The sequence below is a fragment of the Variovorax sp. GW458-11-26-14-LB1 genome (assembly GCF_059423965.1).
Genome location: NZ_JBWKYW010000021.1, coordinates 55,986 through 108,213 on the forward strand (window position 1 = coordinate 55,986; position 52,228 = coordinate 108,213).

The 52,228-nt window shown below is 70.0% G+C and carries 44 protein-coding genes and 1 pseudogene (1 of these 45 running past the window's edge); 24 read left to right on the top strand and 21 right to left on the bottom strand.

The window, feature by feature from the left end; translation table 11 throughout:
- The 5 genes from AC07YS_RS15880 to AC07YS_RS15900 form a co-directional block, all read left to right on the top strand.
- Positions 1-911 carry the 3' portion of a long-chain-fatty-acid--CoA ligase gene (locus tag AC07YS_RS15880; RefSeq protein ID WP_495268492.1) on the top strand. It extends 802 nt beyond the left edge of the window, so only the last 911 of its 1,713 coding nucleotides appear in the window; its start codon lies beyond the left edge, outside the window; it ends in the stop codon at positions 909-911.
- Between the two features lie 52 nt (positions 912-963).
- The gene (locus tag AC07YS_RS15885) at positions 964-2,580 is read left to right on the top strand and encodes a wax ester/triacylglycerol synthase family O-acyltransferase (RefSeq protein ID WP_495268491.1); all 1,617 of its coding nucleotides are present in this window, start codon (positions 964-966) and stop codon (positions 2,578-2,580) included.
- Between the two features lie 48 nt (positions 2,581-2,628).
- Positions 2,629-3,969, top strand: a complete 1,341-nt coding sequence (locus tag AC07YS_RS15890; protein WP_495268490.1) for an MFS transporter — start codon at positions 2,629-2,631, stop codon at positions 3,967-3,969.
- Between the two features lie 44 nt (positions 3,970-4,013).
- The gene (gene phaP, locus AC07YS_RS15895; RefSeq protein ID WP_062482377.1) at positions 4,014-4,463 is read left to right on the top strand and encodes a TIGR01841 family phasin; all 450 of its coding nucleotides are present in this window, start codon (positions 4,014-4,016) and stop codon (positions 4,461-4,463) included.
- A gap of 175 nt (positions 4,464-4,638) precedes the next feature.
- Complete coding sequence (locus tag AC07YS_RS15900; protein WP_495268489.1) at positions 4,639-5,319, top strand: peptidoglycan DD-metalloendopeptidase family protein; 681 nt, start codon at positions 4,639-4,641, stop codon at positions 5,317-5,319.
- Positions 5,320-5,323: 4 nt separating this feature from the next.
- Here AC07YS_RS15900 and AC07YS_RS15905 read toward each other — a convergent pair whose 3' ends face one another.
- The 12 genes from AC07YS_RS15905 to AC07YS_RS15960 all read right to left on the bottom strand — a co-directional run bounded on the left by AC07YS_RS15905 (position 5,324) and on the right by AC07YS_RS15960 (position 19,022).
- On the bottom strand, positions 5,324-6,523 hold the full coding sequence (locus AC07YS_RS15905) for a PrsW family intramembrane metalloprotease (protein WP_495268488.1): 1,200 nt from the start codon (positions 6,521-6,523) through the stop codon (positions 5,324-5,326).
- Positions 6,520-7,080: a hypothetical protein gene (locus AC07YS_RS15910; RefSeq protein WP_062482400.1), complete on the bottom strand. Its 561-nt coding sequence runs from the start codon at positions 7,078-7,080 to the stop codon at positions 6,520-6,522. Before AC07YS_RS15910 ends, AC07YS_RS15905 begins: the two co-directional genes overlap by 4 nt.
- A 59-nt stretch (positions 7,081-7,139) precedes the next feature.
- Positions 7,140-8,381, bottom strand: a complete 1,242-nt coding sequence (locus AC07YS_RS15915; protein ID WP_495268487.1) for a porin — start codon at positions 8,379-8,381, stop codon at positions 7,140-7,142.
- A 58-nt stretch (positions 8,382-8,439) separates the two neighbouring features.
- Positions 8,440-9,450, bottom strand: coding sequence for a YeiH family protein (locus AC07YS_RS15920; RefSeq protein ID WP_495268486.1), 1,011 nt, complete (start codon positions 9,448-9,450; stop codon positions 8,440-8,442).
- A gap of 7 nt (positions 9,451-9,457) precedes the next feature.
- Positions 9,458-10,429, bottom strand: a complete 972-nt coding sequence (locus AC07YS_RS15925) for a quinone oxidoreductase family protein (protein ID WP_495268485.1) — start codon at positions 10,427-10,429, stop codon at positions 9,458-9,460.
- Positions 10,430-10,472: 43 nt separating this feature from the next.
- Positions 10,473-11,030, bottom strand: coding sequence for an RBBP9/YdeN family alpha/beta hydrolase (locus tag AC07YS_RS15930; protein ID WP_495268484.1), 558 nt, complete (start codon positions 11,028-11,030; stop codon positions 10,473-10,475).
- A 14-nt stretch (positions 11,031-11,044) separates the two neighbouring features.
- A complete protein-coding gene (locus tag AC07YS_RS15935; protein WP_056573291.1) occupies positions 11,045-12,028 on the bottom strand; it encodes a tripartite tricarboxylate transporter substrate binding protein in 984 nt (327 codons plus the stop codon).
- Between the two features lie 42 nt (positions 12,029-12,070).
- Complete coding sequence (locus AC07YS_RS15940; protein WP_062482971.1) at positions 12,071-13,129, bottom strand: beta-keto acid cleavage family enzyme; 1,059 nt, start codon at positions 13,127-13,129, stop codon at positions 12,071-12,073.
- A gap of 55 nt (positions 13,130-13,184) precedes the next feature.
- Positions 13,185-14,033: a TauD/TfdA dioxygenase family protein gene (locus AC07YS_RS15945; RefSeq protein WP_495268513.1), complete on the bottom strand. Its 849-nt coding sequence runs from the start codon at positions 14,031-14,033 to the stop codon at positions 13,185-13,187.
- Between the two features lie 219 nt (positions 14,034-14,252).
- The gene (locus AC07YS_RS15950) at positions 14,253-16,949 is read right to left on the bottom strand and encodes a winged helix-turn-helix domain-containing protein (RefSeq protein ID WP_495268483.1); all 2,697 of its coding nucleotides are present in this window, start codon (positions 16,947-16,949) and stop codon (positions 14,253-14,255) included.
- Positions 16,950-16,995: 46 nt separating this feature from the next.
- On the bottom strand, positions 16,996-18,027 hold the full coding sequence (locus AC07YS_RS15955) for an AraC family transcriptional regulator (protein ID WP_495268482.1): 1,032 nt from the start codon (positions 18,025-18,027) through the stop codon (positions 16,996-16,998).
- 23 nt (positions 18,028-18,050) lie between these two features.
- Positions 18,051-19,022 (bottom strand): quinone oxidoreductase family protein, encoded by a 972-nt coding sequence (locus AC07YS_RS15960; protein ID WP_495268481.1) that lies wholly within the window; start codon positions 19,020-19,022, stop codon positions 18,051-18,053.
- Positions 19,023-19,219: 197 nt separating this feature from the next.
- Between AC07YS_RS15960 and AC07YS_RS15965 the strand changes: the two genes are divergently transcribed.
- From AC07YS_RS15965 to AC07YS_RS15975, 3 genes are read left to right on the top strand one after another with little or no spacing between them, the layout of a single operon-like run.
- A complete protein-coding gene (locus tag AC07YS_RS15965; protein ID WP_495268480.1) occupies positions 19,220-20,191 on the top strand; it encodes a Bug family tripartite tricarboxylate transporter substrate binding protein in 972 nt (323 codons plus the stop codon).
- A gap of 31 nt (positions 20,192-20,222) precedes the next feature.
- Positions 20,223-21,065 carry a TauD/TfdA dioxygenase family protein gene (locus tag AC07YS_RS15970; RefSeq protein ID WP_159273050.1) on the top strand — a complete coding sequence of 281 codons (843 nt, stop codon included), beginning with the start codon at positions 20,223-20,225 and terminating at the stop codon, positions 21,063-21,065.
- A gap of 50 nt (positions 21,066-21,115) precedes the next feature.
- Complete coding sequence (locus tag AC07YS_RS15975) at positions 21,116-22,174, top strand: beta-keto acid cleavage family enzyme (RefSeq protein ID WP_070062068.1); 1,059 nt, start codon at positions 21,116-21,118, stop codon at positions 22,172-22,174.
- Positions 22,175-22,254: 80 nt separating this feature from the next.
- On the opposite strand, the gene AC07YS_RS15980 is transcribed toward AC07YS_RS15975, so the two are convergent.
- Together AC07YS_RS15980 and AC07YS_RS15985 are read right to left on the bottom strand one after the other, a co-directional pair.
- Complete coding sequence (locus AC07YS_RS15980) at positions 22,255-23,295, bottom strand: AraC family transcriptional regulator (protein WP_062477242.1); 1,041 nt, start codon at positions 23,293-23,295, stop codon at positions 22,255-22,257.
- Positions 23,296-23,323: 28 nt separating this feature from the next.
- Positions 23,324-24,304, bottom strand: coding sequence for a Bug family tripartite tricarboxylate transporter substrate binding protein (locus AC07YS_RS15985; protein ID WP_495268479.1), 981 nt, complete (start codon positions 24,302-24,304; stop codon positions 23,324-23,326).
- A gap of 237 nt (positions 24,305-24,541) precedes the next feature.
- On the opposite strand from AC07YS_RS15985, the gene AC07YS_RS15990 reads away from it, so the two are divergent.
- The 4 genes from AC07YS_RS15990 (at position 24,542) to AC07YS_RS16005 (ending at position 28,633) form a co-directional block, all read left to right on the top strand.
- Positions 24,542-25,600 (top strand): beta-keto acid cleavage family enzyme, encoded by a 1,059-nt coding sequence (locus tag AC07YS_RS15990; RefSeq protein ID WP_495268478.1) that lies wholly within the window; start codon positions 24,542-24,544, stop codon positions 25,598-25,600.
- A 113-nt stretch (positions 25,601-25,713) separates the two neighbouring features.
- Positions 25,714-26,868: an aromatic ring-hydroxylating oxygenase subunit alpha gene (locus tag AC07YS_RS15995; RefSeq protein WP_495268477.1), complete on the top strand. Its 1,155-nt coding sequence runs from the start codon at positions 25,714-25,716 to the stop codon at positions 26,866-26,868.
- 130 nt (positions 26,869-26,998) lie between these two features.
- Positions 26,999-27,604 carry a TetR/AcrR family transcriptional regulator gene (locus AC07YS_RS16000; protein WP_495268476.1) on the top strand — a complete coding sequence of 202 codons (606 nt, stop codon included), beginning with the start codon at positions 26,999-27,001 and terminating at the stop codon, positions 27,602-27,604.
- A 51-nt stretch (positions 27,605-27,655) separates the two neighbouring features.
- Positions 27,656-28,633, top strand: a complete 978-nt coding sequence (locus tag AC07YS_RS16005; RefSeq protein ID WP_095948776.1) for an NAD(P)H-dependent flavin oxidoreductase — start codon at positions 27,656-27,658, stop codon at positions 28,631-28,633.
- Between the two features lie 4 nt (positions 28,634-28,637).
- Here AC07YS_RS16005 and AC07YS_RS16010 read toward each other — a convergent pair whose 3' ends face one another.
- From AC07YS_RS16010 to AC07YS_RS16025, 4 genes are read right to left on the bottom strand one after another with little or no spacing between them, the layout of a single operon-like run.
- The gene (locus AC07YS_RS16010) at positions 28,638-29,165 is read right to left on the bottom strand and encodes a Csu type fimbrial protein (RefSeq protein ID WP_495268475.1); all 528 of its coding nucleotides are present in this window, start codon (positions 29,163-29,165) and stop codon (positions 28,638-28,640) included.
- Complete coding sequence (locus tag AC07YS_RS16015) at positions 29,135-31,456, bottom strand: fimbria/pilus outer membrane usher protein (RefSeq protein ID WP_495268474.1); 2,322 nt, start codon at positions 31,454-31,456, stop codon at positions 29,135-29,137. The genes AC07YS_RS16010 and AC07YS_RS16015 overlap by 31 nt, the downstream gene beginning before the upstream one ends.
- Before the next feature lies 1 nt (position 31,457).
- Positions 31,458-32,267: a fimbrial biogenesis chaperone gene (locus AC07YS_RS16020; protein WP_492684748.1), complete on the bottom strand. Its 810-nt coding sequence runs from the start codon at positions 32,265-32,267 to the stop codon at positions 31,458-31,460.
- 8 nt (positions 32,268-32,275) lie between these two features.
- On the bottom strand, positions 32,276-32,806 hold the full coding sequence (locus AC07YS_RS16025) for a Csu type fimbrial protein (RefSeq protein ID WP_070062075.1): 531 nt from the start codon (positions 32,804-32,806) through the stop codon (positions 32,276-32,278).
- A 398-nt stretch (positions 32,807-33,204) separates the two neighbouring features.
- Between AC07YS_RS16025 and AC07YS_RS16030 the strand changes: the two genes are divergently transcribed.
- On the top strand, positions 33,205-33,894 hold the full coding sequence (locus AC07YS_RS16030; protein ID WP_495268473.1) for an EAL domain-containing protein: 690 nt from the start codon (positions 33,205-33,207) through the stop codon (positions 33,892-33,894).
- Positions 33,895-33,921: 27 nt separating this feature from the next.
- Here AC07YS_RS16030 and AC07YS_RS16035 read toward each other — a convergent pair whose 3' ends face one another.
- From AC07YS_RS16035 to AC07YS_RS16045, 3 genes are all read right to left on the bottom strand, one after another.
- A complete protein-coding gene (locus AC07YS_RS16035; RefSeq protein WP_495261157.1) occupies positions 33,922-35,820 on the bottom strand; it encodes a GspE/PulE family protein in 1,899 nt (632 codons plus the stop codon).
- 46 nt (positions 35,821-35,866) lie between these two features.
- The gene (locus AC07YS_RS16040) at positions 35,867-38,590 is read right to left on the bottom strand and encodes a sensor domain-containing diguanylate cyclase (protein WP_095746604.1); all 2,724 of its coding nucleotides are present in this window, start codon (positions 38,588-38,590) and stop codon (positions 35,867-35,869) included.
- 194 nt (positions 38,591-38,784) lie between these two features.
- The gene (locus AC07YS_RS16045; protein ID WP_062477274.1) at positions 38,785-39,132 is read right to left on the bottom strand and encodes an STN domain-containing protein; all 348 of its coding nucleotides are present in this window, start codon (positions 39,130-39,132) and stop codon (positions 38,785-38,787) included.
- Positions 39,133-39,445: 313 nt separating this feature from the next.
- On the opposite strand from AC07YS_RS16045, the gene AC07YS_RS16050 reads away from it, so the two are divergent.
- The 11 genes and pseudogenes from AC07YS_RS16050 to AC07YS_RS16100 form a co-directional block, all read left to right on the top strand.
- Positions 39,446-40,018 carry an RNA polymerase sigma factor gene (locus AC07YS_RS16050; protein WP_223301388.1) on the top strand — a complete coding sequence of 191 codons (573 nt, stop codon included), beginning with the start codon at positions 39,446-39,448 and terminating at the stop codon, positions 40,016-40,018.
- A complete protein-coding gene (locus AC07YS_RS16055; protein ID WP_095746602.1) occupies positions 40,015-41,019 on the top strand; it encodes a FecR family protein in 1,005 nt (334 codons plus the stop codon). The genes AC07YS_RS16050 and AC07YS_RS16055 overlap by 4 nt, the downstream gene beginning before the upstream one ends.
- Positions 41,020-41,090: 71 nt before the next feature.
- Positions 41,091-43,586 (top strand): TonB-dependent receptor, encoded by a 2,496-nt coding sequence (locus AC07YS_RS16060; protein ID WP_495270041.1) that lies wholly within the window; start codon positions 41,091-41,093, stop codon positions 43,584-43,586.
- A gap of 1 nt (position 43,587) precedes the next feature.
- Positions 43,588-44,979, top strand: coding sequence for an MFS transporter (locus AC07YS_RS16065; RefSeq protein ID WP_307694953.1), 1,392 nt, complete (start codon positions 43,588-43,590; stop codon positions 44,977-44,979).
- 51 nt (positions 44,980-45,030) lie between these two features.
- A complete protein-coding gene (locus tag AC07YS_RS16070; protein WP_495270040.1) occupies positions 45,031-46,704 on the top strand; it encodes a serine hydrolase domain-containing protein in 1,674 nt (557 codons plus the stop codon).
- A complete protein-coding gene (locus AC07YS_RS16075) occupies positions 46,701-49,067 on the top strand; it encodes an alpha/beta fold hydrolase (protein WP_495270039.1) in 2,367 nt (788 codons plus the stop codon). The genes AC07YS_RS16070 and AC07YS_RS16075 overlap by 4 nt, the downstream gene beginning before the upstream one ends.
- On the top strand, positions 49,064-50,227 hold the full coding sequence (locus tag AC07YS_RS16080) for an alanine racemase (RefSeq protein ID WP_495270038.1): 1,164 nt from the start codon (positions 49,064-49,066) through the stop codon (positions 50,225-50,227). The genes AC07YS_RS16075 and AC07YS_RS16080 overlap by 4 nt, the downstream gene beginning before the upstream one ends.
- A 30-nt stretch (positions 50,228-50,257) precedes the next feature.
- Positions 50,258-51,124: a MotA/TolQ/ExbB proton channel family protein gene (locus AC07YS_RS16085; protein WP_495266856.1), complete on the top strand. Its 867-nt coding sequence runs from the start codon at positions 50,258-50,260 to the stop codon at positions 51,122-51,124.
- Between the two features lie 31 nt (positions 51,125-51,155).
- A complete protein-coding gene (locus AC07YS_RS16090) occupies positions 51,156-51,584 on the top strand; it encodes an ExbD/TolR family protein (protein WP_139702541.1) in 429 nt (142 codons plus the stop codon).
- 17 nt (positions 51,585-51,601) lie between these two features.
- Positions 51,602-52,039: an ExbD/TolR family protein gene (locus AC07YS_RS16095; protein WP_139702542.1), complete on the top strand. Its 438-nt coding sequence runs from the start codon at positions 51,602-51,604 to the stop codon at positions 52,037-52,039.
- Positions 52,036-52,228, top strand: a pseudogene (locus tag AC07YS_RS16100) (energy transducer TonB); the annotation flags it as partial. The gene AC07YS_RS16095 and the pseudogene AC07YS_RS16100, both read left to right, overlap by 4 nt.

Genomic DNA, 52,228 nt, shown 5'->3' on the forward strand with positions numbered 1-52,228 from the left:
CGGTCAACCTGCTGCTGGGCGTGCGCCTGGCGGCCGAGATCGTGCAGCACCTGCGCTTCGACCCCAAGGCCGCGCTGCGCGACATCGCCGAAAAGAAGCTCACCACCTTCTGCGGCGTGCCCACCATGTTCACCGCGGTGATCGGCGACCCCGACACGCCGCAGTACGACCTGCACTCGCTCAAGCTGTGCAACTCGGGCGGCGCGCCGCTGCCGATGGAGGTGGGCGAGCGCTTCCGCGCCATCACCGGCACCTGGCTGGCCGAAGGCTGGGGCATGACGGAAACATCGCCCACCGGCACCTTCTCGCCCGCGCACGGCCAGCGCAAGGCGGGCTCGTGCGGCATTCCGCACCCAGGCGTGGTCATCAAGATGCTCGACCTCGAAGACCCCACGCGCTACGTGCCGCTGGGCGAGAAGGGCGAGATGTGCATCCAGGGCCCCAACGTGATGAAGGGCTACTGGAACAAGCCCGAGGCCACGGCCGACAGCACCACCTTCGACGGCCTCTTTCGCACCGGCGACGTGGGCTACATGGACGAGGACGGCTTCGTCTTCATCGTCGACCGCTGCAAGGACATGCTGCTGTGCAGCGGCTACAACGTCTATCCGCGCGTGCTCGAAGAGGCCATCTACCAGCACCCGGCCGTGCATGAGGTGGCGGTGATCGGCGTGCCCGACGAATACCGCGGCCAGTCGCCCAAGGCCTTCGTCACGCTCAAACCCGGCGCCGAGGCCTTCGACATCAAGGCCCTGCAAAGCTTTCTCAAGGAGCGCGTGGGCAAGCACGAGATGGTGCAGGCCCTGGAGATCCGCGCCGCGCTGCCCAAGACGGCGGTGGGCAAGCTCTCCAAGAAAGACCTCGTGGACGAAGAGCTGCGCAGGCAGGCCGTCGCCGCGGCCATCGCCTGAGCGCGCGCATTCCCCAATTCCCACCGATCCCACCGACGAAAGAGGCCACGCCATGGACCACCTGAGCAGCATGGACGCGTCGTTCCTGCACCTTGAAACCCCCGAGACGCCGATGCACGTCGGCAGCCTCATGCTCCTGGACCTGCCCGAGGGCTACCGGGGCGACTACTACGAAGACGTGAAGGGCATGCTGGGCAAGCGGCTGCACCTGGCGTCGGTGCTCACGCGCAAGCTCGCGCAGATGCCCTTCGAGCTGGCCGAGCCGGTGTGGATCGACGACGACGACATCGACCTGGACTACCACGTGCGCAGCCTCACGCTGCGCCGCCCCGGCACCATGGAGCAGCTGCACCACCTCGTGGCGCGCCTGCATTCCAGCCTGCTCGACCGCAGCCGCCCGCTGTGGGAGATGTACGTCATCGAAGGCCTGGAGAACGGCCAGGTGGCCTTCTACACCAAGGCCCACCACAGCGGCGTCGACGGCAAGGCCGGCACCGAGCTGGCCAAGGTGCTCTACGACACCACGGCGCAGATGCGCGAGGTGCCGCCCGCGCGCCGCAAGCGCGGCAGCGGCAGCCACTACCAGCTCGGCGTGGCCGAACTGCTGCAGGCGGCGGTGTCCAACTCGGCGCGCCAGTACCGCAAGCTCGCCGAGCTGCTGCCGGCGGCCGCGCGCGCGCTCACGGCGGCCGGCAGCGTGCTCGCGAGCCAGCAGACCGGCAAGGGCGAGCGGCGCCTCAGCTTGGGCATGGCGCCCAAGAGCATGTTCAACGACGCCATCACCAACCAGCGCTCGTACAGCACCATGTCGCTGCCCTTCGACGAACTCAAGGCGCTGGGCAAGCGGGTGGGAGGCACCGTCAACACCATCGTGATGGCGATGTGCAGCGAGGCGCTGGCCCGCTTCCTGAAGGAGCGCAACCTGCTGCCGAAGGAAGCGCTGATCGCCGGCGTGCCCGTGAGCCTGCGCGCGGAGGGCGACGACTCGATGAACAACCAGGTGTCGATGGTGCGCGTGGACCTGGCGACCGACATCGGCGACGCGGCCGAGCGCTTCAAGGCGATCCATGCCTCGTCGGAGGCGGCCAAGGCCGTGGTGCGCGAGCTCAAGCCCGTGCTCGGCGTCGACATGCCGATCACCGGCTCGCCCTGGCTCATGACCAGCCTGGCCTCGCTGTACGGCCGCTCCAACCTGGCACGCCGCGTGCCGCCCGCGGCCAACGTGCTGATCTCGAACGTGCCGGGCCCGGGCGCCACGCTCTATGTGGCGGGCGCGCGGATGATGCACTTCTACCCGGTGTCGATCCCGTACCACGGCAGCGCGCTCAACATCACGGTGCAGAGCTACGCGGGTTCGCTCGACTTCGGCCTCACGGCCTGCCGCCGCATCCTGTCGCAGGAAGAGTCGTACGAGCTGATCGGCCACCTGCGCGCGGCGCTGCGGCAGATCGAGCGGCTGCCCAGCGTCGAGAGCGCGGCCAAGCCGGCGGTCGCGAAAGAGGCGCCAGCCGAAGCCGTGCCCGCCAAGGCCCCGCGCCGCGCGAAGGCGCCGGCCGCCGCCAAGCCGCGTGCGGCTGCCACTGCTGCCGCACCCGCCAGCAAGAAGCCCCGCGCGCCGCGCAAGCCGGCCGCGCCTGCCAAGGGCAAGCGCGCCGCCGCCGCTGCCTAGCCTTCCCGCCGATCACTTCACCGACCGACCCCAAAGGAAAGCAAGACCATGACCCCCACTTCTGCGCAGGTCCCCGCCCGCGCGCCGTACAACGCGGCGGACGAGGCTTTGTTTTCGAAGGTCAGCTGGCACCTGCTGCCGCTGTTGATCCTCTGCTACATCGTCGCCTTCATCGACCGCATCAACATCGGCTTCGCGCAGCTGCAGATGAAGCAGACGCTGGACTTCAGCAACGAGGCCTATGCGCTGGGCGCGGGCATCTTCTTCATCGGCTACTTCCTCTTCGAGGTGCCCAGCAACCTCATGCTCGAGAAGATCGGCGCGCGCAAGACGTTGCTGCGCATCATGTTCTGCTGGGGGCTCGTGGCCTCGGCCATGATGTTCGTGGAGACCACCACGCAGTTCTACGTGCTGCGCTTCCTGCTGGGCGCGTTCGAGGCGGGCTTCTTCCCGGGGATCATCCTGTACCTCACCTACTGGTACCCCTCGGCGCGGCGCTGCAAGGTGATCTCGATCTTCATGACGGCCACGGCCATCGGCTACCTGCTGGCCGGCCCGCTGTCGGGCTGGATCATGAAGTACATGAACGGCCTGGGCGGCCACCACGGCTGGCAGTGGCTGTTCGTGGTGCAGGGGCTGCCGGCCTCGGTGCTGGGCATCGTCGCGTTCTTCTACCTGAAGGACAAGCCCGAGCAGGCCGGCTGGCTCACGCCGTCCGAGAAGCTCGCACTGCGCCATCACCTGGACAACGAGCCGCATGCCGTGGAGACCGCGTCGCACGGTTCGTTCTGGGCACTGCTGCGCGACCCCAAGGTGTTCACGATGGCCTTCGTGTACTTCCTGTTCCTGGGCGCCAACTACACGCTGGTGTTCCTGGTGCCCACGCTCATCAAGAACTGGGGCGTGGGCGACGTGTTCATGGTCGGCCTGCTGTCGGCCATTCCGGCGGTCTTCGGCGCCGTGGGCATGGTGTTCGTGGGCCGCAGCTCCGACAAGCACCTGGAGCGGCGCAAGCACTTCTTCTTCTGCGTGGCGCTGGCCTCGGCGGGCCTGCTGGTGGCCGTGTTCAGCGGTGGCAACCTGGTGCTGGCGCTGGCGGGCCTCGCGGTCATGAGCATCGGCCAGTCGGCCAACACGCCGATCTTCTTCGCGGCCATCAGCGAGTACCTGCCGCGCAAGTCGGCGGCCGGCGGCATCGCGCTGATCAGCAGCCTGGGCAACCTCGGGCCCGCCGTGATGCCGGTGATCACCGCATGGATCACTACCGCCTCGGGCAGCTCGGACAACAGCATGTTCCTTGCGATCGGGCTGTGGCTGTCGTCCGGCGTGGTCCTGCTGCTCGTCATGCGGCCCGCCGCCGCGCGCCGCTCGCAGCTCGCGACGGCCTGATTTTTTCGTTACCTGCTATTTCACTCACCAAGGAGATTCAATTCATGGCAACCAGCAAGACCGCAGCCAACGCCAACCCGCTCTTTCCGACGGCGCTGCCGTCGATGGAAGATTTCAGCAAGCTGATCGAGCAGCTCAAGCTGCCCGGCGTGGACGTCGGCGCGCTCGTGGAGTGGCAGCGCAAGGACATGGAGGCGCTGGCCGAGGCCAACCGGCAGGCCTACGAGGGCATCCAGTCGCTGGCGCAGCGGCGCGGCGAGATCCTGCGCGACACGCTGGCCCAGTGGCAGGACGCACTGAAGGACGCCACCGGCAAGGACGCCATCTCCAAACAGGCCGAGGTCGCGCAGCGCGGCGTGCAGCAGGCCGTCGACAACTTCCGCGAACTGGCGCAGCTGGAAGCGCAGGCGCGCAACAACAGCTGGAAGGTGGTGCAGGACCGCCTGAACGAGAACATGGCCAACCTGCAGCAGCTGCTGCAGCCGAAGAAATAGGGGCGCTCCCGCGGACGCAATGTCCGCGCAACGACTGCTGGTAGCCTTGCCGGATTGCTCAGGCGCGCCTCGCCCCGCGAGGTCGCGCGATCCGGATGAATCAGAAAGGACTCAGCGCGTGGTTGTGACAGGGAGAAGATGGGGCGCGTGCGCCGCGTTGACGGCGGCATTGCTGGTGGGCGCATGCTCCACCACGCCCAGCACGCCGGTGGCGGGCCCCGGCGAGTACGTCGTGCAGACGGGCGACACGCTCTACCGCATCGCGCAGCGGCACGGCCGGACGACGGCCGAGATCGCCCGCTGGAACCAGATCAAGGACCCCGACCAGCTCGAAGCCGGGCAGGTGCTGCGCGTGGTGCCGCCCGGCGGCGCCGCGACGGGGGCTGCCACGCCTCCGCCGCGCAGCAGCGGCGGCAGCAGCAGCAGTACAGAAAAAGCCAAGCCCGCGCCCGCACCCCGCGAGCGCGACCCCGTGGTGCCGCCCGCCTCGCGCCGCAGCGACTGGGGCTGGCCGACGCAGGGCGCGGTCATCGCCGGCTTCAACGGCAACAGCAACAAGGGCCTGGACATCGGCGGCAGCAGCGGCGAGCCCGTGCACGCGATCGGCGCCGGCTCGGTGGCTGCGACCGAAACGATGCGCGGCTACGGCAGTGTCATCATGGTCGACCACGGCGGCTCCTACATGTCGATCTACACCAACGTGGGCACCGTGGGCGTGAAGCAGGGCCAGCGCGTGCAGCGCGGCCAGAAGATCGCCGAGATCGGCCCGGCGGAGGGCGGCCGCGCCAAGCTGCACTTCGAGATCCGCTACCGCGGCAAGGCGGTCGATCCGCGGCTGTATCTGCCGGCGAAGTAAGCCGTCAGCCCTGCGGCCGCGTGAGCAGGTCGAGCTCGGCCCGCAGGCGGCGCACCGCGACTTCATGGCGCCGCGTCTGCGGCCCGCGTCCGTGCGTGCCGGCCTTGAGGATGAGCCGCAGCTGCTCGCGCTGCAGCTGTGCCTTCAGGCGCCGGGCGCGTTTTCCGAATTCCTTGCCCATGTCGCGGCGCACGCGGTAGCGCAGCAGCGGCGCGCCCAGGCGCACCCATTCGTCGTCGCGGATCAGCTCGCGCTCGGGCACGAAGTAGGCGGCCAGCGCATGCAGGTAGGTGCCGTTCTCGCGCGCGGCGGCGCGCCAGACGAAGGCGGCGGCGATCACCACCGGGATGCCCTTGACGATCAGCAGCAGCGCGATGCCGACAAAGCCGTCGTCGAAGCGGTCTTCCAGCAGCGGCGAATTCCAGATGAAGTGCATCGCCCACGCCAGCGCGAAGTAGAAGAGGGCGCAGCCGATGCGCGCCGCCATCGGGCGCTGCGGGTTCAGCAGGAACCACGCCACGCCGAACGAGGCGATGGTCGTGTAGGCCGCGTGGCTCCACAGCCCGCTCAGCAGCCCGCGCATCAGCAGGTGGTAGAGCACCGGGTACACCTGGTTCTCGAGCGGGAAGTTCACGGCGCTGTTCACCGTGTAGCTCAGGTTCTCGATCACCTGGAAGCCCAGCCCGGCCATGGCGCCGACGATCAGCACCGACAGATACGTTTCGAACTGGTTGCGCGCGATCAGCACCAGCAGGATCACGCCCGCGAGCTTCAGGAATTCTTCGGTGATCGGCCCCGCGATGGCCGGCCCCCACGCCGCCACGAACTCCGGCGACACCAGCTTGGCGCACAGGCTCTGGATGGCGATGTTGGCCGGCGCCGCGAAGTACACCGCGCCCAGCCCGCCCCATGCAAAGGCCAGCACGTAGGCCTCGGGCGGGTGCTGCTCCAGCAGGTCGAGCGTGCGGAAAAACAGCACGAACGCCGCCGTGTAGCCGCCCCACACCAGCAGGCCCAGCAGCGCGGTGACGGGCACCACGCGAAAGCCCAGCGAGAACATCGAGACCGTGTAGAACAGGCCGTTGAGGATCAGCGCCGCCAGCAGCCAGAACGCGGCGCGCTGCGGCTGGAAGAACGAGTCGGTGCCGATGGGCCAGTCGGCGTCTTCCTGCGTCGCGACGGGCGCTTCGGTGGCGGTGCTCACAGCGGTGCCTCCAGGTCCATCGAGTCCAGCATCCTGCGGGCATCGGCCAGCGCTTCGTTGAAGCCGTCGGTGGGGCCGTACACGTCGATCTGCACCAGCGAGCGACGCGGCGTGTCGACCACCTGCCAGAAGCGGCCGGCGAGCTTGGCGCCGTAGTAGGCAAAAGTCTTGCCCTGCAGGCCCCAGCCGGTGACGAAGTCGGACACGTCGCCTTCGACGGTCAGGCCCTGGCCGCGCTCCATGAGCCGCTGCTGGCGCACCATGGGGCCGTCGGGCCCGCCCATCCACAGGCGCGTGGTCACGAGGAACTTGTGGCCGCCCTTGAAGAGCATGAGCGACTGGCCGGCCTTGGAGCGCGACACGTCCATCTGCCAGCCCGGCGCGGGCTCGAAGCGCGCGTGGGCGACCGACACGGTCTCGCCCGCGGGCAGCGGCCGGCTGCCGGGCGTGTGGTTGTTCCAGAAGGTCAGGCCGCCGACGTACGCGGCAATGGCCAGGAGGATCGCGAGCGCGCCCGGCCAGGTGCGGTACGGGATGCGGCGGGACGGTTGAAGCATCCGTGGATCGTGCCACACCGAGGCGACGGCGCGGGGGCGCCGCCGCTGTTGTCAGGCGCTCAGAACGCCATGCGAATACCAACGTCGTAGCCCAGCGCGCGGTGCGGCTGCATGCCGTTGGTGGTCGCGTAGGCCGGCTGCGGGAAGATCGCCGGCAGGCTCAGCACCAGCGGCGTCACGCCCATCACCGTCGGGTTGTTGCGGCCGTTGGCGATGTGGATGCGCGCCACCGAGGCATACAGCGCCGTGCGCTTGGAGAGGTTGTGCACGTAGCCCAGCGCCAGCTTGTTCACCGACGAATTGCCGTCGGGCAGGCCCAGCCCGTTGACGAAGCGCACGCGCGCATACGAGGCGCGCACCACGCCCGCGCCCAGCGGCACGTTCACGCCGGCCATGAGGCCGTCGTAGCGGTCGCTCAGATTCAGCGCGCCGTTGGCGAAGGGCGTGGCGCTGTGGCGCACGTCACGCACGCGCGACCATTCGCCGAACACCTTCACCACGCCGAAGTCGTAGGAGGCGCCCAGGTTCAGGCTCTTGATCTTCTCGCTCTGCGCGGCGGCGCTGGCCAGCGTGCTCTCGCCGTAGCCCAGCGCCACGTCGGCCGGTCCGCTGGCCCAGCCGATGCGCCCGCCCACGTAGCGCCCGCGCTGCGAGGGACTGTCGGGCACGTTGCTGACCTTCGTGTTCTCGTGCAGCGCGTACTGCACCTGGCCGTAGAAGCCGCCCAGGTTCGGCGGCAGGAAGTAGCTGATGGCGTTGCTCGTGCGCAGGTAGCTGTCGGTGCCCGCGGAGAGCCCGCCGTTCAGCAGGCCGCCCGTGGCCAGCGCGCGCGAGGCCGCGATGTTGCTGTTGACCACCGCGATCAGGTTGGTGCCCACGCCGTTGACGCTGAAGGGGTCGAACACCGCGTCGTTCCAGAACGAGGCCGTGTAGTCGCGGCCCAGGCGCACTTCGCCGAAGGGGCCGCTGAGGCTGAGCGTGGAGCGGCGTCCGAAGTTCGTGATGCCACCGCCCGTGTCGTTGCTCAGCGGCGCCTCCAGCCAGAAGCTCGCGGCCAGCCCGCCGCCCAGGTCCTCGGTGCCGCGAAAGCCGATGCGGCTCGAGGCATTGCCCGAGGGCGACAGCACGGTCTGGCTCTGGCGCAGCTCGGCCGGGCGCAGCGGGTTGTACGAACTGCTGGTGGTGCGGTAGTGGCTCACGCCCGCGTCCATCACGCCGAACAGCGTGAGCGAGGACTGGGCGAGGGAAGCGCCGGCAGCGAGGGTTGTGGCTGCGGCGGCGATGAGGGTCTTCTTCTTCATGGTCTTGTCTCCTGGTTGTTGTGTGTGTTGTCGTCTCTGTCGTCGTGGGGGCTGTGTGTCAGGGCGCCCAGCGCAGCAGCGCGAGCACCAGCGCGGCGATGAACACGGTCTCGCCGACCATCAGCACCACCGGCTTGAGGCCCACGTCGACCAGCTCGCGCAGCTGCGTCTTCATGCCGATGCCGGCCATCGCCGCCACCAGGAACCAGCGCGACAGGTCGCTGCCCGCGGTGGTGAGCGGGGGCGGCAGCCAGCCCGTGCTGTTGAGCGCCACCAGCGCGGCAAAGGCCACCGCGAACCACGGCAGCAGCGGCGGGCGCTGGCCGCCCACGGCCTTGCCGGTGGCGCGCGTGAACATCACGGCGAACAGGATCACCGGCAGCAGCGCCGCCACGCGCATCAGCTTGACCAGCGTGGCCGTGTCGCCCGTGGCCTGCGACATGCCGTAGCCCGCGCCCACCACCTGCGCCACGTCGTGGATGGTGGCGCCCAGGAACACGCCGGCCGTGTGTTCGTCCATGCCGAGGGCGCGCGCGATCAGGGGGTAGGCGATCATCGTGAGCGTCGACAGCGCCGACACGCCCACCACCGTGAACAGCGTGGCGCGTTCCTTCAGCGGATGCGGCGGCAGCGCCGCGGCCAGCGCCAGCGCGGCCGAGGCGCCGCAGATCGCGGTGGCGCCGCCGCTGAGCAGGCCGAACAGCACGTTGAAGCCCATCAGCCGCGCCACCACCATCGACACCCCGATGGTCAGCACCAGCGACACCGCCACCAGCAGCACCGGGTGCCAGCCCAGCGCCACCACCTGCGCGGCCGTGATGCGCAACCCGAGCAGCGCCACGCCCCAGCGCAGCACGTGGCGCGCGGTGAACTCGATGCCGGGTTTGCACGGGCCCTCGGCCGAAAGGAAGTTCATCGCCATGCCGAGGATGAGCGCGAACAGCATCACCGGCGCACCGTAGTGCTGCGACAGGAAGGTGGACGCGGCGGCGACCACCGCGCAGGCGAGCACGCCCGGAAAGAGCAGGCGGCCGCGCGCCGGCCATGCGGCGACAGACAAGGCGGTCATGGAAACCTCAGGGGACGAGCACGGTGGCGCCGGTGGTCTTGCGGCCTTCGAGGGCGCGGTGCGCTTCGGCGGCGTCGGCCAGTGCGAAGCTCTGCTGGGGCTCGCTCACGATGCGACCGGCCAGCACGTGGCCGAACAACTCGTCGGCCATCGACAGCATGTGCGGACGCGGGTGAATGTAGTGAACCATCGCGGGCCGCGTGAGCCAGATCGAGCCCTTGGCGGCCAGCACCTGCGAATCGACGACCACGGCGCCCGACGAGGTGCCATTGCTCACGAGCGTGCCGCGCGGCTGCAGGCAATCGAGCGAAGCTTCCAGCGTGTCTTTCCCCACCGAGTCGTAGACCACGGGAACGCCCTTGCCATCGGTGATCTCGCGCACGCGCTGGGCGATGTTCTCGCGCGAAGTCACGATGGTGTGGGTGCAGCCGTTGGCCTTGGCGACCGCAGCCTTCTCGTCGGTGCTGACGGTGCCGATCATCGTGACGCCCATGGCGCGCGCCCACTGGCAGGCGATGAGGCCCACGCCGCCAGCGGCTGCGTGGTACAGGATCGTCTCGCCACCCTGGAGCGGATAGACCTGCCGGAACAGGTACTGCGCCGTCATGCCCTTCATCATCAACGTGGCAGCGGTGCGATCGGAGATGCCATCGGGCAACGGGATCAGAACGTCAGCCGGCATCACACGCACCTGCGAATACGCCCCCTGCGGCCCGATGAGGTAACCCACGCGGTCACCCACGCGAATGTCGGTCACGCCGGGCCCCACGGCCTCGACCACGCCCACGGCGTCGGAACCGAGTCCGTTGGGCAACGTGAGCGGATAGCGCCCCGTACGAAAGTAGATGTCGATGAAGTTGACGGCGATGAGGCTGTGGCGCACGCGCGCCTGCCCCGGGCCGGGTTCACCGACTTCGACGTGTTCGAGCTTGAGCACGTCGGCGCTGCCGGTCTCGTGGAAGCGGATGGCTTGGACCATGGGGAGTTTCTTTCGGTAGGAAGGGCAGGCGGGCAGAAAGGGCTCAGTCCGCCGAGAGTTCGTCGATGAAGGCCTGCGCGCCCGGCCATTCGCCGTAGCCCGAGGCGGGGTTGAGGTGGCCGACCTCGCCGAGGTCGACCAGGCGGCTGCCCCAGCCCTGCGCCATCTGCACCACGCGCTCGAACGGCGCCAGCGGGTCGTTGCGGCTCGCCGCCACGATGCTCGGGAACGGCAGCGGCCCGCTGGGCACCGGCAGCCAGCCGCCGGCGCGCAGGGCCTCGACGCGGGGGTAACCCTCGGGCATCGGCCGTTCGAAGTCGGGTGGCGTGGCCAGAAGGGCGCCGCGCACCGGCCGGCGCGTGCGCTGCGCCCAGTGCGCCAGCATCACCACGCCGCCGCTGTGCGCCACGATGACCAGCGGGCCCTCGACCGCCTGCGCTTCGCGCTCGATGGCCGCCACGCGCGCGGCGCAGTCGAGGTCGTCGCGGCCCATGGGCGGCACCGCGCGCACGCGCGGCAGGCGTGCGGCGAGCAGGGTCTGCCAGTGGCTGGCGACGGCGTCGCGCAGGCCGGGAACGATGAGGACGGTGGGAGCAGTCATGTCGGCCTGCACCCTCACTGGTTGAGCTGGATGTTGTAGGTCTTGACGATCCGCGCGTTGCGCTCGTACTCGTCGTGCGTGATCTTCGCGAGCTGCTCGGGGCTCTCGCTGGTCATCGGCACGAAGTTCTGCGCGATGAGCCGCTCCCGCACCTTCGGGGAGGAGGCGGCTTTCGTGAGGACCGCATTGATCCGCTTGACGAGGTCGTCGGGCATCTTTGCCGACACGATGGCGCCGGCCCAGTTCGAGAAGTCGATCTCGTCGAAGCCCTGCTCGGCCATCGTGGGCACCTCCGGCAGCTGCGCCAGCCGGGTCTTGGCTCCGACCCCGAAGACCTTCACCTTGCCGGCCTTGATCAGGGGCAGCGACGTGACGATGCCGTCGAACAGGATGTCGACCTGGCTGCCCATCAGGTTCTGCAGCGCCGGCGGCGAGCCCGGGAACGGCACGTGCTGCAGGTCCAGCCCCGCCTTGCGGGCAAAGATGGCGCCGGCGTAGTGCGAGCTGGTGCCCGCGGAGTACGAGGCGTAGCTGCCCGGGCTGCCCTTGCCGGTCTTCAGGTAGGCGATGAGGCCTTTCAGGTCGTTGGCCGGCACCGACGGCGCGCTCACCAGCACCATCGCCGAGCGCGCCACCATGGTCACCGGCTTCACGTCCTTGACCGGGTCGAAGCTGGTCTTCATCACCAGGGGAATCTCGGTCAGGATGTTGCTGACCATGAACATGATGGTCTGCCCGTCGGGCGGCGCGCTGTTGAGCGCCTGCACCCCGATGGCGCCACCGGCGCCCGGCTTGTTGTCGACGATCACCGGCTGCCCGATCTCGGCCGAAATCGCGTCGGACAACACGCGGGCCACGACGTCCATGGTGCCGCCCGCGGGCGCCGGCACCACGATCCGCACCGGCTTGGTGGTCCAGGCATGGGCGAGCAGGGGCGCGGCGGCCAGGGCGGCTGCCCAGGGCTTCAGGCGGCGAAGGATGTTGTGGGTTTTTTTCATCGCGATGTCTCCAGGTGTTCTGGTGCCGGGGGTGTGCGGTGCTCAGGCCGCCTTGCGCAGGAAGCCCTGCTGCGCGCCGTTGCGGTTCGGCGCGAAGCCGTTGGCCGCCAGCGATTCCTCGACGGTGTCGTAGAAAACGCCGATCTTCGAAATCTCGCGCGCCTGCTTGGCGGTGGCGATGGGGCGGCCGAACTGGCGCGAGATGGCCACCAGCTGCTCGACCTGCGCCACCGTGCCCATCTTGGCGGAGCGCGACTGGTTCCAGAGGTTGTCCTCGATGCCGCAGCGCACGTGCAGGCCCATGGCGATGCCCATCATGTTCACGGGCAGCACGTTGCGCATGGAGCTTTCCACCGTGAGCACTGCGCCGTCGGGCACGGCGCGCACGAAGTTGGCCAGGCTGTAGATGTTGGGCACGTCCATGCCGCCGCCGATGGCCACCCAGTTCATGACCAGCGGGCCCTTGTAGACGCCGCGGCGCATCAGCCGCTCGACCGAGTCGAAGCTGTTGATGTTGTAGCACTGGAAGGCGCTCTGGATGCCGGCCTTCGTGAGGCGGCGGATGTGCTCCTCGGCCCAGCCCGGCTGCGCGGGCACGGTCATTTCCTTGTAGGCGCGGTAGACCTCGGGGTCTTCCATCGAGGTGCCCCGGGTGTCGGCGTCGTCCCAGTGTTCGACCACGTTCATCTGAGAGGTGTTGATGGTCACCGTCACCTGGTCGGGCGTGGGCTCCAGCTCGGCCAGCATGTGGCGCGTGTCGTCGCTCAGCCACTTGGCGGCGGCGCCTTCGCTCTCGGGCGCGAAGCTGATCGAGCCGCCGACCTGGATGATCATTTCGGGCACGGCCTTGCGCACGCCGGCGATCAGCTCGTTGAATTTCGACAGCCGCTTGCTGCCCTTGCCGTCGAGTTCGCGCACATGCAGGTGCAGCACCGTGGCGCCGGCGTTGTAGCAGTCGACCGCCTTCTGGATCTGCTGCTCCATCGTGACGGGAATGTCTTCCGGAAAGTCGGCGGGCACCCACGACGGTGCGTAGGGCGCGGCGGTGATGACCAGCGGCTGCTGGTTTTCGGGGAACAGATGGCCGTCGAGAAAGTTCATGGCAGGACCTCGGGAGAAAGGAAGAAGGAAGGGAGATGGCGCAGGACGTGCCCGCTCAGAAGACCGCGTCGCCGACGATGCCGGCGCGTTCCATCTTTCGATGGCAGGGCGGGTAGTCCATGACCGCGTAGTGCTGGGTCGAACGGTTGTCCCACATGGCCACGTCGCCCGGCTGCCAGCGCCAGCGCACCTGGTACTCGGGGATCTGCACCTGGCTCACGAGGTAGGCCAGCAGCAGGGCGGCGCCGGGCTGGTAGTCCTGCCCGTAGCGCACGTTGGCCGGCGTGTGGAAGTTGGTGAAGTGGGTCGTGAAGCCGTTGACGAACAGGATCTTCTCGCCCGTGTCGGGGTGCGTGCGCACCACCGGGTGCTCGGCGTCGGGAAACTGGGCCTTCAGCGCCAGGCGCTTCTCGATCGGCATCGCGGCGCCGAAGGTGGCCTCGATGCTGTGGCGCGCACGCAGCCCGGCAATCTGCTGCTGGATGTGCGCGGGCAGCTTCTCGAAGGCCAGCGCCATGTTGGCCCACATCGTGTCGCCGCCCACCGGCGGGCATTCGACGCAACGCAGCACGCAGCCGAAGGGCGGCTTCTCGCGCCAGGTGGCGTCGGTGTGCCAGCTGTTCTCGTAGCGGTCGACCGGCGTCTCGGGGCTCTTGTAGATGCGCACCAGGCCCGGGTGCTCGGGGTCGCTGCCGACCACGGGGTGGTCCTCGAGTTCGCCGAAGTGGCGGGCGAAGGTGACGTGCTCGGCGCGCGTGAGTTCCTGCTGGCGGAAGAACAGCACCTTGTGCTGCACCAGCAGCGCGCGGATCTCGGCCGCCAGGCCGGCGTCGCGCGAGGCCTCGGCCAGCGACACGTGGCGCAGCTCGGCGCCGATGGCGCAGGTCACGGGGTGGACCTGGATGCCGCGCGTGTGCACGGCGGGGGCCCCGTTCGAGAGGCCTGGCTGGATCGTGGAACCCATGTGTCTTGTCTCCTGTGCCGGTCGGGGGGTGCCGCTGTGCGGCGGTGACCGTGCTGAAAGCAAGAATAGGTCGGGGCCCCTGCGCGCGCCCCCTCCTCGCAGGAGGGGGAGGCGGCCCTGGAGGGGAGGGAGAAACCCTCAGTGCCTGGCGGCGAGCCCTCAGTGCCCCGCGGCGAGCAGCCCCAGGATGCGCGCGCGCTGCACCACCTGCGTGCGCGTGCCGGCGTCGAGCTTGGAGAACAGGTTCTTCACATGCCACTTGACGGTGGTTTCGCCCACCTGCATGGCGCGCCCGATTTCCTTGTTCGACAGGTTGCGCGCCAGCAGCACCAGCACCTCGCCCTCCTTGGGCGTGAGCACGGCGCCGGGCGAGGCCGGTGCCGCAGGCGCGGGCACGGGCGGTACGGCGGGTGCGAGCGGCGCGACTGCGATCTCGGCCTGCGCGCCCTCGGCCGCGAGCGTGCCGACCCAGGCGCCCAGCTCGGGGTGCGCGTCGGAGAACACGCGCTGCAGCCCGTAGGCGCGCGCCAGGTCCATCGCCTCGCGCAGCAGCGCCTGCGCCGGCTGGCCGCAGCGCTCCAGCGCCAGCGCGCGCAGGCCCAGCAGCTCGATGTGCAGGCCGCCCTGCTTGCGCTGGCGCGCCTGTTCGTCGGCCCGCGCCAGCTTCGCGAGGGCGTCGGGCCAGTCGCGCGCGGCGATGGCCGCATGGGCGCGCGCCACGTCGCGCAGCGCTTCCACGCTGCGCCGCCACAGCGGGCCCTGCGGCAGCGAGGGGTCGGCCAGTTGCGCGTCGATGCGCTCGCACAGCTCGCGGCAGGTCTGGGCGCGGTGGCGCTGCGCATGCAGGCGCACCTGCTCGGCCAGGCTGGCGATGCGCAGCCGCGGCAGGCGCCGCGCAGCGCCGGCCGCGTCCAGCGCGTCCAGCAGTTCCAGCGCGCGGTGCTCGGCGCCCTCGGCCGCCGCGATGCGCGCCGCCGTGCGGTAGGCCTGCAGCAGCGATTCGGGCAGGCCGCTGTGCTCCAGCACGTCGAGGCGGTTGGCCAGCAGCGTGGCGGCGTCGCCCGGCAGGTCGCGCTCCCAGGCCACCGACGCGAGCAGCGCGGCCAGGTTGCAGCTGAAGCGGTGGCGCCGACCCATCTCGGCCTCGGCGCCGGCCACGGCGGGGCGCAGCAGCTGCTCGGCCAGCAGCACCTGGCCTTCCCACGCATAGCTCAGGCCGATGACCAGTTCGCTCCAGCGCCGGATGTAGTCGACGCCGTGGCCCGGGTGCCCGCGCAGGGCCTGCTGCTGGCGCAGGCGCGCGAGCGCGGGCTCGCCCTCGAGCAGCGCGCGGTAGGCCATGCGGTTGGCGTGCGACTGCAGCAGCAGCGGGTCGGTCAGCGGCACGGCCTCGGTCCAGGGCGCGTGCAGTTCCACGAAGCGGTCGGGGTCGTCCGCGAACACGGCCGCGCCGCCGAGGATCAGCGCGCATTCGCAGCGCAGTGCATCGCTCACGCCGGGCTGCGCCAGGATGCGCGCCACGAAGCGGCCGGCTTCTTCGTGCCGCTCGCTCGATGCGAGCGTCCATGCCGCGGCCAGCAGCAGGCGCGGGCGGCGGTCGAGTTCGTCGGCGGGCATCTGCGCCATCCATTCGAGCACCGTGGCCTGCCGCCCGCGCCGCATGAGCGATTCGTACAGGCTGCGCTCCGCAAGCTCGTAGGCGGTCTGGTGCTGGCCCGCGCTCAGCGCGTGGTGGGCGGCTTCGTCGAGCAGCTCGTGCGCGGCCAGCCACTGCGCGGCGCGCGCATGCGCCGCCACCTGCTCGGCGGCGTCGAGCGCGGCAAAACGCTGGCGCAGCACGTCGCGCGCCAGCGCATGCATGCGCAGCCACTCGCCCCCTTCGGCGGCGGCGAACACCGGCGTGTCGTTGCTCAGCCGCGCCAGCCGCGCCGCGGCGTCGTCGACGCCGGAGACGGCACGGCACAGCTCGGGATGCAGCAGGTCGAGCACGGCGATGCGGGCCAGGAAGTCGCGATCCTGCGGGTCGAGGTTCACCAGCAGCAGCCGCACCAGCTCGCCCTGCAGCTCGCCGGCGGCGGCCGTCATGTCGCCCAGCACCGTGTGCGCTGCGTGCGCGTCGGCCCCGCGCGCGATGATGGTCGTGGCCAGCTGCAGGCCCAGCGGCCAGCCTTCGGTCAGCTCGTGCAGCCGGGCGGCGGTGTTGCGGTCGACGCGCGCGCCGAAGCGCGCCTGCACCAGCTGCAGCGTCTCGTCGAGGCTGAACTTCAGCAGCGCCGGGCCGATCTCCACGCACTGCCCGTAGGCCACGAGATCCTCGATGTCGAGCCGGCCGTCGGGGCGCGTGGCAATGAGCGTGCGCACGTTGGGCGGCGCGTTGCGCAGCAGGTAGGCCAGCGCCTCGCGCGAGGCCGGTGGCAGGCGGTCGGCCTCGTCGATGACCAGCACCACGTTCAAGGCCGCCTGCGCCAGCTCGGCCAGCAGCGCGGTGACGCTGCCCAGCGTGCCGGGCCGGTCGTCCTGGAACAGGCTGCGCCCGAACGCGGGGCGGCCCATGGCGACGCGCAGCGCCAGCGCCAGGCTCTGCACCAGCCGGCCGGGGTCGTCCTGGCTCTGCGCCGAGACCCAGCCGACCGGCACGCCCAGGCCCAGGTACTCCAGCCGCCACTGCGCCAGCAGCGAGGTCTTGCCGAAGCCCGAGGGCGCCTGCACCACGAACACCGCGTGGTCGTGCAGCGCGTCGGCGCTCGACAGGAGCCGCGCGCGCGAGACCAGGTGACGCGGGACACGGGGCGGCGTCACCTTGAGCAGCAGGTCGCGCGGGGCGCCGCTCGCATCGGGGGGCGGGAAAGTGGCCAAGGCTCGTTCGTGCTCGTGGAGGGAAGAACGAGCCCGATTCTCCACGTCAATCGCGCGAGGCCGAAGCGCGGCGCGGCGCCCCCCGCCGCGCGCGGCTGGCCTTCGCGCTGCAGCCGTACTGCGCATGGAACCAGCGCGACAGTCCGCTGGGCGCACAGAAGCCGAGCAGGCCCGCGACCTCGGCCAGCGGGCGGTCGCCCTCCAGCACATGGCGCACGGCGAGTTCCTTGCGCACGTCGTTGACGATGGCCGAGAAGCTCCGCCCGTCGTGCGCGAGCCGGCGCTGGATCGTGCGGCATTCCACGCCCACGTGCGCCGACACCTGCGCGATGCTGCAGCGCCCGCTGGGCAGGAGCAGCAGCACCGCGCGCCGCACGTCGCCCGGCAGCGGGTCGCCGGGCGCAGGCGCCGCCGCGTCGAGCAGTTGCCGCGCATAGCGCGCCATGGCCGGGTCGGCCGTGGGGTTGGGCGCGTCCAGGTCGTCGCGCGCACAGACGATGCCGTGGAAGTCCTGGTCGAAGGCGACGGCCGTGCCCAGCACGCGATGGTGCGTGCGCAGGTCGCGCGGCGCGGGGTGCGCCAGGCACACGCGCCGGGGCTGCCAGTCGGCGCCGAGAAACTGGCGCAGCAGCCGCAGCATCACGCCCAGCGCCAGTTCGATGCGCTGGCGCGTGGCGCGGTGCGCCTTGCCGGGCTGCACTTCCTCGCGGATCACCACCACCTGGCCGAAGGCCTCGACCATCAGCGACAGCGAGCCGTTGAGCAGCGGCTGGTAGCGCATCAGCACGTCGAGCGAATCGCGCAGCGTCGGCTGCTCGCGCACCAGCAGGCCGACGGCCCCGAGGTTCGACAGCCGCCGCCCCTCGGCCATGCACAGCCCGAAGCTGTCGTTGCCCGAGCGCTCGGCCGAGGCCTGCAGCAGCGCGGCGACGCGGTCGACCGGAATCATCAGGTCGGGCTCGTCCAGCACGCGGGGGCTCAGGCCGGCGTCCAGGAGCATGCGCGCCGGGTCCAGGCCGCTGGCGCGGGCGACCTCGCGGTAGTGGGTGAGGCTTGCCGCGCGGACCAGGGAGGACATCGCAAGTCCGCACGTGGCAGTTCTCAGGGCACGAGCACGGTGGCGCCGGTGGTCTTGCGACCTTCGAGCGCGCGGTGCGCCTCGGCGGCATCGGCCAGTGCGAAGCTCTGCTGGGGCTCGCTCACGATGCGGCCGGCCAGCACGTGGTCGAACAGTTCGTCGGCCATCGACAGCATGTGTGGGCGCGGGTGGATGTAATGAACCATCGCGGGTCGCGTGAGCCAGATCGAGCCCTTCGCCGCCAGCAGCTTGGTGTCGACGACCACGGCGCCCGACGAGGTGCCGTTGCTCACGAGCGTGCCGCGTGGCTGCAGGCAATCGAGCGAGGCTTCCAGCGTGTCCTTGCCCACCGAGTCGTACACGACCGGCACGCCCTTGCCTTCGGTGATCTCGCGCACGCGCTGGGCGATGTTCTCGCGCGAGGTCACGATGGTGTGGGCGCAGCCATTGGCCTTGGCGACCGCGGCCTTCTCGTCGGTGCTGACGGTGCCGATCATCGTCACGCCCATGGCGCGTGCCCACTGGCAGGCGATGAGGCCCACACCACCGGCGGCTGCGTGGTACAGGATCGTCTCGCCACCCTGGAGCGGATAGACCTGCCGGAACAGGTACTGCGCCGTCATGCCCTTCATCATCAACGTGGCAGCGGTGCGATCGGAGATGCCATCGGGCAACGGGATCAGAACGTCAGCCGGCATCACACGCACCTGCGAATACGCCCCTTGCGGCCCGATGAGGTAGCCCACGCGATCGCCCACACGGATGTCGGTCACGCCCGGCCCCACGGCCTCGACCACACCCACGGCATCGGAACCGAGCCCGTTGGGCAACGCGAGCGGATAGCGCCCGGTGCGGAAATAGATGTCGATGAAGTTGACGGCGATGAGGCTGTGGCGCACGCGCGCCTGGCCCGGGCCGGGCTCGCCGACCTCGACGTTTTCGAGCTTGAGCACGTCGGCGCTGCCGGTCTCGTGGAAGCGGATGGCCTGGTTCATGGTGCGTCTCCTGGGGTGTGTGGGGGCTGTATGGAACGGATTCTTGCGGCGCGTGGCGGCGGCGGGAAGCGTGGTCTTGGCGATGTCCCAAATTGGCAAATCAATGCCCCAATAAAGCAAGAAATGCGGGCGGGGTGCGCCGGATACTGGCGGCATCGGCCCACCGAGGCCTGCAAGACAACAACCGGAGACACCCCATGAAACTGCTGCAATTTGGACGCGCCGCCGCTGTGGCGCTGGTCGGATGCTCGATGGCCCTCGGGGCCTGGGCGCTGGGCGACAAGCCCGTCAAGCTCATCGTTCCCGCGCCGCCGGGCGGCACGATGGACATCGTGGCCCGCGTCGTCGGGCAGCAGATGGCGCTGGACATCGGCCGCCCCGTGATCGTCGAGAACCGCCCCGGCGCGGGCGGCTCCATCGGCCTGCAGGCCATGCTGCAGGCGCCGGCCGACGGCAACACCATCGTGATGGCCGCCAGCAACGTGCTGGCCGAGACGCCGCAGGTCGTGAAGATGCCCTTCGATCCGCTGAAGGACGTGGTGCCCATCGGCTCGGTGGCGCGCTCGGGCGTGGTGCTCGTCACGGCCGCGAACTTCCCGGCCAAGGACTTCCAGGGCCTCGTCGCCGAGCTGAAGACGCGCAAGGGCAAGGCCAGCTTCGCCAGCTACAGCCCCGGCACCGTGTCGCAGTACGCGGGCCTCATCCTCAGCGACCGCGCCGGGCTCGACCTGCAGCACATCGGCTACCCCGGCTCGCCGCCCGCGCTGCAGGACCTGCTGGGCGGCCAGGTCGACCTGATGTTCGACGGCATGCTCACCTCGATGCCGCTCATCAAGGCCGGCAAGCTGCGCCCCTATGCCTTCACCGGCAAGACCCGCTCGCGCTTCCTGCCCGACCTGCCCACCACCACCGAACTCGGCTACCCCGACCTGCAGTTCCGCGGCTGGGTCGGCTTCATCGGATCGGCCAAGCTGCCGGCCGACGTGATGGCCAAGCTGCATGCCGCGATCGAGAAGGCCGGCCAGGCGCCCGCCGTGCAGCAGAAGCTGCTCGACGTGGGCCTGGAGCCCGAGCTCAGCATCGACACGCCCGCGCTCATCGCCGAGACCCGCGCGCTGTCCGAGCGCAACGCGGCCATCGTCAAGAAGTACCGCATCCAGGCGAACTGAGCGGCACGCGCCATTCCATCGGAGACCTCTCATGAAGATCAGACCCCTCACGCCGTCCATCGGCGCCGAAATCTCGGACGTCCACCTGGGCGAGGCCTCGCGCGACCCCGAGTGCTTTGCATCGATCCGCGCCGCGCTGCTCAAGCACAAGGTGCTTTTCTTCCGCGGCCAGGACATCGAGCGCGCCGAGCACGTCGCCTTCGCACGCTGCTTCGGCGAACTGGAAGACCACCCCGTGGTCGGCAGCGACCCCGAGCACCCGGGCCTCGTGCGCATCTACCGCAGCGACAACAAGCACAGCTACGAGAACACCTACCACTGCGACGGCCTGTGGCGCCAGAGCCCCGCGATGGGCGCGGTGCTGCGCTGCATCGAGTGCCCCGAGGTCGGCGGCGACACCATCTGGGTGAACATGGTGCAGGCGCACGACGAGCTGCCCGACGAGATCAAGCACAAGATCGGCAAGCTGCGCGCCAAGGCCAGCATCGAGCATTCCTTCGGCGCCGTGATGCCGATGGAAGCGCGCCTCAAGCTGGGCCAGGACCATCCGCCCGTGGAGCACCCCGTGGTGCGCACGCACCCCGAGACCGGCGAGAAGGTGCTCTACGTGGGCAGCTTCACCACCCACTTCGTGAACTACAGCACCCCCGAGAACGTGCGCCACGGCATCGACAAGACACCGGGCGCGGCGCTGCTGCTGAACTACCTGCTCAGCCGCGCCACCATTCCCGAGTACCAGGTGCGCTGGTCGTGGCAGCCGGGCGACGTGGTCGTCTGGGACAACCGCAGCACGCAGCACTACGCACTGAACGACTACTGGCCCGCGCCGCGAAAGATGGAACGCGCCGGCATCGTCGGCGACGTGCCGTACTGAACATCGCCCCCGCATCCGCCCCCCGCCTCGCCACCTGACAGACGCACGCCATGAACTTCCTCGACGGCCACCTCTTTCCCGAAAACCAGCAGCCGCTGATCATCACCGCCGCGCCCTATGCGCCGGGCTGGCTTCCTTCCGACTTCCCGGGCGAGATCCCGGTCACGATGGAAGAGCAGATCCAGAAGGCGGTCGACTGCTACAACGCCGGCGCCACGGTGCTGCACCTGCATGTGCGCGAACTCGATGGCAAGGGCAGCAAGCGGCTGTCCAAGTTCAACGAGCTGATCGCCGGCGTGCGTGCGCGCGTGCCCGAAATGATCATCCAGGTGGGCGGCTCGATCAGCTTCGCGCCCGAGAGCGAAGGCGCCGCCGCCAAGTGGCTCAGCGACGACACGCGCCACATGCTCGCCGAGCTGGAGCCCACGCCCGACCAGGTGACGGTGACGGTCAACACCTCGCAGATGAACGTCACGGAGCACGCCGAGCTGGCCGACTTCAAGGGCACCTCGCGCGAGATTCCCGCCATCTTCGAGGCCTACAAGGAGATGACGGTGCCGGCGCAGCCGGGCTGGGTCGAGGAGCACATCCGCCGCCTCACGAAGGCGGGCATCCAGAGCGCCTTCCAGTGCTACAACATCAACAGCTTCGAGTCGGTCGAACGGCTCATGCGGCGCGGTGTCTACAAGGGCCCGCTGGTGATGAACTGGGTGGCGATCAGCGGCGGCATGGACGCGCCGAACATCTACAACCTGGCCAACTTCGTGCGCGCCGTGCCCGACGGTGCCGTGCTCACGGTGGAAAGCTCGGTGCGCAACGTGCTGCCCGTGAACATGATGGGCATCGCCATGGGCCTGCACGTGCGCTGCGGCACCGAGGACGTGCTGTGGAATCAGACGCGCACCGCCAAGATCGGCACCGTGGCGCAGATCGAGCAGCTGGTGGCCATCTCGCGCCAGTTCGGCCGCCCCATCGCCACGGCGCAGCAGGCGCGCGAGATCTCGAAGATCGGCGTGTTCTACGAGACGGCCGAGGAGTCGCTCGCGGCCAACGGCTTCGCGCCGAACCGCAACGGAGGCAACCAGGGCTTCCTGCGCAAGGCGGCCTGAGAGATGAGGGCCCGCTTCGCGCATGCGGCCTGGCGCCTGCTGGAGGGCCTCTCGCATGCCCTGCGCCACGAAGACCTGGTTCAGAACGCGCGCACCGCGCCCTGAGCCACCGCGCCGGCCGTCTGCTTGCTCCACTGCGAGGCGCTGCAGCCGAAGTGGTGGCGAAACCAGTGGCTGAAGCTGCTGGGCCCTGAAAACCCCAGCAGCTCGGCCACCTCGCTCAGCGGCAGGTCGCTGTCGCGCAGGTGGCGCTTCACGAGGTCGGAGCGCACGTCGTCGAGCAGGCGGCTGAAGGTGAGGCCTTCGGCCTCGAGCCGGCGGTGCAGCGTGCGGCGGTCCACGCGCAGGTGCCGCGCCACTTCTTGCGCGGTGCAGCCGCCGCCGGGCATCAGCGCCAGGATGAGTTCGCGGCAGGCTTCGCGCGTGCTCTCGCCGCGGTCTTTCAGCGCGGCTTCGAGGTACTCGCGCGCGAAACGCGCCACGCCCTGGTCGCCCGATTCGCGCGGCTTGCGCAGGTCGGCCGCCAGGCACACGAGGCCGTTGAAATCCTGGTTGAACTTGACGTTGCGACCGAAGAAGGCGCGGTGCGCCGCCATGTCCGCCGGCGGGCGGTGCGTGAAGCACACCTGCTGCGGGCGCCACTGCGGATCGATGAGCTCGCCGAGGATGCGGAACATGATGCCCACGGCCAGCTCCATCGACTGGCGCATCGGCAGCCCGGGGCTGGGCAGCAGGTCTTCCTGGATGATGACCATGTCGCCCGTGTCCTCGAGGCGAAAGCTCAGCGAGGCGTTCACCAGCTTCAGGTAGCGGCCCAGCGTGTCGAGCGCGTCGCGCGGCGTGGGCTCTTCCTTGAGCACGACGCTGATGGGGCCCAGCGCCGAGAGCTTGCGCTGCGCCGCCAGCCGCAACGCGAAATCTTCGGTGCGCGTGGCGCGCGCGGTGATCTCGAGCAGCTCGCGCACGGCGTCGCCGGGGATCAGCGTCTCGGGGTGCTCGAGCAGCTGCGCCTTCAGCCCCACGGTGCGCATGAAGGCATGCGGGTCACGGCCGAGCGATTGCACCAGCTCCACGTAGCCGCTGAGGCTCGCGCTGCGCATCAGTCGACCGAGGTGCTTCATGGTGGCTTCTTTGGCAGAGGCCCCGTGTTCACTCGGGGCTGATCTTGAGTTGCAGTTTCTCGATGATGGCCCGATTGTGGGCGGTCGTGGCGTCCAGCGTCTGGCGCAGCTGCACCAGCGTCGCCTCGCGCGGCGGATCGTAATTCTGCGCGAGCAGCGCCTCGCGGAACTTCGGCGCCTGCACGGCCCGGGCCACCTCGGCGCGGATTTTCTCCTGCAGCGCCGGCGGCATGCTGCTGAGCACGAACACGCCCACGCTCGCGTCGGGCATCACGAAGTCGGGCAGGCCCAGCTCACCGAAGGTGGGCACGTCGGGCAGGAAGCGCGAACGCCTGGGCGACGCTACGGCCAGCGCCTTGATCTTGCCGCTGCGGATCAGCGAGGTGACGTTGCTCACCACCTCGAAGGTCAGCTGCACCTGGTTGCCCATGAGGTCGACCAGCGCCGGCGCCGAGCCCTTGTACGGCACCACGAGGATGTCGTTGCCGCTGCGCGCGCGCAGCATCTCGCCCAGCAGGTTGGAGCGCGTGCCCGTGCTCAGGTTGGCCACGCTGACCGAGCGCGGATGCTGTTTGGCATGCGCCAGCAGGTCGTTCACCGTGTTCGGCGGGAAGCCGGCATTGGCCACCAGCACATGGAACATGCCCGTCACCTCGCCGACGTAGGTGAAGGTCTTGAGCGGGTCGAAGGGCGTCTTCACCGTGAGCGGAATGTCGGACAGCACGCTCGACGGCCCGACCATCAGCGTGTAGCCGTCGGCCGGCGCGGCCATCAGCGCGCGCTCGGCGATGACGGCGGAGCCGCCCGGCTTGTTGTCCACCAGCACGGTCTGGCCGAGGTTCGTGCGCAGCTGTTCGGCGAGCAGCCGCGCCGCCGCGTCGGAGATGCCGCCCGGCGGCGCGGGAACGATCAGCCGGAGGGGCTTGTCGGGCCAGGCCTGGGCCGAGGCCGTGCCGCAGCACAGCGCGGCCAGGAAGAGAAGGGAGGCTCGCAGCAGATGCAGACACATGGTTCGTCCTCAGGTGGAAGAGACAAGAAGGGCGTGCGGATTCTGCGGCGCCACCGCTGCTGAATGCTTGGCGCCACGCGTCGGCCACTTGCCCAATCGCGACAGTGAAACCTGTCTTTGCACGCGCCATTCCAATGCCCCAGAAAGACAAAACCGCGCCCCCGATGAGCAAGAAGTTTTCGCAGCTGCGCCAGAAACTTTGGCTGCAAGCGCAACCTTTTCACCGGAGACAACCCCATGAACTTCCTCGACGGCCACCTGTATCCCGAGAACCAGCAGCCCCTGATCATCACGGCCGCACCCTATGCGCCGGGCTGGATTCCCGCCGACTTTCCGGAAGACATTCCGGTCACGATGGAAGAGCAGATCCAGAAGGCGGTCGACTGCTACGAGGCCGGCGCCACCGTGCTGCACCTGCATGTGCGCGAGGCCAACGGCAAGGGCAGCAAGCGGCTGTCGATGTTCAACGAGCTGATCGCCGGCGTGCGCGCGCGCGTGCCCGAGATGGTCATCCAGGTGGGCGGCTCCATCAGCTTCGCGCCCGAGGACGACGGCGCCGCCGCCAAGTGGCTCAGCGACGACACGCGCCACATGCTGGCCGAGCTCACGCCCCGGCCCGACCAGGTGACGGTGACCGTCAACACCACGCAGATGAACGTGACCGAGCACGCGGGGCTGGACGACTTCAAGGGCCTGTCGCGCGGCGACCCGCGGCTGTACTCGACGTACCGGGACATGATCGTGCCCTCGAACCCCAGCTGGGTGGAAGAGCACATCTGCCGCCTCACGGCCGCGGGCATCCAGAGCGAGTTCCAGTGCTACAACATCAACAGCTTCGAGACCATCGAACGCATGATCCGCCGCGGCGTCTACAAGGGCCCGCTGGTGATGAACTGGGTGGCCATCAGTGGCGGCATGGACCAGGCGAACATCTACAACCTGGCCAACTTCCTGCGCGCCGCACCCGACGGCGCGGTGGTCACGGTCGAGAGCTCGGTGCTCAACGTGCTGCCCGTGAACATGATCGGCATCGCCCTGGGCCTGCACGTGCGCTGCGGCATCGAGGACGTGCTGTGGAACCAGACCCGCACCGGCAAGATGAGCTCGGTCGAGCAGATCAAGCAGCTCGTGCGCATCGCGACCGAGTTCGGCCGCCCCATCGCCACCGCGCAGCAGGCGCGCGAGATCATGAAGATCGGCGTGTTCTACGAGACCACCGAAGAGACGCTGCAGGCCAACGGCTTCGCGCCCAACCGCAACGGCGCGCAGCAGGGCTTCCTGCGCAAGCCGGCCTGATACCGCTTCCACCGCTTCCCGGGGGGGCGGTTGACGTACCGACTGGTCAGTCGGTAGACTGGGCCGATCGCGCAGCTCACCGGGCTGCATCGCATCGCACAGAAAGCCCCCCGATGAGCGAGAACTTCGCAGCCGAACTCCATCGCCGAGCGACCACGGCCCTGCAGGCCGGGCGCGCCGACGCGCAAGGGGAGGGCGACCGCGTGCCGGTCGGCCAGTACACCGACGAGGCCATCGCACGCGACGAGCGGCGGCTGCTGCAGCGGCATCCGCAGCCGGTGGCCGCCAGCGCATCGCTCGCTTCGCCGGGCGCGTGGCTGTCGCTCACGCACACGGGCGTGCCGCTGCTGCTGGTGCGCCAGGAGAGCGGGCAGGTGCAGGCTTTTCTCAACGTGTGCCGCCACCGCGGCGCGCGCGTGGTGCCCGAAGGCAGCGGCAGCGAGGCGCGCGCCTTCGTCTGCCCGTACCACGCATGGACCTACAAGCCCGACGGCACCTTGCGCGGCGTGCCCGAGTCCTTCGGCTTTCCCTGCCTGAAGCAGGAAGAGTCGGGCCTGCGCCGGCTGGCCACGGTCGAGCGCGCGGGCGTGGTCTGGGTCGTGTGCGATCCGTCGCAGGCGGACAGCGACCCCGGCGCGCACCTGGGCCCGCTCATGGACAACCTCGAGTCGCTGGCCGGGCTGCGCGCGCCCGTGGCCTATGCGCCGCGCACGTACGAGGTCGAGGCCAACTGGAAGCTGCTGGTCGACGGTTCCTTCGAGGCCTACCACTTCAAGGTGGCGCACCGCGAGACCATCGCCCACATGTTCCTGCACAACCTGCAGGTCATCGACGAGTTCGACCTGAACCGGCGCCTGTACCTGCTCAAGTCGAAGTTCCAGGAGCACCAGCCCGATGCGGCCGGTTTCGATCCGCGTCGCTACGGCAACCTGACCTACTTCTTCTTTCCCAACACGACCATCCTGGTGCAGCCCGACCACGCGCAGCTCAGCATGCTGGAGCCGCTGGGCGCCACGCGCACGCGCGTGCACGAGCTCACGCTGATTCCCGAGGCGCCGGCCTCGGAGAAGGCGACGGCGCACTGGGATGCGAACGTGGCGCTGTACCGGCGCACGCTCGCGGAAGACTATGCGCTGGCCGAGTCGATCCAGGCCGGGCTCGCATCGGGCGCGAACGACGCGCTCAGCTTCGGCACCTTCGAGTACAGCGCGCCGCGTTTCCACGCGCAGCTCGCGCAGCAGGTGGCGGCGATGCCGGCCGCACGCTGACGCGCGAGGGTGTCGCGCGTGCAACAACCAGCCCACAAGACACAAGAAAGAATGGCGCGCATCGCGTCTGATCGCCGGTCGCGTCTTCGCGGCATGCGCTCTTACGCGTGACGCTTTCCAGAACCGCCCGATGGCCACCCTTGCCCTTTCCCGTAAAGAAATAATCCTCGCGCGCGCCGAGCAGCACTTTGCCGACCACGGCTTCCAGGGCGCGTCGCTGTCAGCCATCGCGCGCGACTGCGAAGTCGGCAACCCGGGGCTGCTGCATCACTTTCCGAGCAAGGAAGTGCTGTACCGCGCCGTGCTCGAAAAGCAGGCCGAAGACCTGACGGCGCGCATCTGCAAGCGCGTCGAGGCGGCCCCCGACCTGCCTGCGCGGCTGCAGGCGTTCGTCGCGCTGCAGGTCGAGTGGATGCACGCGCGGCCCACGGGCTTCAAGCTCGTCACGCGCGAACTGCTCGACAACGCCGAGCGCATCCAGCATGCGCAGACCCGGCCGCTCGAAGGCTTCCTGCAGGCCAGCCTGGGCCTGGTGGCTGCGGCGCAGGCGGCCGGCCTCGTGCGTGACGACCTGTCGGCCGTGGTGGTGCTCACGCTCATCTTCGGCACGCTGAACTACGCCAAGATGGCGCGGCCCACCTTTGCCAAGACCTTCGCAGAGCCTGCGCTGAAGAGCGACACGGCCTGGATGAAGGCGATGGCGCGCGACGTGCTGCGCGTCATCTCTCCGCCCTGATTTTTTCTTCCTCTCTTTCCTTCCCAGCAACCCCGACCAAAGGACGTTCCCTTGAAAACCCGCATCACCGAACTCTTCGGCATCCGCCACCCCATCATCCAGGGCGGCATGCACTACGTCGGCTTTGCCGAGCTGGCCGCGGCCGTCTCCAACGCCGGCGGCCTGGGGATCATTACGGGCCTCACGCAGAAGACGCCCGAGCTGCTGGCGCGCGAGATCGCGCGCTGCCACGAGATGACCGACAAGCCCTTCGGCGTGAACCTCACCTTCCTGCCGACCTTTGCCTCGCCGCCGTACCCCGAGTACATCGCGGCCATCGTCGAAGGCGGCATCAAGGCCGTGGAAACCGCGGGCCGCAGCCCCGAGGCCTACATGCCGGCGCTGAAGGCCGCGGGCATCAAGGTGATCCACAAGTGCACCTCGGTGCGCCACGCGCTCAAGGCCGAGCGCATCGGCTGCGACGCGGTGAGCGTCGACGGCTTCGAGTGCGGCGGCCACCCCGGCGAGGACGACGTGCCCAACATGATCCTGCTGCCGCGCGCGGCCGAGGAACTGAAGATCCCGTTCGTTGCCTCGGGCGGCATGGCCGACGGCCGCAGCCTCGTGGCCGCGCTCGCGCTGGGCGCCGAGGGCATGAACATGGGCACGCGCTTCATCGCGACCAAGGAAGCGCCGGTGCACGCCAACGTGAAGCAGGCCATCGTCAACGCCTCGGAGCTCGACACGCGCCTGATCATGCGTTCGCTGCGCAACACCGAGCGCGTGATCAACAACGCGGGCGTGGAGCGCCTCATGGAGATCGAGCGCGCCAAGGGCGACGCGCTGAAGATCGACGACATCATGGACCAGGTCGCCGGCATCTACCCGAAGGTGATGACCGAGGGCCACATGGACGCCGGCGCCTGGAGCTGCGGCATGGTGGCCGGGTTGATCCACGACGTGCCCAGCTGCGCGGAGCTCATCGACCGGATCATGGCGCAGGCCGACGAACTCATCGCCAAGCGTCTGGCGGGCATGCTGAAGGGCTGAGCTTTCAGTAGGTCACGGTCACCGTGATGGTGCTGCCGTAGGGACCCGGTGCCACGTACTGGCCGGGTGGAATGCGGCCGTAGACGGTGTAGTCCTTCGACACCGTCGTGCCCAGCACGGAGGCCGTGATGTTGTAGCTGTCCGAGACGTTGCTGGCGTTCCAGACAGTACCGTGCGTGTTGGAGGTGTAGAGGTTGTAGCCCAGCGGCGTGCTGCTGACCGGGCCCACCATCTGCCGGCTGGTGATGGCGCCGGCCGAGCCCGCGTCGAGGCCGATCGTGTAGGACAGGTTCACCAGCAGGGCGACCAGGGAAGTGACCTTGCCGACGACGGTGATGGTCGTGGTGTTGTCCTTGGGCGTTGCAACGGCGGGATCGTAGTTGCCGAAGGCCAATGGCGTTGCCGCAGTGACTGTGACAGTGCAGGTGAACACCCCCAGGCCCGTGCACGCGGCCCGCGACGCGCCCGGGGCCAGCAGCCCCGCCAGCGCCAGCACGACCGTCAGCGCGGGGACGACGACACGGGTTCGCATCGATAAGGTCCCATCGAAGGCAGTGCGCCGGCGGCGCGGTCGGGTTCGCCCAGCGTGAAGCGGCAATGCCCGCTCTTCCATCGCGCCTCGAAGCGTTCGTTCGGCTGCGGGTCGTCGACCGACACGAGGCCATGAAAGCCCGACAGCAGCGAGGTGCCGCGCGCCGGCCGCATCACGTCGATGCCCGGCGGCAGCGGGCTGCCGTCGGGCAGCAGCACGGTGACGTTCGCGATCGCGTCGCGCGCGATGTCGAAGCTGGCCTGCGCCACGCCCTTGTAGCGCGGCACCACGCGCAGCACGTCGCTGCGCACCTGCGCCTCGATCGGCAGGTCGCCGTTGTCGATGCTGATGTGGTTGGGCTCGTACGCACGCAGGCCCGAGACGACGGCGCGGCCTTCGCTGTCGGTGGTGGTCCAGGGCTGGTTCTCGCGGTAGACCTTCACGCCGGCGGCGCCGGGCACGGTCACGAGCGCGAAGGCGTCGTCCGACTGGCGCGTGGCAAAGCCCACGCCGCCCGCGAAGCCCACGGCGCCGCTGGCGCGCAGGCGCACCGCGGTCTGGCCCTGGGCGCGCGCGGCTTCGGCCGTCAGCATGCCGTAGCGACCGCGCCAATCGACCGCGGCTTCGCTGCGCGCGTTCTCGCCGTCGGCGGCGCGCAGCCGGTAGCCCCAGCCGGTGTCGTTGGGCGGCTGCTGCACCCACTCGGCCACGGCCGAGTGGCCGCCCGGCTTCTGATGCTGCACCGAGAGCGTGGCGTGCTGGCGCTCGCCGAGCGTGAAGCTGAGGCTGACGTTCACCGAGGTGATGGAACGCTTGCCGTCCTGGCGCGTGTGGGCCACCGAGGTGCCGAGCCAGGCGTTGCCGCCCAGGCCGATCGACCAGCTGGCGGTGGTCACGCCGATGTGCTCGCCGGTGTTGTAGCGCAGCCGCGTGTGGCTCGCGCCCAGCGTGCCGTAGCGGCCCAGCGAGCGGCCTGCGAAGAGTTGCGTCTGTGCGTCGGTGTGCACGGGGCTGTCGTGCCAGGCGATCTGCGTGAAGCCGCGGTTGGCCACCTGGCGGCTCACCGAGAAGTTCCATTCGTCGCTGGTGCGCGTGTAGGCGGCGCGCCAGAGGCGGCCGCTGTCGCCGTCCTTGCTGCGGCTGGCGGCGCCGTGCAGCGAGAGCTCGCCGAGCGTGCCCCAGACCCAGGTCACGCCGGCGCCCGCGGTCTGGCTGCGCGCACTGGCCTCGCCGCGCGCCTCGACGGTCACGCCGTCGTTCACGCCGTGGCGCCAGGTGCCGGCGACGAAGGGCGGGCCGTAGTCGAAGCTGCGCTCGCCGTAGCGCAGGCGCGTCCAGCCGGCTTCGAGCGAATAGTCGGACAGGCCCGCGCGCAGCAGGTTCGAGCTCACGTAGTAGGGCGTGGTCACGGTGCGCTGCACGCCGAGCGCATCGGTGACGGCGAAGCGCATCTCGCCCGCGCCGGTGAGCACGGGCACGTCGCTGAGCGCGAAGGGGCCGGCGTCCACACGCCGTTGATAGCGCAGCGTGTCGTTCACATACACCTCCACCGCCGACGGCACGGCCGCGCCGCCGCGCAGGGTCGGCATCGGGTAGCTGATGAAGCCGGGCTGCAAGCCGAAGCGGGTGCCGAACTGCACGCCGCCGAAGCGAAAGGGCGTCGACCAGGCCGCGGCCTGCGTGATCGTGTCGCCCACCGTGAGGCGTGTGAGCCGCGCGGGGTCGTCGCGGCGGAAGTAGCTGTCCAGACGCGTCGTGCCGCGCCCGCCGAACGCGGACTGGCCGGCGACGAGGCTCGTGCCCACCAGGCCCCAGTCGCCCGAGGCCGCCGCATCGAAGTAGCCCGAGGCGCGCGTGCCCTCGCGGTCGTGCTGCAAGGCCAGGTCGTAGTTGAGAAAGGCCCCGAAGGCCGAGGCCGACAGCGGCGGTCGATCGCCGGCGTGCGCATGCACGGTGCCCAGCGTGAACGCTTCGGCGGGCACGCTCAGGTCCACGCTCTGCGCGCCTTCGTCGAGCTGCAGCTGGGCGCCCGGCAGCGCGCGCAGGTCGTAGTAGTCGGTGCCGTCGCGCTGCAACGCCGCGGTGGCGGGCCGCACCAGGCGCCAAGCCGCGAAGTCGGGCGCCGACGCCAGCAGCTGGGCGCCGCGCCGCAGCAGCGGCCGTGGCGCGGGCTGGCTCAGGCCGTTGATGCGCACATCGAGGATCGCGGGCTGCACCTCGCCCGCCACGTCAGTGGGCGACGTCTGTGCGCAGGCCACGCGCAGGCCCAGCCAGCCGCAGCAGACCCACAAGCTAGCGTGGCGTGGCGGGCGCACGGGGCACGCGCACGGTGGCGCTGGACGACGCCTCGGGGGCATCGGTGGCGGCCTCGACCTGCAGCCGGGTGTCGGGCGGCAGGGCGGGCAGTTCGATGTCGATGCCGGCCGACTGCCCGGCCAGCGCGTACTGCGACAGGCTCTTGCGCAGCAGCTCGGTGCCGTCCTCGCGGCGCACCACGAGCTGCGTGACCTGGATGTGCTCGCTGCCCTGGTTGTCGAACACCAGCCGCCAGGCGGTGCCTGCCGTGCCGGTGGCGCGCCCCGAAGGCTGCAGCGACCATTGCAGCGCACGGCGCAGCTGCAGCGGCGGCACGAAGATCGGCACGCCGATGCGCAGCAGCGTCTGCACCTTCGCGCCCTCGGTGCCGTCCGCCGGCAGGGCCTGGTCGCGCGGCAGCTGGCGCAGGAAGATGCGGTAGCTGCGCTCGCCGGCGTCGGCCGGCACCTGCAACCCGAGGCGCACGATCTGCCGCCCGCCCGGCGGCAGGCGGAAGATGGCCGGGTTGACCAGCACGTCGCGCGTGGGTTCGTAGGCATCGCGCCCGTCCTGCTGCGACCACGCCACCACCTCGGCCTGCACGGCGACCTCGGTGTCCTCGGCGTTGCCCATGGTGAGTGAGGCGACCGGGCGCTGCGGCGTCAGCACGATGCGCAGCGGCGCCACGCTGAGGCTGGTGGCCGCGGCGGGAGCGGGAGCAAGGGCGGCCAGCAGCAGGCCGGCCCCCCATGCGACTGGCAGCAGGGCGCGACGCATGCCGTGGCGGCCTGCGGTGAAGGCGGTCAACGGCGCCCTCAATAGGTCAGCGAGACCGTGATCGTGTCCGTGTAGTCGATGGCCGGCGCCGCGGTGTACTGCCCCGTGGGAATCAGGCCGTAGATCGTCTGCGTCTGGGGCGTCCCGTTGCCGACGTAGCCGGTGCCGGCGACGCTGTTGTCCCAGTTGGTCTGGTGCGCGCTGTCCTTGAAGAGGCCGTAGCCCAGCGTGTTGTTGCCGGCGGCCGCCGTGGGGCTGGTCATCAGGCGGTTCGTGATCGTTGCGCCCGAGCCGCCGCCCGCGCTCAGGCCGAGCGAGTAGGGCGTGCCGAAGGTGCAGGTGACGTTGAGGCTGGTGGTGCCGGCCAGCGCGGTGGCTGACGCCGGGTCGTACGGCCCGAACGCCAGCGTGGCCGGCGTGGTCATGAGGCAGGCCTTGAGCACCGTGGCCGTGACCTGGAAGGTCGTGGTCGTCGTGACCGCCTGCGCGGGCAGCAATGTCAACAAGGCACCGACGGGCAGCACGGTACGGGCCAGTGTGCGAAGGAGGGAGCGAGGCTGGTGGCGCATCGGACGGGACCTTTCATCGGTGACTGGAAACCCAGGAACGACAGTGAAAACCCACCCACCGTTTCCAGTAGTGGGCGCCCCCTTTCTAACCAATCTCTCCCCGATGGGACATAGGACGCAGCCCTGTCGTCGACAGCTTGCTACAGATTTTTCCGAGGCCGGGAGGGCCCATGAGTGATTTCGGTCTACAGCCCGGGCCGGGCCTAGGTCGGATGTCTTCATGCAGCGCGACCTCTTGTCGGAGGGGGGTGGTGCGTGCGGTGTATAGAACCGTTTACATTTACGCTCTTGGGAGTCGCCATCCAACGCCATTGCAACCTTGCCCGCGAGGTCCATCCAACGTGATCGCCGAAATACATGCTGATGCCGCGCCTGCTGGCCTCGCCTCGGGGTTCACCATGGCGTTCCAGCCCATCGTGGACCTGGGCCGGCACGAGATCTATGCGCACGAGGCGCTGGTGCGCGGCCTGTCGGGCGAAGGCGCCGCCGAGGTGCTCGGGCGCGTCGATCCGGTCGACCGCTTCGCCTTCCACGAAGCCTGCCGCGTCAAGGCCATCGAGATCGCCTCGCGCCTGGGCATGAAGTCGCGCCTGAGCCTCAACGTCATGCCCAACGACGTCGCGGGGCAGGCCGAGTGCTTCCGCACCGCCATGGCCGCCGCCGAGCGCTGCAAATTCCCCGTGCGCCAGCTGATGTTCGAGATCACCGAGGGCGAGCGCGTGCGCGACCTGCACGGCCTGGCCGACACCTTCCGCGCCTTCAAGCGCCACGGCTTCACCTCGGCCATCGACGACTTCGGCGCGGCCTACGCGGGCTTCGAGCTGCTGGCCGCGTTCCAGCCCGACGTGGTGAAGATCGACCTGAGCCTGATCCGCGGCATCCATGCCGACCCGGTGCGGCTCACCATCGTGCGGGGCTTCGTCGCCACCTGCGACGAGCTGCGCATCCGCGTGATCGCCGAAGGCGTGGAGGCGCCCGAAGAGGTGCGCGCCTTGCGCGAGATCGGCGTGGAGCTGTTCCAGGGCTATCTGTTCGCGCGGCCGGCCATCGCCACGCTGCCGGCGGTGGCGTGGGACGCCGCCGCCTGAGCCTTCCCTGACCTCGGACGTTGGGCGTCAGACGTTGCTGGTCGCGCGCACTTCCTCGAGCGTGGTCCGGCCCGCCAGCACCTTCTCGATGCCGTCCTGACGCAGCGTGCGCATGCCTTCGCGCATCGCGGCGTCCTGCAGCTCCTCGGCGCGCGCACCGCCCTGCACCAGCCGGCGCAGTTCCCTCGACATCACCATGAGTTCGTGGATGCCCACGCGGCCCCGGAAGCCGGTGTCGTTGCAGTGCTTGCAGCCGGTGCTGGTGTAGGTCTGCAGCTGGCCGTCGCGCCCGTGGCGCTGCACCCACTCGGCGCGCACGGCGTCACGCGCGGCCGGCGTGTCCTGCGCGCCGAAGGCGTGCATGTAGTCGGCCAGCAGCTCCTCGACCGCCTCGCTCGTCGCCGGGCGGCTCTGCACGCACTGCGGGCACAGGCAGCGCACCAGCCGCTGCGCCAGCACGGCCAGCAGCGAGTCGGCGAAGTTGAACGGGTCCATGCCCATGTCGAGCAGGCGCGTCACGGTTTCGGGCGCGCTGTTGGTGTGCAACGTCGACAGCACGAGGTGGCCGGTGAGCGAGGCCTCGATGGCGGTCCTGGCGGTCTCGGCGTCGCGGATCTCGCCGACCATGATCACGTCGGGGTCGGCGCGCACGAAGGCGCGCAGCGCCTTGGCAAAGGTCCAGTCGATGCGCGGGTTGACCTGCACCTGGCGCAGGCCCGGCTGCGTGATCTCGATCGGGTCTTCGGCGGTCCAGATCTTGCGCTCGGGCGTGTTGATGCGCATGAGCGCCGAGTGCAGCGTGGTGGTCTTGCCCGAGCCCGTCGGGCCCACGCACAGCACCATGCCGTAGGGCCGGTCGACCGCCTGCGAAAACTGCGCCAGGTTGCGCTCGGACAGGCCCAGCGCATCGAGCGCGATGGGCTTGGCCGAGGCCAGGATGCGCATCACCACGTCTTCCAGGCCGTTGTTGGTCGGGATGGTGGCCACGCGCAGCTCGATGCGGTGCTGCGGCGAGTACTTCGAGAAGTTGATCTTGCCGTCCTGCGGCTTGCGCTTTTCGCTGATGTCCAGGTCGCACATGATCTTCACGCGCGCCACCACCGCGTTGCGGTAGCTGGGCGGCAGCTCCAGGTAGGTGTAGAGCCGGCCGTCGCGGCGAAAGCGGATGCGCGTCTTTTCCTGTCCCGGATCGCTCTCGATGTGGATGTCGGAGGCGCCCTCGCGGTGCGCTTCGAGGATCATGCTGTTGATCATGCGCACCAGCGAGTTGTCCGACTGCTCGACGGGCGGCTCGCCGGCCGCGGGCGCGGCGGCCGATTCTTCCTTCTCGAGCGTCTTCAGCAGCGTGCTGGTGCCCGTCATGTCGAACTCGAGCGGACGCATCGGGTCGTTCATGTCGATCACCGGGCGCTCGGCCGCCACCTGGCCGACCTTCTCGTAGGCCTTGTGCAGCACGCCGTCCAGGTCCAGGCACTGGCCCAGCACGGGAAGCACCTTCATCTGCGCGATGAACTCCACCTCGTCGATCACCGCGTGCCGGTTGACCGGATCGTCGAGCGCCAGCACCAGGCGCCCGCCGTGCAGCATGAGCGGCATGACCTGCAGGCGCCGCGCGGCTTCGTGGCCCACCTTGCGCAGCGCGTCGGCCGCGGCCGGAAACACATGCAGGTTCACCAGCGGGTAGCCCATCTTGCGCACCAGCGCGGTCTGCAGCTGGCCGCGGCTCACGACGCCCATGCGCACCAGCGTCTCGCCCAGCGGCACCGTGGGCTCGCGCTGCTGCTGCTGGAGTGCCGCGTCGAGTTGCGCCTGCGTGACCATGCCCAGCGACATCAGCGCCTGGCCGATGCGCGCGATCGGCATGCGGCTTTGCAGGTCGAGCTCCTGCACGAGCTGTTCGGGCATGACGACTTCGGTGGCTGCCATGGATCGATCTCCTGGTGGTTGTGGGGGCGCGGCGGGTGTGCCGACGCTAACGGTAGAACGCGAAACGGTTGCGGCCCTGCGACTTGGCGGCGTAGAGCGCCGTGTCCGCCCGTGCGAGCAGTTCGCCGGCACCGACGGTGGCATCGACCGTCTCGACGAACACGATGCCGATGCTGGTCGTGACGTCCAGCCGCCGGCCTTCCACGGGGAACGCCGGCGCCGCGATCTGCGAGACGATCTTGTGCGCCACGCCCGCCACCGCGTCCTGCGAGTGCACGTTCTCCAGCACGATCACGAACTCGTCGCCGGCCAGGCGCACCACGGTGTCGGTCTCGCGCACGCTGGCGCGCAGGCGGCGCGCGTACTCGGCCAGCACGCCGTCGCCGGTGGAATGGCCGAGCGTGTCGTTGATGGCCTTGAAGTGGTCGATGTCCAGGAACATCAGCGCCATGCCGCCTTCGGCGCGGCGCACGCGCGACATCGCCGCGGGCAGCTGCTCGTTGAAGGCCAGGCGGTTCGGCAGGCCGGTCAGCACGTCCATGCGCGCCAGCTCGATGAGCTTGCGCTCGGCCTCCTTCAGCGCCGTGACGTTGAAGGTCATGAGGTAGAAGCCCGCCGTGTGGCCCGCCAGGTCCTTGTCGGGAATCAGGTTCACCTGGAAGTGCGCCTCCCGGTCATCGATCGGCACCTGCACCGGGTACTGCGTCGCCCTGCCGGCGAGCACCGTGGGCAGGTGGGGCGTGTGCTGCACGTACACCGCCTCGCCCACGGCCGAGCGCAGCGTCACGCCGTCCAGCGGCGCGCGCTCGTCCAGGCCCGCCATGCGCCGCGCGCGGCTGTTGCCGTACAGGCAGTTCTCGTCGCGGTCGAAGTAGGCCACCAGCGCGGGGATGTTGTCGGTCACGTCGCGCAGGCGCTTTTCCTGCTGCGTGAGGGCGCGGCGGATGTTCACTTCGTCGGTGATGTCGAAGGTCATCGCGAACACGCCGTGCACCATGCCCTCGGCGTCCTGGTCGGGGATGTAGTGGGCCTTGAAGGTGCGGTCGCCGATGCCCAGCGCCGCGTCGCCGGCCTTCTCGACGATCACCGTCTCGCCCGCCAGCGCGCGCTCCATGTGGGGTCGCACCACCGCGAAATCGGCCGCGCCCCGCACGGCCGGCATCCACTGGCCCACCAGCGGCTGGCCGTGGTGCAGCGTGCGCACCTTGGCATTGACGAAGGTGTAGTACAGCGCGGCGTCGACGTGCGAGACCAGTGCGGGAATGTTGTCGGCGATGGTGCGGATCTGCGCCTCGCTGTGCGCCAGCTCGAGCTCGATGTGCTTGCGCTGCGTGATGTCGAAGGTCATCGCGTAGTAGCCGCAGACCCGCCCCTGCGCGTCGAGCTCGGGGATGAAGTCGGTCTGGAAGAAGTGCTCTTCCTCGTCGCGGTGCGCGGCGCCGCGCCGCTCGAAGGACACGGCCTCGCCGGCCAGCACGCGCCGCAGGTTGTGCTCGAGCGTCGGGTCGTCGTGCAGGCCGCTCATGCTCTGCACGGGCTGGCCCACCAGCTCCTCGGCGCTGTAGCCCAGCTCCTCGCACAGCCGCGCATTCACGAAGGTGTAGCGGCCCTGCGCGTCGGCGTGCGAGATCATGGCCGGCAGGTTGTCGGTGATGTCGCGCAGGAACTTCTCGCTGGCCTGGTGCTGCTGCATGAGCCGGTCGAAGGTGCGCGAGAGGTCGCCGATCTCGTCGTCCGGGTAGGTGCGCGCCACGGCCGCCTGCGCGGGCGCCGCGTGGGCGTCGAGCATGTGGCGGTGCAGCCCGGTGAGCGGGCGCAGCTGCTGGCGCACCACGGCCAGCGCGAGCGCGCCGGCCAGCAGCGCCAGCACGATGGCGCCGATCCACGCGGTGCGCTCGATGGCTTCGATGCGGGCAAAGGCCTCGTGGCGCGGGTACATCGAGCCCATGATCCAGTCGGCCTGGCGGATGCGCTTGAAGGCGTACAGGCCGGGCACGCCCGCATGGTTCACGCCTTCGATGGTGCCTTCGAAGCCGCCGATCGCGCGGTCGAGGTCGGGTGCGTCGTCGGCCATGGCCATGTTGGCCTGCTTGAGCACGCGGTCGGCCAGCGGGTGGTCGATCACGATGCCGTCGGCGGTGGTGATGAACACGTAGCCCGTCTGGCCGAAGCGCACGTCGGCCAGCTCGCCCAGGATGTTGCGGTCCTTCAGGTTGATGGAGCCCGAGATCACGAACAGCACCCGGCCGGCCGCATCGAGCACGGGCTCGGTGATGGCGACCTGCGCCAGGCCGTTGAGCCGGTTGCGGTAAGGCTCGGAGATCACGCCCGTGCGCGCGGCGACCGTGTCCTTGAAGTACGCGCGGTCCTTCACGTTCACCTTGCCGATCTGTCGCGCGCCGTTCAGGTTGGCGACCAGCTCGCCGTCCGTGTCCAGGAAGGCGACGTTGTCGAACGCCGCCCGCAGGGACTGGTGCTTTTCCAGAAAGGCCTGCAGCGGCGCGGCGTTCGTGATGCCGTGCGAGCCCACGCTCTCGGCGATCGTCTTCAGCAGGATGCGCCGGCTGGCGAACTTCTGCTCCACCGCACTCGCGATGGCCGACAGCCGCGCGAACTCCTCGTTGGCGATCGAGGCCTGCATGCGGCTCTTGACCAGGTGCAGCGCCACCGTGGCGATGATGAAGGTGGTGGCCAGCACGACGGCCGCAACGCCGACGCTGAGGCGCGTGTTCAGGCTGATGCGGCGTTTCGCGGTCGCGAAGAGTTTCATGGGCGTCGTGCGGGCGGTGCAGCGAAGCGGCGGGGACCACCGGCCGGGCCGGCCATGGGGGCACGGCACACACCCTTCGCGCGTTGCGCAGCTAGTGTGTCAGAAAGTGCGAGAAATGCGCGCCATTGCGGTGCATCTCGCGGGGTTCCCGGGGGCCGGAGTGTTGCGCAGGTGCGCGAGGGAAACCAATCGTATTACTCGACGCGCGGCGGCGGCTCCGATCGGGCGGCCGCGGGCGAGCGCGCCGGCGCGATGAGCACCATCGCGCCGTCCTGCCCGCGCCGCACGCGCAGGCGCGTGCCGTCGAGCAGGCGCTCCAGCGCCGCGTCGGCGGCGATCTTTCCCCTGATGCCCCGGGTCGAGAGGTCCTTGACGTCTTCCATCTTGTAGATGAGCTGCACGCCCGACTGCGCGATGTAGGCGTCGAGCGCGGGCCGCAGCTCGCCGCCCTTCACGTCGAACTCCCGCGCGTGGGCGCAGGCCAGCCCCGTCGCCAGCAGGCCGGCGGCGGCCACGAGGGCAAGGCGGGGGCGGGTGAGCAAGAGGGCAAGGAAGGTGGGGGGCTGCCTCCGGATTCGAATCATGTCGGTCTGTTTTCCGCGAATTGGTTTTTCTTCTGCCCCCGGTGAGACGAGTTCGAGCGCACTTTCCGGTAACGGGGCAAGGGGGAAAAGCCCTCGGGCCCGGCCTTCTAGAATTTCCGGGTCCGCCGCCGGGCATGGGAATTCAAGGAAATTTCGCCGGCGGGCCTTCGCGCGTTACCGGAAATCTTCGGGCCGTTCGTCTCACTGTCTGTCGCCAATCCCGGCGACCTGCCGCTTTGTGTGTCGGCCCTTCAATTTCCAGGAGCGCTTCGTGGTTCTCAGTGACTTGGATGCCTGGTTCGTCAGCGAGGTGCTGCCGATGGAAGCCGCGCTCACGCGCTTCCTTCGCCGCAACTGGCGCGACGACGCCGAAGTGCCCGACCTGCGGCAGGACGTCTACGTGCGCATTTACGAGTCCGCCTCCAGATCCATGCCCGACCAGGTCAAGCCTTTCGTTTTTGCCACCGCGCGCAACCTGCTGATCGACCGCGCCCGGCGCGCGCAGATCGTTTCCATCGAGATCATTGCCGACCTCGACGCGCTCGATTTCTCCGCCGACGAGCTCACGCCCGAACGCCACGCCGCCGGCCGCGGCGAGCTGCGGCTGCTGCAGACGGCGCTCGACGCGCTGCCCTCCAAGTGCCGCCGCGTGGTCGAGATGCGCAAGATCGACGGGCTCTCGCAGCGCGAGGTCGCCACGCAGCTGGGCATCACGGAGGACACGGTGGAGCGCCAGGTCTCGCGCGGCGTGCGCGCCCTGGCCGACGCCCTGCTGTCGGGCGGCGTGCAGCTGGACACCAAGGCCTTCGGGCGAGCGCAGAACGAGCGGAGGCTCTCACCATGAGCGAAGCGCAGCGCATCGAATCGTTGGCGGCCGACTGGCTGGCCCGCCGCGACAGCGGCGACTGGACCGACACCGACCAGCAGCAGCTGGACGCCTGGATCGCCGCTTCCATCGCCCACCGCGTGGCCTGGCTGCGGCTGTCCAGCGCGTGGGAGCGCGGCGACCGGCTGGGCGCGCTGCGCACGCCGGCGGTTCCCATTCCCCTGCCCACGCCGGCGCCGGCACCCGCACCGCAGGCCGCACGGCCCGCTCAACGCCTGTCGCGCTTCTCGCTGCAGCGCATCGCCGCCGGCGTGCTCGTGGCCGCCGCCGGCACCGCCTGGCTCGGCTGGCAGTACACGCAGGAAGAACGCGGCCAGCACTACGCCACGGCCGTGGGCGCGCGCCAGTCGGTGGCGCTGTCCGACGGCTCGAAGCTCACGCTGAACACCGCCACGCAGGTGCGCACGGCCGTGAACGACAGCGGGCGCAAGGTGTGGCTGGACGCGGGCGAGGCCTACTTCGACATCGCGCACGACAAGAACCATCCCTTCGTGGTCATCGCCGGCGACCGCCGCATCACCGTGCTGGGCACGCGCTTTCTCGTGCGGCGCCAGGGCGAGCAGGTGAACGTGACGGTGGAGGAAGGGCGCGTGCAGATCGCCGCGGCCAAGCCCGATGCCCGAAGCGCCGAGCCCACCGTGCTCACGCGCAACCAGGCCGCGGTCACGCATGCCGACAACGTGCTCGTGATGTCCAAGGCGCCCAAGCAGGTCGACGACGAACTCAGCTGGCGCGAAGGCAAGCTCGTGTTCGACCAGACCACGCTGGGCGACGCGGCCGCGCAGTTCAACCGCTACAACCTGCGCAAGCTCGTGATCGCCGACCCGGTCATCGCGCAGGTGCGCATCGGCGGCAGCTTCGATGCGAACAACATGAGCGGCTTCGTGGGGCTTCTCAAGCAGGGCTTCGGTCTTGCCGCGCATGAGAGCGGCAACGAAATCAGAATTTCGAATCCGTAAATTACCGGAATGTGACGGGGCATTCGTCTCAGTGGGTACCCAAACAAATAACCACGCTGGAGACACACACAATGAATCGCACCGCGCCCCGCACCGGCCTGCCGCCCCAGAAGAAGAAGCGAACGTACGGCGCGCTGCGCCCCTGGGTCATCGGCGGCGCGTGGGCGCTGGCCAGCGGCATGGCCGCGCACGCACAGACGCAGACCCCGCCGCAGGGCTTCGACGTGAGCGGCGGCGATCTCAAGACCGCACTGGACGCCTACATCGCGCAGGGCGGCGTGCAGTTGCTCTACAAGGTCGACGACGTGAAGGGCGTGGCCACGCGCGGCGTGAAGGGCGCGCTGTCGCCGCAGGACGCGCTGGCGCGGCTGCTCGAAGGCACGCCGCTGCAGACGCGCCGCGGCGATGACGGCGCCATCGTGATCTACACGGCCGCCGCTGCGAAGCCGCAGGCCGACGAGGCGCCGCAGTCGCTCGACAGCGTCACCATCACCGCCACGCGCCGCCGCGAGCCGGTGCGCGAGATCCCGATGCAGGTCAACGTGATGAAGGCGCAGGCGCTGGAGCGCGCGGGCGCCAAGAACCTGGCCGACTACGTGGCCGAGCAGCCGGGCGTGAACCTCACCAGCAGCGGCAGCGTGGGCGGCACGCTCACCATGCGCGGGCTGACCACCGGCCCGGTGCAGGGCATCGCGACCGTGGGCGTGTACGTGGACGACGTGGCCACCGGCATGAGCTCGGCCGGCGCGAGCGGTGGCAACACGCCGCTGGACATGGGCATGCTCGACCTCAGCCACATCGAGGTGCTGCGCGGCCCGCAGGGCACGCTGTACGGCGCGGGCGCCATGAGCGGCGTGCTCAAGTACGTGACCAACCAGCCCGACACCATGGAGTTCGCGGGCTCGGTGAAGCTGGGCACCTCGTGGACGCAGGGCGGCGGCCCGGGCTTCACGACCGGCGCGGTGCTCAACGTGCCGCTCAAGGAAGACGTGGCGGCCGTTCGCTTCGCCGCCTTCACCGACCAGTTCGGCGGCAGCTACGACGCCACGGGCCTGGCGCGCGGGCGCAACATCGACCGCGGCCACACCGACGGCGGCCGGGTCTCGCTGCTGCTCACGCCCACGCGCGAACTCACGGTGCGCCTCACGGGCACGGTGCAGGACGTGCATCGCAAGGGCCTGGGCTTCGAGGACATGGACCAGCGCACGCTGCGCCCCTGGACGCGGGAGCGCACGCGCCAGCTGTCGGCCAACGAGTCGTACAGCAACCTCACGCAGCTGTTCGGGCTGGACGTGGAATACGACTTCGGCTGGGCCCGCCTGAACTCGATCACCTCCGCGCAGGACGTGAAGATCAACAACACCGTCGACGTCACCGGCCGCTACGGGCCGCTGCTGAGCGCGCTGCGCGTGCCGGTGGCCTCGGTGCCGGTGAACAGCGCCGTGGAGCAGCACCGCATCAGCCAGGAGTTCCGCCTGACCTCGCGCTCGGGCACCACCATCGAGTGGCTGGCGGGCCTGTACCTGAACCGCGAACGCGGCAGCAACAACGGCGTCATGGACGCCAACCTGATCGGGGGTCGCAGCCTCGGCCTGCTGACCTCGACGCAGTCCTCGCGCTACCGCGAGGAGGCGGCCTACGGCGACGTCACCTGGAACGTGACGCCCAAGTTCTCGCTCACCGGCGGCGTGCGCCTGGCGCGCAACAACCAGAAGTACGCCAGCCGCCAGACCGGCCAGCTCGTCGGGTCGGTCGCCGCCAGTGCCGCCGGCACCTCGTCGGAAAGCCCCACCACCTACCTCGCCGCCGCCAAGTACACGCTGTCGGACACGAGCACCATGTACTTCCGCGCGGCCAGCGGCTACCGCCCCGGCGGTCCCAACGTGCTCAAGGCCGACACCGACCGCAACGTGGTGCAGCCGATGTACAACTCCGACTCGCTGTGGAGCTACGAGCTGGGCTACAAGGCCGACCTGCTGGACCGCACGCTGTCGCTGGAGGCGGCGCTGTACGACATCGAGTGGACCGGCGTGCAGCAGCCCACGCGCAGCGGCGCCTTCGTGTTCGTCACCAACGCGGGCGCGGCCCGCATCAAGGGCAGCGAAGTCACGCTCAACTGGAAGCCCAGCAAGGAATGGCGCTTCACCGCCAACGCCGCGGCCGTCGATGCGCGCCTGACCGAGGATGCCAAGGGCCTGGGCGCCAAGGCCGGCGCGCGCCTGCCGCACACGCCGCGCTTTGCCGCCACGCTGGGCGTGACGCGCAACTTCAGCCTCGCCGACCACCCGGCCTACGTCGGCATCAGCGCGCGCTACACCGGCAAGCGCGATGCGGGCTACCGCGGCAGCACGGTCATTCCGAGCATCAACATGCCGGCCTACACGCTGGTCGACCTGCAGGCGGGCATCGACTTCAAGCGCTTCAGCGTCTCGGCCTACGTGCGCAACCTGACGAACAAGCGCGGCATCGTGTCGATCGAAACCGGACTCAACGCGAACCCGAACCTGGTGACCGCGGCGCTCGTGCCCGCGCGCACCATCGGCGTGAACGTCAACGTTCCGTTCTGACATGTCGGGCCTCCCACCGTTCGCGGCACCGATGCCGCTGGATGCGGCCGCCCCTGCGGCCCTGGAAACGACCCGCAAGGCGCCCACCAGCGCCTGGTATGCGCTGGCGGTGCTCATCATCGCGACGGTGCTGGGCTCGATCGACAAGGTCATCCTCACGCTGCTGACGGAGCCGATCCGCCAGACGCTGTCGCTCTCCGACACGCAGCTCGGGCTGCTGCAGGGCGCGGGCATCGTGCTGTTCACCGGCATCGCCACCTTGCCGCTGGGCTGGCTCAGCGACCGCTACGACCGGCGCGTGGTGCTCGCGGCCTGCGTGGTGCTGTGGAGCGCCGCCACCGCCATGCGCGGCACGGCCATGGACTACGGCGTGCTGTTCGTCGCCTCCGTCGGCCTGGGCGTGGGCGAGGCGGGCCTCACGCCCATCACCAACAGCATGATCCCCGACCTGTTCCCGCGGGCGCAGCGGGTGCTGGCGAATGCGGTGTTCGCGCTGTCGGCCATTTTCGGCAGTGCGCTGGGCGCGCTGCTGGGCGGCACCATCGTGCACCTCACCGACGACCTGCGGCCCTGGCTGCCGGTGGCGATGCAGCAGCTCGAAGCCTGGCGCCTGACCTTCTTCGTGCTGGCCAGCGCCGGCATTCCGGTGACGCTGCTGGTGCTGTCGATCCGGCGCACGCCGCGCGGCGGCGCACAGGAAGCCAAGGCAACGCCGGGGGCACCGGCCACCGACGCACCGGGCGCCACGACCCTGCGCCAGCACCTGCGCCAGCACTGGCGCACCTTCGCGGGCCTGGTGGTCGGCGTGGGCCTGACCAGCGTGGGCCTGAGCTCGCTGGGCACCTGGCTGCCGATCCTCACGGCACGCACCTACGGCGTCACGCCGGTGCAGATGGGGCAGGGCATGGGCCTGGCCTTCCTGTGCGGCACCGTGGCCGGCGGCCTGCTGGGCGTGCTGTCGATGCGCTACGTGCAGCCACGCATGGGGCCGGCCGCGGCGCTGCGCCTGATCATGCTGGGCAATCTCTCGGCGGCGCTGATGTCGACGCTGCTGCTGTTCACGAGCTCGGCCAACCACAACTTCGCGCTGCTGGGCCTCCTGGTAGTGCCGCTCATCGGCAGCGCGGTGCTGCTGCCCAACGTGCTGCAGGACGCGGCGCCGCCGCACCTGCGCGCCCGCACGATCGCCATGCTCACGCTGGCCAGCCTGCCCTTCGGCGTGGTGGGGCCGCTCGTGGTCGGCATGTTGTCGGACGCCCTCAAGTCGATGCCCAACGGGCTGGCGGTGTCCATCGTCGTGACCACGCTGGTCGGCGGTAGCCTGGGCGCCATGGTGCTGCGTGCCGCCGAAGGCCCGTTCGTTCGCCTGATGCGCGAAGCGAAGCCGAACTGAGCCTTCCGCGTCGAGATTCCGCTCCCCCCTTTCATCGTTCGTTGTTCCTCCATGTCACAACCACACCCTTCAGCCTCTCTTCCTGACACCGCCTCCGCGCTGGCCGCCATCGACGCGCTGGTGGCGCCCCTGAACCGCAGCGACGCGCCTGGCCTGGTGCTGGCCGTCGCACAGCATGGCCGCCTGCTGTACCGCCGCGCCGTCGGCATGGCCAGCCTGGAGATGGGCGTGGCGCTCACGCCGACCACGCGCATGCGCATCGCCTCCACCAGCAAGCACTTCACCGCCATGGCCGTGCTGCTGCTGGCCGAAGACGGCCTGCTCGACGTGGAAGATCCGGTGCAGAAGTACCTGCCCGAGCTGCCGCAACTGAGCGCCAACGGCCCCACGCTGCGCCACCTGCTCACGCACACCAGCGGCTGGCGCGGCCATGACGAGCTGTGGGCCATCGCGCACGGCCTCACGTTCACGCTGCCCGGCCCGGGCCTGCCGGCCATGGCGCGCCAGAGCGAGTTGAACTTCGAGCCCGGCACGCACATGGTCTACAGCAACGGCGGCTACTTCCTGCTGGCCAAGATCGTCGAGCGCGTGAGCGGCCGCAGCTTCAACGACTTCCTGAAGGCGCGCCTCTTCGACCCGCTCGGCATGGCCGACACCTCGTCGGTGGTGACCGACCTGGACGTGGTCCCCGGCATGGCCGGCCTGTACATGCCCGCGCCCGGCGGCGGCTGGCGCCGCGGCCTGTACCCGTGCGAACTCGACGGCGGCGGCTCGCTGGTGTCGACGGCGGACGACATGCTGCGCTGGCTCGCCCACATGCACGGCAGCGAGAAGATCGTGGGCAGCGCGAAGAGCTGGGCGCTGCTGTCGGCGCCCACCACGCTGTCGTCGGGCTCGCAGGTGAACTACGGCTTTGGCCTCGCGCGCCACCCGTACCGCGGCGTCGAGATCGTGCACCACGCGGGCGCCGTGCTCGGCGCGCAGTCGCAGATGATCAGCGTGCCCCGCCACGGGCTGGACATCATCGCCATGGTGAACGGCGCGCCCGTGTCGCCGTCGGCGTTGGCCCTCAAGGTGATCGAGCTGCTGCTGGGCGACGCGCTCGCGCCGCCCGAGGCGCGCCCGCTGGCCAGCGCCTTCCCCGCGCTGCCCGGCCAGCGCTACCACGCACCCTCCACGGGCGGCCTGCTGGGCTTTGCGGACGTGGCCGGCAAGCTGGCGCTGTCGTGGCAGGCCGGCGAGGCCAGGCCCCTGAACCAGGGCGACGGCAAGCTGTGGCTGGGCCTGCAGGACCTGCCGACGAACGACCTCGTGATCGACACCGCCGACATCGACCCGCAACGCGCACCCGATGCCTTCGTGCTGCACGAAGGCGGCCAGCCGCGCCGCTTCGAGCGCCTGCCCGAGACCGCGCCCGATGCCGCCTTGCTCGCCGACGAACTGTGCGGCGACTACATCAGCCCCGACCTCGACGCCACCGCGCGGATGGTGCTGGTGGACGGCCGGTTGCAGCTCACGGTGCAGGGCCGCCACGGCCAGCACGCGTGCGTGCTGACGCCGCTGTCGGCCGACGTGGTCACGCTCGCCTCGGTCGACCCGGTGCTGGCCCAGCTGGGCAAATCGGTCCTCAACGTGGAGCGCAAGGGTGGCCGGGTCGTGGGACTGCTGTTCGCCACCACGCGCTCGCGAAACATCCACCTTGCCCGCCAGGAGCCCCGCGCATGAAGTTCTTCACCACCCTGTTCGCCACCGAGACCAACACCTTCGTCTCGGCCCCCACCGGCCTGGGCAGCTACGAGGAATACGGCATCTTCCGCGGCGACGCCAGCACGCGCGACGCCACCGGCTACGGCCTGTACGCCGTGGAAGTGCGCCGGCAGCTGGCCGCCGAAGGCCATGAAACGGTCGAGAGCCTGCTGGCCTTTGCGCAGCCGCTGGGTCGCACCGTGCGCAGCGTGTACGAGCGCCTGCGCGACGAGATCCTGGACGACCTGCGCAAGGCCGGCCCGGTCGACGGCGTGATCCTCGTGCTGCACGGCGCGATGGTGGCCGACGGCTACGACGACTGCGAAGGCGACGTGATCACGCGCGTGCGCGAGATCGTCGGGCCGAACGTGCCCATCGGCGTGTCGCTCGACCTGCACTGCCACTTCACGCAGAAGATGGTGAACACGGCCGACGCCATCATTTGCTACAAGGAATATCCGCACACCGATGCCTTCGAGCGCCTGACCGAGCTGATCCGCATCGTGGTCGACACCGCGCAGGGCCGCGTGAAGCCCGTCACGGCCGTGCACGACTGCCGCATGGTCGGCAAGTGGCACACCACGCGCGAACCGATGGCCGGCTTCGTGCGCCGCATGCAGGAGGCCGAAAAGCTGCCGGGCGTGCTCTCGGTGTCGCTGGGCCATGGCTTCCCCTGGGCCGACGTGCCCGAGTCGGGCGCCAAGCTGTGGGTGGTGACCGACAACGACCCCGCGCTGGCCGCGAAGCTCGCCGAAGAACTGGGCCGCGGCTTCTGGGACCTGCGCCACGAGACCGGCGTGCCCTCGCTCTCGATCGAGGAGACGCTCGCCAAGGCCATGGCCGTGCAGGGCGGCCCCGTGGTCATCGCCGACACCGCCGACAACCCCGGCGGCGGCGCCACCAGCGACAGCACCTTCATGCTGCGCGCCGTGGTCGAGCGCGGCATCGGCGACGTGGCCTTCGGCGGCGTGTGGGACCTGGGCGCGGTGCAGCTGTGCCGCGACGCGGGCGTGGGCGCGAGCTTCGAGCTGCGCCTGGGCGGCAAGTGCGGCCCGGCCTCGGGCGACCCGATCGACCTGCACGTGACCGTGATGAACGTGGTGGAGGCGCACTCGCAGGGCGGCCTGTCGGGCGTGCGCACGCCCATGGGCCCGTGCGTGTGGGTGCAGGCGGCCGACGGCGTGGACATCGTGCTCATCAGCAAGCGCAACCAGGTCATCGGCGCCGACCTCTTCACGGGCCTGGGCATCGACCTGGCGGGCAAGAAGCTGGTCATCGTGAAGTCGGCGCAGCACTTCCATGCGGAGTTCGGGCCCCTCGCCAAATCGGTGCTGTACGTGTCGACGCCGGCCTCGCTGAGCACCGACTTCGCCAACCTGCCGTACCGCGTGCGCGACCTGGACTACTGGCCGCGCGTGGAACAGCCCGGTCGCCCGCACCACATGGCCGCGCCCGGCGAGCTCTACGCCATCGACGGCCGCGCGATGCACCTGCAGCGCAGCGGCCCCGTGGCGGCCAGCGCCGCGCAGCCCACGCTCGTGATCGAGGCCGGCGGCGGTTGCGCCTCGCCGACCTACGCGCGCCTGCAGCAGGCGCTGGCGGCCAAGCACCCGGTGATCAGCTACGACCGCGCCGGCATGGGCTGGAGCGAGGCCGACGACGCGCCCTTCGACGGCGAACGCACCGCGCACCGCCTGCATGCGCTGCTCGAAGCCGCCGGCGTGACGGGCCCGATCGTGCTCGTCGGCCATTCGCTCGGCGGCCTGCTGAACCGGGTCTACGCAGGCCTGTACCCGCAGCAGGTGGCCGGTGTCGTGATGCTCGACGCCAGCCACCCCGATCAGTTCGCGATGTACGAGCACCCGCCCGAATCGCAGTTCGCGGCCGAGCGCGTCAAGCGCGCGGACTTCCAGGCCGGCGGCCCGCCGCCGCCGGAGCAGGCGCCCATCGAGGCCCTGTTCGCCGACATGCCGCAGGTGCTGCGCCAGATGAAGGCGACCTACACGCCCGAAGCGCTCGACACCATGGTGGCCGAGGTGCGCGGCCTGCCGCACGTCGCGCGCCAGGCGGCCGCGTCGCCCGACTTCGGCTCGCGTCCGCTGGCCGTGTTGTGGGCCAGGCAGCAGCCGCTGCCGGCCGGCGCAGACCCGGCCATTGCCGCGGTGCAGCAGCGCTGGCCCGAGTTCCAGGAAGCGCATGCGGCGCTGTCGACGCAACGCCGCCTGGCGTGCATCGAAGGCGCCGCGCACATGACGCTGGTGCTGCTGCCGCCGCTGGTGCAGCGCGTGGCCGAGGAAATCGACGGCGTGATGGCGCAGGTCGCGTCCGGAACCGGCCGATGACGCCCCTGGCCGAACTCACCACGCCCGCGCTGCTGCTCGACGTCGGCGTGCTCGAACGCAACTGCGAAGCGATGGCGCAGCGCGCGGCGCGCCACGGCGTGGCGCTGCGCCCGCACCTGAAGACCGCCAAGTCGGCCGAAGTGGCGCGGCGCGCCACGCGCGGGCAGGCCGGCGGGCTCACGGTGTCGACCGTGGCCGAAGCCGCCTACTTCGCGCGCCACGGCTTCACCGACCTGACCTATGCCGTGGGCATCGACGCGAACAAGATCGAGGCGCTGCACGACATCCAGCGCACGCACGGCGCGCGCGTGACGCTGCTGGCCGATTCGGTCGAGGCCGTACAGGCGGCCGGTGCCCGCGCGCGGGCGCTGGGCGCGAGCTTTCGCGTGCTGCTGGAGATCGACACGGGCGGCGGCCGCGGCGGCGTCGGTCCCCGCGACGACGGCCTGCTCTCGCTCGCGCGCGAGGTGCAGCGCAGCGAATCGCTGTCGCTGGCCGGCGTGCTCACGCATGCGGGCCACAGCTACCACGTGCAGGGCGGCACGGCGATCCGCGCCATCGCCGAGGCCGAGCGCGCCGGCGCCGTGCATGCGGCCGAGCGGCTGCGCGCGGTCGGCATTCCGGTCGAGGTGGTGAGCGTGGGCTCCACGCCCACGGCCGTGTGCGCGCAGTCGCTCGAAGGCGTCACCGAGATGCGCCCCGGCGTCTACACCTTCTTCGACCTCGACCAGGCGGCGCGCGGCATCTGCGGCGTGGACGAGATCGCGCTGTCGGTGCTGGCCACCGTGATCGGCCACAACCCGCGCTCGCGCCGCGTGCTGATCGATGCCGGCGCGCTCGCGCTGTCGAAGGACCAGTCGGCGGCCGAGTTCCGCGCCGGCCTGGGCTTCGGGCTGGTGTGCCGGGCCGACGGCACGGTGCCGCTGCCCGGGCTGTGCGTGGCCGAGCTGCACCAGGAGCACGGGCTGATCGCCTGCGAAGGCGATGACGACGCACAGGCCATGTTCCGCGCGCTGCCCCTGGGCGCCCGTGTGCGCGTGCTGCCGCACCACGCCTGCATGACGGCCGCGCCCTACGACCGCTACCACGTGGTGGACGGCGCGGGCAGCGGCGTGCAGGCGGTCTGGGACAAGGCGCACGGCTGGCAGGCCGGCGCCTGAAGCCAATCTATTTTTCTGGAGAAGACAACGATGACGAAGACATTCCTTGCACGGCTGACGGCCGTGGCCGCGCCCTTTGTTCTGGCCCTCGGGCTGGGCAGCGCGCCGCAACTCGCAGGCGCCCAGACGCCGGCCGCACCGCAGGCCGCGGCCAGCGCTGCTGCCGCCACGCCGGCGCCCGTGGCGGTGCCCGAGAAGCCTGCCGCCCCGGTTGCCGCGCCGACCGCCACCGCCAAGGTCGACAACCCCTACGGCGTGGGCGCGCTCTGGTCGCAGAGCGATGCCGTCGCCAAGGCCGTGCTCGCCATCCTGGCGATCATGTCGATGGGCAGCTGGTACGTGATCGTCACCAAGCTGCTCGAGCAGATGCGCATGGGCCGCCAGGCGCGCGCGGTCGACAACGAGTTCTGGAACGCGGGCACCGTGCAGGCCGGCACCGCGCGGCTGGCTGAAGGCAGCCCGTTCCGCTTCATCGCCGACGCCGGCATGCAGGCCACGCAGAAGCACGACGGCCTGCGCGGCAAGGTCGACTTCGCCGACTTCGTCGACCTGTGCATCCACCGCGCCACCGAGCGCGTGCAGCGGCGCCTGGGCAACGGCATGTCGCTGCTGGCCACCGTGGGCTCCACCGCGCCCTTCGTCGGCCTGTTCGGCACCGTCTGGGGCATCTACCACGCGCTCACCGCCATCGGCGTGGCGGGCCAGGCCTCGATCGACAAGGTGGCGGGCCCGGTGGGCGAGGCCCTCATCATGACCGCCATCGGCCTGGCCGTGGCCGTGCCTGCCGTGCTGGGCTACAACTGGCTGCTGCGTCGCAACATCACCGTGATGGACGACGTGCGCGAGTTCAGCGGCGAGCTGCACTCCGTGATCCTGGCCGGCAGCGCCGCGGCCTGACGCGCGCGCACGCACGCAAGCGGACTGCGCCATGGCGATGAACATCCCGGCCTCCGGGGGAGACGAGGAACAGGCCATCGCGGCCATCAACACCACGCCGCTGGTCGACGTGATGCTGGTGCTGCTGATCATCTTCCTCATCACCATCCCGGTGGTCAATTACTCGGTGCCCGTCGCGGTGCCGAAGGAGCGCAACGAGGTGCGCGAGAGCAAGCCCGAGACCGTCGTGATCTCGGTGGACGCCGCCGGCCGCACCTACTGGTACGACACGCCGGTGCAGGGCACGCCCGCGCTGGTGGCGCGGCTCACCAAGGTGGCGGCCCTGAACCCGCAGCCCGAGGTGCACATCCGCGGCGACTGGCATTCCGACTACGAGCCGGTGGGCCGGATCATCTACGCCTGCCAGGCGGCCGGGATCGCCAAGGTGGGCTTCATCACCGAGCCGCCCGCGCGCAACTGAGACGAGACAAGCAAGCCATGCCAAGAAAACAGAAGCAGGGGCGGCGCAGCAGCACGCCTTCCGACGAGCCGATGATGGACATCAACACCACGCCGCTCATCGACGTGATGCTGGTGCTGCTGATCATGCTGATCATCACCATCCCGATCCAGCTGCACTCGGTGAACCTGAACATGCCCACGGGCAACCCGCCGCCCAGCGAACTCAAGCCCGAGGTGCTGCGCATCGACATCGACGCGCTCAGCGTCGTGCAGTGGAACGGCGAACCGCTGGCCGACCGCGGTGAAATGGAACGGCGCTTCGAGCAGGTCGCCGCGCAGGCGGTGCAGCCCGAGGTGCACCTGCGGCCCGACCGCCGCGCCAAGTATGAAGTGGTGGCCGGCGTGATGGCCTCGGCGCAGCGCACGGGCGTGAGCAAGCTGGGCATCGTGGGCGCGGAGCAGTTCATCCCATGAAGCGCTCCCGCAAGGACTTCAACCCGAAATCGCGCTTCGGCCCCGTGGGCATCGCCGTGATGGTGCTGTTCCACGTCGGCGTGGGCTATGCGCTCGTGTCGGGGCTGGCGCGCCAGACGGTCGAGCTGATCAAGAAGCCGATGGACGCGACCATCATCAGCGAGATCAAGCCGCCGCCACCTCCACCCC

Coding starts and splice junctions, on each gene's coding strand:
- AC07YS_RS15925 (WP_495268485.1), bottom strand. CDS start 10,429: ATGGTCCAAGCCATCCGCTTCCACGAGACCGGCAGCGCCGACGTGCTC.
- AC07YS_RS15935 (WP_056573291.1), bottom strand. CDS start 12,028: ATGAAAAAAACCCACAACATCCTTCGCCGCCTGAAGCCCTGGGCAGCC.
- AC07YS_RS16085 (WP_495266856.1), top strand. CDS start 50,258: ATGACGAAGACATTCCTTGCACGGCTGACGGCCGTGGCCGCGCCCTTT.
- AC07YS_RS16090 (WP_139702541.1), top strand. CDS start 51,156: ATGGCGATGAACATCCCGGCCTCCGGGGGAGACGAGGAACAGGCCATC.
- AC07YS_RS15890 (WP_495268490.1), top strand. CDS start 2,629: ATGACCCCCACTTCTGCGCAGGTCCCCGCCCGCGCGCCGTACAACGCG.
- AC07YS_RS16070 (WP_495270040.1), top strand. CDS start 45,031: ATGTCACAACCACACCCTTCAGCCTCTCTTCCTGACACCGCCTCCGCG.
- AC07YS_RS15885 (WP_495268491.1), top strand. CDS start 964: ATGGACCACCTGAGCAGCATGGACGCGTCGTTCCTGCACCTTGAAACC.
- AC07YS_RS15970 (WP_159273050.1), top strand. CDS start 20,223: ATGAAGATCAGACCCCTCACGCCGTCCATCGGCGCCGAAATCTCGGAC.
- AC07YS_RS15975 (WP_070062068.1), top strand. CDS start 21,116: ATGAACTTCCTCGACGGCCACCTCTTTCCCGAAAACCAGCAGCCGCTG.
- AC07YS_RS15965 (WP_495268480.1), top strand. CDS start 19,220: ATGAAACTGCTGCAATTTGGACGCGCCGCCGCTGTGGCGCTGGTCGGA.
- AC07YS_RS16065 (WP_307694953.1), top strand. CDS start 43,588: ATGTCGGGCCTCCCACCGTTCGCGGCACCGATGCCGCTGGATGCGGCC.
- AC07YS_RS15960 (WP_495268481.1), bottom strand. CDS start 19,022: ATGAACCAGGCCATCCGCTTCCACGAGACCGGCAGCGCCGACGTGCTC.
- AC07YS_RS15990 (WP_495268478.1), top strand. CDS start 24,542: ATGAACTTCCTCGACGGCCACCTGTATCCCGAGAACCAGCAGCCCCTG.
- AC07YS_RS16075 (WP_495270039.1), top strand. CDS start 46,701: ATGAAGTTCTTCACCACCCTGTTCGCCACCGAGACCAACACCTTCGTC.
- AC07YS_RS16040 (WP_095746604.1), bottom strand. CDS start 38,590: ATGAAACTCTTCGCGACCGCGAAACGCCGCATCAGCCTGAACACGCGC.
- AC07YS_RS16060 (WP_495270041.1), top strand. CDS start 41,091: ATGAATCGCACCGCGCCCCGCACCGGCCTGCCGCCCCAGAAGAAGAAG.
- AC07YS_RS15980 (WP_062477242.1), bottom strand. CDS start 23,295: ATGAAGCACCTCGGTCGACTGATGCGCAGCGCGAGCCTCAGCGGCTAC.
- AC07YS_RS15940 (WP_062482971.1), bottom strand. CDS start 13,129: ATGAACTTTCTCGACGGCCATCTGTTCCCCGAAAACCAGCAGCCGCTG.
- AC07YS_RS15955 (WP_495268482.1), bottom strand. CDS start 18,027: ATGTCCTCCCTGGTCCGCGCGGCAAGCCTCACCCACTACCGCGAGGTC.
- AC07YS_RS16035 (WP_495261157.1), bottom strand. CDS start 35,820: ATGGCAGCCACCGAAGTCGTCATGCCCGAACAGCTCGTGCAGGAGCTC.
- AC07YS_RS16000 (WP_495268476.1), top strand. CDS start 26,999: ATGGCCACCCTTGCCCTTTCCCGTAAAGAAATAATCCTCGCGCGCGCC.
- AC07YS_RS16080 (WP_495270038.1), top strand. CDS start 49,064: ATGACGCCCCTGGCCGAACTCACCACGCCCGCGCTGCTGCTCGACGTC.
- AC07YS_RS16095 (WP_139702542.1), top strand. CDS start 51,602: ATGCCAAGAAAACAGAAGCAGGGGCGGCGCAGCAGCACGCCTTCCGAC.
- AC07YS_RS15995 (WP_495268477.1), top strand. CDS start 25,714: ATGAGCGAGAACTTCGCAGCCGAACTCCATCGCCGAGCGACCACGGCC.
- AC07YS_RS16030 (WP_495268473.1), top strand. CDS start 33,205: ATGGCGTTCCAGCCCATCGTGGACCTGGGCCGGCACGAGATCTATGCG.
- AC07YS_RS16010 (WP_495268475.1), bottom strand. CDS start 29,165: ATGCGAACCCGTGTCGTCGTCCCCGCGCTGACGGTCGTGCTGGCGCTG.
- AC07YS_RS15920 (WP_495268486.1), bottom strand. CDS start 9,450: ATGACCGCCTTGTCTGTCGCCGCATGGCCGGCGCGCGGCCGCCTGCTC.
- AC07YS_RS15985 (WP_495268479.1), bottom strand. CDS start 24,304: ATGTGTCTGCATCTGCTGCGAGCCTCCCTTCTCTTCCTGGCCGCGCTG.
- AC07YS_RS15915 (WP_495268487.1), bottom strand. CDS start 8,381: ATGAAGAAGAAGACCCTCATCGCCGCCGCAGCCACAACCCTCGCTGCC.
- AC07YS_RS16055 (WP_095746602.1), top strand. CDS start 40,015: ATGAGCGAAGCGCAGCGCATCGAATCGTTGGCGGCCGACTGGCTGGCC.
- AC07YS_RS15930 (WP_495268484.1), bottom strand. CDS start 11,030: ATGACTGCTCCCACCGTCCTCATCGTTCCCGGCCTGCGCGACGCCGTC.
- phaP (WP_062482377.1), top strand. CDS start 4,014: ATGGCAACCAGCAAGACCGCAGCCAACGCCAACCCGCTCTTTCCGACG.
- AC07YS_RS16025 (WP_070062075.1), bottom strand. CDS start 32,806: ATGCGCCACCAGCCTCGCTCCCTCCTTCGCACACTGGCCCGTACCGTG.
- AC07YS_RS15910 (WP_062482400.1), bottom strand. CDS start 7,080: ATGCTTCAACCGTCCCGCCGCATCCCGTACCGCACCTGGCCGGGCGCG.